This is a genomic window from Mesorhizobium sp. M0062, assembly GCF_040323125.1.
GTDB lineage: Bacteria > Pseudomonadota > Alphaproteobacteria > Rhizobiales > Rhizobiaceae > Mesorhizobium.
Window position 1 is genome coordinate 1 of record NZ_JAMYUO010000024.1, and the last position, 55599, is coordinate 55599.

Consider the following 55599-nt stretch of genomic DNA (forward strand, 5'->3'; position numbering starts at 1 on the left):
TGCGCCCTCACCTCCCATTCGATCCAATCCGCCAGTTTGCCTCCTACCCCGCTACATACGATACCCCCCCCCCCCCCCCCCCCCCCCCCCCCCCCCGCCCCGCCCCCGCCGGCCGCCGCCCCCCCCCCCCCCCCCCCCCCTTCTCCCATGAAATTACCGGCTAAGATTGCTGTATCAGACGGCCTCCCAGCCTTCCTTGCCACCGGCGCGGAAGATGGCGTCGATGACATTCTGGTTGAGCACGGACTCCTCCAGCGTGAAGACACGCTCCTTGCCGCCCTGTGCCGCCCTGGCAAACGTCTCTACCTCGCGCCGGTATTGCTGGGTGCCGGGAAAGCGGAACACCTGCGCCTCCGTATGGTTCTGGTTGTGCAGTTCGATGCGGTGATGGTCGTAGAGCCCGGCATTGAACGGCGAGAACACCTCGATGAAACCCTTCTCGCCGTGGAACACCATCACCTGCCGCGCCGCCATCTGCGTCGACAGATAGAAGGACAGTTCGAAATCGCCGAAATCGGCGCGGATCGAGGAATAGATGTCGGTGCCGAATTTCTTGTCGCGCTCGATCGTCGCCTGCACGCGCAGCGGCTCCTTGCCGCTCGAAAACCGCGTCGACACCGTCGGATAGACGCCGATATCAGGCAGCGCGCCGCCGCCGAGATCGAGCTGGTTGCGCATGTTGGTGGGATCGACATTGTAGTAGGAGAAGGCGCCCTGCACATGGCGCAGCCGGCCGATGGCGCCATCGGCGATGAGATCGCGCACCTTGATCCATTGCGGGTGGTAGATGACCATGAAGGCCTCGCAGACCAGCACCTTCTTCTGGTCGCGCAGCTTGATCAGCGGCGCGATGTCCTTGGCGTCGAGCGCCAGCGGCTTCTCCACCAGCACATGTTTTCCCGCTTCGATGGCCTTGGCCGTCCATTCGACATGCTGCGAGGTCGGCAGCGGGATGTAGACGCCGTCGACGTCTTTCGAAGCCAGCAGCTCCTCATACGAACCAAAGGCATGCCTGGCGCCGAACCGCTCGCCCAGGGCCTCGGCCTTCGACAGGTCGCGGCTGGCGATCGCGGACAAAACGCCATTCTCGGCCTCGACGATTGCCGGCAACAATTGCTCGCGGCCGATCTTGGCCGTCGACAAAACACCCCATCGGAACATCAGGCTTCTCCTATCGATTTACAGGCGAGGAGGTTTGCCCGAAATTGCGGGAAAAGCCAATGCGGATCGCTGGTCCTGCTAGCCTCGCTTGCCCGTCAGCGTCATGTCGAAATTGACGATATTCGAATAGATCGGCGTGCCGACATCCATGCCGTACCGGGAGCGCAGCACCTTGCCGGTGACGTGGAATTTAATGACGCCACCCTTCAGCCCGCCGAGCTCGGCAGTGAACTTTTCCGCAAACGTCTTGCCGCGCGCCGTCAGCCGGCCGCTGACCAGCGCCGTGGTGTCGCTGGTTCGGGTTACGCTGGTCGAGCGGAACTGGATTTCGGGGCTGTTGGCCACGTCGAACACCGCATCGGAGCGCAGGAAGGCGTCGATGCGGCCCTGGCCGGTGCCGACGCTTTCGGGATAGATGGTGAAGTTGACCGCGGAACGGCCGACATCGCTGTTGTCGATGCGGATGGAGCCCTTGAAGCGGCCAAAGGCGCCGTCGAGGCCGCCGCCACCGACCTTGCCGATGGAGAAGCGAATGCTGGAGCTGGCCGGGTTGACCGTGTAGCTGCCGGCAGCGTCGCCGAGGTCCACAGCGGCGGAGACAGGCATGGCAAGGCAAGCGGCAACAGCCGCCAATCCGAAGATGCGCGCATACATGGGTTTTGTCCTTCTGGGGCAGGCGAAGTGTTGCGCCCTCACTCCAATGAACGAATGCGCGGCGCGCGCTATTCCATGTCCTGATCTGACGAAGGCGTGATCATGCGCGTGAGCACGCTGTCGCGCAGCCAGAAATGATGCCGCAGCGCCGCCAGCGCATGCAGCGCAACCAAGGCAATGCCGGCATAGGCGAGATACCAGTGTGCTGCCGCCCAGAAGTTTTCCGCCGCATCGGACACGCCGAGCGGCAGGTTCGGCATCACGAAAAAGTTGAACGGCATGCTGGGGATCTCCAGCATCGACACCGAAACCAGTGCCCAGCCGGACAGCGGCACCGCGAGCTGGAAGCCATAAAGTGCCAGATGCGCCAGCGGCGCCGTCCGACGCTCCAGGCCTCCGACCGAGGCCGGCAAGGCCGGGGCCGCATTGCCGAGCCGCCAGGCAATGCGCAGGATGAGGAGGCCGAGCAGCAGGAAGCCGAAGGATTTGTGCAGCTGGATCAGCTCGAAGGCGGTGCGCTGGCTGGTCAACCGCACCATGATGAAGCCAAGCATGAACTGGCCGATGAACAGGATGCCGATCAGCCAGTGGAGGACGATCGCCGCCCAGCCGTAGCGGGTTGAGTTGTTGGTGATGAATGCCGGCATGGCTGGTGAACGAATGGCAGCTGGGCTTTCTTCCACGCTCCCCCTTGTGGGGAGGGTCCGCGCGAAGCGACGGGGTGGGGGGTAGCGCCCTACGAAGACTCCCACCCCGATCCGCTACGCGGATCGACCCTCCCCACTAGGGGGAGGTGGCTAAGCACCGACCTTGAAGAAATCAACAAACGCCCGCAGCGCCGGGCGCATCTGGCGGCGGCTGGGGTAGTAGACGAAGAAACCGTCGAAGGGCGGACACCAGTCTTCCAGCACGCGGATCAAGCGACCGTCGGCGAGCGGCGCGCGCACATAATCGTCGAAGACGAAGGCGAGCCCAGCGCCGTCGACCGCCGCCTGGGCGATCAGATGGTCTTCGTCGAGGATCAGCGGCCCTTGCGCCGCGATCTCGATCTCTTCGCCATCCTTCTCGAATTCCCAGCGGTAAAGAATGCCGCTGGAAAAACGGAAGCGGATGCAGCGGTGGTCGGCAAGATCGCGCGGATGGCGGGGTCTTGGCATGGTCGCGAAATAGCATGGCGCGCCGACCACGGCGCCGCGAAGGTCCGGTCCGATGCGCACCGCGATCATGTCGCGCTGCAGGCTCTCACCGAGCCGCACGCCGGCATCGAAGCCGCCTTCGACGACGTCGGTGAAGCGGTCCTCGATGACGATTTCCAGCACGATGTCAGGATAGGCCGCGGCAAAGCCGCCGAGCCTGGGCGTCAATGCCAGGTGGGCCGCGGTGCGCGGCACGGTCAGCCGCAGGTTCCCGGCCGGCCGGTCGCGCGCCTCGATCGCCGTTTCCAGCGCCAGATCGATCTCGGACAGCGCCGGCCGCAGCCGTTCGAGCAGCTGCGCGCCCTCCTCCGTTGGCGCTACGCTGCGGGTGCTGCGCGCCAAAAGCCGCACGCCCAGCCGCGCCTCCAGGCTGGACACGGCATGGCTCACTGCCGAGGGCGCGATGGCCAGTTCGCGCGCCGCGCCGCGAAAACTGCCGCATTGGGCGACTGTTGCCAGTACAGCGAGTTGAGAAAGATGCGCTCGGTTCATTGCTCTATTTTATAGAACAGCCCGTGCGAATGACAGCCAATTATCGAACGTAAAGCTAGGCGCTATCTCTGTTTCATCGCAACAAGGAGATGCGCCATGAAAACCCGCAAACTTGGTACTGAACTCGAAGTCTTCCCCGTCGGCCTCGGCTGCATGGGCATGAGCTTCGCATATGGCGGTCAGGCCGAGGCGGATGCAATCGCCACGCTGCGCCGCGCTGTCGAGATCGGCGTGACGTTTTTCGACACCGCCGAAGTCTATGGTCCCTTTGAGAACGAGATCCTTCTCGGCAAGGCGTTGAAGCCGGTGCGCGACAGGGTGACGATCGCCACCAAATTCGGCTTCAAGATTTCCGAGGAAGGCTCAGGCCTCGAACGCATGGTCGGCGTCGATAGCCGCCCGGAGCACGTCAAGGCAGTGGCGGAAGCCTCGCTGAAACGGCTCGATACCGATGTTATCGACCTCTACTACCAGCACCGCGTCGATCCCGGCGTGCCGATAGAGGACACGGTCGGCGCCATGGCCGAGCTGGTGCGCGATGGCAAGGTGCGGGCGCTGGGCCTGTCGGAGGTCAGTGCCGCCACCATCCGCCGGGCGCACGCCGTGCATCCGATCGCTGCCGTGCAGAGTGAGTACTCGCTGTGGAGCCGCGACCCCGAAGACGAAGTGTTCGATGTCTGCCGCGAACTCGGCATCGGCTTCGTCCCCTACAGCCCGCTCGGTCGCGGCCTGCTCACCGGCACCATCGCCAAGCCCGAGGCCCTCAGCGACGACGACTGGCGCCGGACCTTGCCGCGTTTCCAGGCCGACGCCATGGCCGCTAATGCCAAGGTGATCGCCACGCTGGAAAAGCTGGCGACGGAAAAAGGCGTCACCTCGGCGCAACTGGCGCTGGCCTGGGTGCTGCACCAGGGCGACTTCATCGTGCCGATCCCCGGCGCGCGGAAAATCCGCCATCTCGAGCAGAACACGGCGGCGGCCGGGATCGAGCTGAGTGCGGCCGAAGTGGCGGCGATCGGCGATGCTCTGTCGCCGGACAAGGTGGTGGGTAAGCGGTACACCGAGGAATTGCTGGCGCTGGTGAATGGGTGAGTTTGCAGCAATAGCCAGATCAAAAGGGGCTGAACCATGCGGCTCAGCCCCTTGTCTTCAGCTAGGCGTACTGAATGAGAACCCAGGTAACTGCCTTTCCCTTGTACGGAGGGAAAGTATTGCCCTTCGCAAAGGGTCCAGTGGTGGAGTCGCGAGGATCGTCCACCTTCCAGACGCCGCTCTCGGGGCAGGTTTCTCCGGTACGCTTCTTGGTGCCAAGCGGCACCTTGGTCAGGCCATAAACGCTCATTACTTTGTCCTTCCATTGTGGACAACAAAGCCGAGGGTTGACGCGGCGAATCAGCCGTGATTCAGTGATCACGTCTTTAATCGAGACCGGCCCAGCTCCCTCGACGGGTTAATTGCTGGGTCTGACCAAAGGTCGGCCGCAGACTGCAATCTGTGGTCGACCCATTCTTTTAGCCAGCCCTCAAAAAGAAACACGATTCTGCATTTGAGTCCATCTGGCGCAACGATATTTTGTGGCCTCCACACTGATGGACACATTATCTTGTGGATTTGATCGATGACCGCTTGAAAATTGCAGCGAATCGACACCTTCGACCTTTGTGAAAAATCACCAAGGTACAACCGATATCTCTGGCCAGGTATCCTTGGCACGCCTGCCCTTGGCCTCATGCGTCTGCTGGTTGTCCATCACCCGGTTCGGCGTGATGCGAAACGAGAAGATATCGTCGAGCCCAAACGGCGCCACCAGTTCAAGCTGCCCATCCGCGTCGTAGCGAATAGCCGCGTGAGTCCTCGAGGCGAAAAAGCGGAGCGCGTGGCTGGAGCTGGTATAGCGCGGGCAGGGCCGGCCGAATTTCTGCGGATACCACAGATGCACCCGCGCCTGGTTGCGCACCTCGACCGGTAGCGGCAGGCCGGCGAAGACCGTAGCGGTGCGGGCAATCACACCGTCCTCGGCCTCGTAGGACAGGTCGCTGTCATCGAAGTAGAAAAGATCAACATCCTTGATGCCGTAGCCCGATGGCTTGCCGGTCAGATGGTTCCAGACGGAATTATAGAGCGCGCCTGAAACCACCAGCCAATCCGGCAGGTCAAGCGAGCGTGCCTGCGCCAGCGCGTCGCGAACCAGTGGATCCGCCGACACGATGGCGAGAAGCGCTTCGCGTTGTGCTTCGAACGAGAACCCGGAATAGCGCAGATGATCCATCACCCTTTGGAGGGCGATTCGCTGTCGATCCGCAATCCGGACACTTGAGATCTTATCTCATTGCGGCGTCAGAATTCGTACTGAGTATGAAGAAAACTCTTGCGTACTCAGTACGCAACTGATACTCCGTGCCACGAAAATGGAGATTCCAATATGACACCGGAACAGTTCAAGGCTTGGCGCAAGGATCTCGGGCTATCGCAAGAAGCTGCAGCCGCAGTTCTCGGCGTCTCACGTGGTTCCATCGAAAATTACGAGCGCGGTAGCAGGCGCGAGGATCAACGCCCCGTCGAGATACCTACCAACGTCGTTCGGCTTGCGGTGCTCATCGCATACCGAAAGGATATCAACGCCCGGATCGAGGTCCTCGAACGGCAAGTTGAATTGCTTGAAACAGGGCATTTGAAAACAAGAGAAAGCACTATCGAGCATCCCGAATGGCGCGACACCACACAAACAGATATTGAGCACGCCCAGGAACACATCAGGACGTATCAAGGTATTCTGTCGAGGCTGGACGTGACCGCGTAGGAGCCCGCGCGGTTTTACGACCTGAGCTTCCGTTTCAATCCGGCCTTGCCCTAGCAAATCAACTCCCAGTAGGAGGGCGATTCGCCACCCCTGCCGGCAATCCCTTTACGTCCTCAGCACGCCGCCCGTCTGCTTGCCGACATTGTCGACGATCCGCTTGGCCAACGCCTCGAAATCCTCGTCGGTGAGCGTCTTTTCAACCGGCTGAATCGACACTTCGATGGCGATGGACTTCTTGGCGGCACCGAGTGAAGCGCCCTCGAAGACGTCGAACACCGAGACGCCGGTGACCAGCTTCTTGTCGGCGGCGAGCGCTGCCCGCACCAGCGTGCCGGCCTCGACCCCTTTGTCGACGACGAAAGCAAAGTCGCGCTTCACTGCCTGGAAGGCGGAGAGCTCCAGCTTCGGCTTGGTTTTCGTCGGCTTGGCCTTCGGCTCCGGCACGGCGTCGATATAGACCTCGAAACCGCAGATCGGTCCGGAAACGTCCAACCCCTCCAGCGTCTTCGGGTGGAACTCGCCGAAGGTGCCGAGCACTGTCTTCGGGCCGAGCTTGATCGTGCCGGAGCGGCCGGGATGATACCAGGCCGGACCGCCTGGCTCGATCTGCAGCCTGTCGACCGGCGCGCCGCAGGCTTCCAGCGCTGCAATCGCGTCGGCTTTGGCGTCGAACACGCCGACCGGACCGGAATTGCCGGCCCAACTGCGGCCGGAACCGTCGAGCTTGGCGGTGCCGCGGCGCACACCGGCGGCAACGCGCCGCTGCTGGTCGGGGCCGTCGCCCTCATAGGTACCGGAGACCTCGAACAGCGCGACATCGCCGATGCCCTTGTCGGCATTGCGCTGCGCGGCGACGATCAGGCCGGGCAACAACGAGGGTCGCATATCGGACATGTCGGCTGCAATCGGATTGGCGAGCTTCAGCGCCGTCTGGCCGCCGCCGAACAGTTCGGCGTGTTTGGCCGGGATGAACGACCAGGTGAGAACCTCCAGCATGCCCCGCACGGCGAGCGAGCGCTTGGCAGTGCGGGTGCGAACCTGCAGCGTCGTCAGTATCTTGGAGTTGACCGCGTCATGCGCGCCGAGCGGCTGCGGCGCGATGTTGTCGACGCCGTGGATGCGCATCACTTCCTCGACCAGGTCGGCCTTGCCGTCGACGTCAGGACGCCAGGACGGCACAGCGACATCGACGACGTCGCCCGAGCCTGACGGCTTGAAGCCGAGGCGGGTCAGGATGTCGAGGCTTTCCGCCTTCGGCACCTCGATGCCGGTCAGCCGCTTCACTTCCGAGATCGGGAAGGAAACGATCTTCGGCTTGTAGCCGGCATAGCCGACCACCTCCGTCTCGGTCGGCTCTCCGCCGCAGAACTCCAGCACCAGCTTTGTCGCCAGCTCGACGCCGGGCACAATGAATTCCGGGTCGACGCCACGCTCGAAACGGTAACGGGCATCGGTGATGATGCCGAGCGTACGGCCGGTGCGGGCCGTGGTGATCGGATCCCAAAGAGCGGATTCGATCAGCACGTCCGTGGTGTTCTCGTCGCAGCCGGAATGCTCGCCGCCCATGACACCGGCGATCGATTCGACGCCATTGTCGTCGGCGATCACGCACATCTGCGGCGTCAGCGTGTATTCGCGCCCGTCAAGCGCCAGCACCTTCTCGCCGTCGCGTGCGCGGCGCACGACGAGATTGCCGGCGACCTTCTTGGCATCGAACACATGCAGCGGCCGGCCACGGTCGAAGGTGACGTAGTTGGTGATGTCGACCAGCGCGCTGATCGGGCGCAAGCCGATGGCGATCAGCCTTTGCTGCAGCCATTTCGGCGACGGCCCGTTCTTCACGCCTTTCACCAGGCGCAGCGCGAAACCGGGGCAGAGCTCCGGCGCCTCGATGGTCACCTTGACCGGCGTTTCACCTTTGCCAAGGACCGCTTCGACCGGCGCGGTCTTGAGCCGGCCAAGCCCGCTTGCCGCCAGGTCCCGGGCGACGCCGTAAATGCTGGTCGCATCCGGCCGGTTCGGCGTCAGATTGATCTCGATCACCGGATCGTCGAGATGCGCGTAAGCCGCGAAGCTGGTGCCGACAGGCGCATCGGCCGGCAGGTCGATAATGCCATTGTGCTCATCCGACAGCTCCAGCTCGCGCTCGGAACACATCATGCCATGGCTCTCGACGCCCCGGATCTTGCCGACGGTCAGCGTCACGTCGATACCGGGCACATAGGCGCCGGGCGCGGCGAAGGCGCCGATCAAGCCGGCGCGGGCATTCGGCGCACCGCACACCACCTGGACAGGGGCTGCGCCATTGCCGGTGTCGACGGTCAGCACCCGCAGCCGGTCGGCGTCGGGATGCTGCACCGCCGTCAGCACCTTGGCGATGACGAACGGCTTCAGGCCGGCCTTGTCGTCGACATGCTCGACTTCGAGGCCGATCGAGGTCAGCCTCTCGACGATCTCGTCGAGCGTGGCGTCGGTGTCGAGATGATCCTTGAGCCAGGAAAGGGTGAGTTTCATCACTATGTTCCGTTTTGTCTGTACCCGCCCGGAACTTGTCCATCGGGTCTGGGTACGCTTGTCTTCAAATGGCGCGGCAAGTCGTCGGGCATATGCACGAAGGGCAGCTGCTCGCGCACATAGGCATGGTGCGTCGGCCGGAAATAGGCCGGCATGTCCATGGCGCCCAGCATGAAATAGATGTGGTCTTCCAGCCGCTCGTCGACATAGGCGATAGGCGAGCCGCAAATGCCGCAGAACGAGCGTGTAACCGGGCCGTTCTCGTACATCTTCAGTGCCTTGCCGGTGAAAGCCACCTGCTCGGTCAGAAAGCCGACAAAGGCCGACACCGGCGCACCGCTGGCGCGCCGGCAATCGCCGCAATGGCAATAGCTGATATGGTGCGGTTCGACTGATGCCTCGAACCGTACCGCGCCGCAGCGGCAGCCACCGGCGTGCGGCGCCGTCATGCGGAAAGACCTCCGAACAGCGTCGGCATGTCGAGCGGCCTGAAACCGTAATGCGACAGCCAGCGCACATCGGCGTCGAAGAAGGCGCGCAGGTCCGGCATGCCGTATTTCAGCATGGCGATGCGGTCGATGCCCATGCCCCAGGCAAAGCCCTGATATTCGTCGGGATCGAGCCCGCCGGCGCGCAGCACATTGGGGTGGACCATGCCGCAGCCGAGGATCTCCATCCAGTCGGAGCCTTCGCCGAATCGCACTTCGCCGGGCCGCGAGCGGTCGCACTGGATGTCGACCTCGAGGCTCGGCTCGGTGAACGGGAAGAAGGACGGCCGGAAGCGCATCTTGACCTGCGGCACCTCGAAGAAAGCCTTGCAGAATTCTTCCAGCACCCACTTCATGTTGGCGACATTGGCCGATTTGTCGATCACCAGCCCCTCGACCTGATGGAACATCGGCGAGTGGGTAGCGTCGGAATCCTGCCGGTAGGTCTTGCCGGGAATGACGATGCGGATCGGCGGCTTCTGCTTCTCCATGGTGCGGATCTGTACCGGCGAGGTGTGCGTGCGCAACAGCTTGCGCTCGCCCTTTTCGTCCGGCTGGAAAAAGAAGGTATCGTGCATCTCGCGCGCCGGATGCCCTTCGGGGAAATTCAGCGCGGTGAAATTGTAATAGTCGCTCTCGACATCGGGACCTTCTGCGATGGCAAAGCCGAGATCGCCGAAGATCGCCGCGATCTCGTCGATGACCTGGCTGATCGGATGGATGCGGCCGCGCTCGGCCGGCGATTGCCGCACCGGCAGCGTCACGTCGACCGTCTCGGCGGCAAGGCGCGCCGTGACCGCCACATCCTTCAGCTCGACCTTGCGTGTCGTCAGCGCTTCGGTGACGCGGTTCTTCAGGCCGTTGATCGCGGGGCCCTTGACCTGGCGCTCCTCGGCGCTCATCGCGCCCAGTGTCTTCAGCAATTCCGAGATCGACCCCTTTTTGCCGAGAGCCGCGACGCGCACGGCTTCGATAGCAGCCTCATCGGCGGCCGACGCGACGTCGGCCATCAGGGAGTTTTCGAGAGTATCCAAGCCGGTAGCTATGTCGTTCACGGTCAAACTCGCTGTGTTGGGAGTCAACTTTGAGGTGAAAGTCACTTTCAAGTTGAAAGTTCAGCCATAAGAAAAACCCGCGCCAGCCGTGCCAGCGCGGGTTCCCCAATCAGAATTGCGAATGCTGGGAAGCGCTGGTCTTAGGCGACAGCGCTTTCAAAAGCATTCGGGGTGGTGTTCTTCAGATATTCGAGCGCGACCTTGGCCTTGGCCACGAGTGCGGCGAACGCCTGCGGTTCATGGATGGCCATGTCGGACAGGATCTTGCGATCGATCTCGATACCGGACTTGTTGAGGCCGTCGATGAAGCGGCCATAGGTCAGGCCATGCTCGTGCGTCGCGGCGTTGATGCGCTGGATCCACAGCGCGCGGAACGAGCGCTTGCGGTTCTTGCGGTCGCGATACGCATACTGCATCGACTTTTCGACCGCCTGCTTGGCGATGCGAATGGTGTTCTTGCGGCGGCCGTAGAAGCCTTTCGCGGCTTTCAGGACCTTCTTGTGCTTGGCGTGCGAGGTGACGCCTCTTTTTACGCGTGCCATGTCATGATCTCCTTAAACGCTGTTCCTGAAACCGAATGCTCAGAGGCCGTTCGGCAGAAAATTCTTGATGACCTTCTTGCCATCCGGTTCAGCCAGAACCATCGTGCCGCGGGCATTTCGAATGAACTTGTTGGAACGCTTGATCATGCCGTGACGCTTGCCGGCCGCAGCCGACAGGACTTTACCCGTACCTGTGATCTTGAACCGCTTCTTGGCGGCCGATTTGGTCTTCATCTTGGGCATTTTGCTACTCCGTATTGGTGGCGCACAATCGCGCTTCTTGTTCGCTTCGGGCGGACCAAAAGCCCGAAAAGCAAATGAAACCGCCACGGCATGCCCTGCCGGGCGGTTTTCTTGGAACGGCGGTCCTATACTTCAAAGCGGGCTGGCGCGCAACACCCGAGCGGCTGCGACGCTCTGTCTTAATTCACGGTGCAAGCCTGGGCTCCGATAGGTGGGTCGAGATTCAGGTCAGGCCGAGCCGAAAACGGCTGATGCCGAGAACCGGAGCGGAGCGTACTTAAGTACGTGAACACCGGAAGCGCAGGGATCGGCCGTTTGCAGGTCGGCCTCACCTGAATATCAGCCTACCTAGGGGAGCCTGAACAGCACCGGGAGTATACCCGATTGCTGGGCGCCATCGATGGTCTCGAACACCGGCAACGCCACCAGAAACACCAGCCCGTCGAGCAAGGTGGTCAGCAAGAGGCGCGGCTTGAAGCTGCCGGTGTCGCCTTCCTGGTAGAGCGACAGCTGGGGGAAGAAACGCGGCACCCGCGCCAGATAGGCTGTGTAGGGCGCGCCGAGAACCTCCTTGAGATACCGTTCCTCGCGCAGGATGACGATGTGGAAGGCGCCGGCGCACAAAAGCGCAAACAGGACGATGCCGGAGAACGAGCCGATCTGCGCCCCGACGCCGGCGGCGGCAACGGTCGAGAACACGTAGAGCGGATTGCGGGTGATCGAATAGGGTCCGCCGGTGACCACTTCGGAGGATTTGCGCCCGCCGATATAGAGTGTCGACCACAAGCGGCCTACGACGCCAAGGAAGATCAGCAGCACGCCGACCATCTCGATCGTTTCATGCACCGGGGTATCGGGCGGGAAGGTCGACTGGCCGAACAGCAGTGCCGCAAACAGCACCACCACCAGCACCGCAAGGACCATGCGGCGCATGTGCTGGTAGCCGCCCAGCTCCTTGATGGGCGCAGGGTTGATTTCATTGGCCATGTCGGGAATCCGATCGTCGAGAAGCTTTGCCGGCGATCGCGGCGTCTGGACAGGAGAATCGGCGTCCCGCCGATCGCCGGGACGCCATGAGACAGGATTCAGGCGGATTTAGAGCGCAACGCCCGAACTGATCTAGCGCGGCGCCAGCACCATCATCATCTGGCGGCCTTCCAGCTTCGGCTCGGCTTCGACCTTGGCGATGGTAGCCGTCTCCTCGCGCACCTTGTTCAGGAGCTGCATGCCGAGTTCCATATGCGCCATCTCGCGGCCGCGGAAGCGCAGCGTCAGCTTGACCTTGTCGCCTTCCTCGAAAAAGCGCCGCACGGCCTTCATCTTGGTTTCGTAGTCATGGCTGTCGATGTTCGGGCGCATCTTGATCTCCTTGATCTCGATGACCTTCTGGTTCTTGCGCGCCTCGGCCGCCTTCTTCTGGTTGGCGTATTTCAATTTGCCGAGATCGAGAATTTTGACGACAGGCGGCACCGCATTGGGCGAGATCTCGACCAGATCGAGCCCTGCCTCTTCGGCGAGCAGCAATGCGTCGTTGATGGAAATATCGCCGCGGTTCTGGCCATCGGCGTCGATCAGCTGGACCCGGGGAACCCGGATATCACGGTTGGAGCGCGGGCCATCTTTGGTGGGCGCCGCTGCTTTGAAAGGTCTGCGAATGGTCGTGGTCTCCTTGGCCGTTTCGTTCAGGGTTTCAATCTAGAATGTTCAGGACGCGCCAATGTGGTGAGCGCGCGGGCGGAGTCAATAGCACAGCGCTGACAGAAAATCACCCTGATCGCAGGCCTGCACCAAACAAAGGATGTCGCGAGCACTTTCCGCCTCGCCTGTGCCTGTGTCAAAAGACCGGCGAGTAAAATCAGGCTCCCACAATCAGGCCCCCAGAACCAGGATTGATCCACAGCCATGACCGCGACCACCCCAACCCTACTGGATGTCGACGGCATTGATATCGCGGTTCGCCATTCCTCGGGCGCAACGCCCGGCGTCGTCTGGCTCGGCGGCTACAAATCCGACATGCTGGGCACGAAGGCGCAAACGTTGTCGGATTGGGCGGCCAGGGAAGGCCGCGCATATCTGCGCCACGACTATTCCGGCCATGGCGAATCCGGCGGCGCCTTTGCCGACGGCACCATCTCGAAATGGCTTGGCGAGAGCCTCGCCGCCTTCCGGCGTTTCACCGAGGGCAAGCAAATCCTGGTCGGCTCGTCGATGGGCGCCTGGATCGCGCTGCGCATGGCGCAGGAACTGCGCAAGGCGGGCGACAGCAATGTGGTTGGCCTGGTGCTGCTCGCGCCGGCGCCGGATTTCACCGCCGAGCTGGTCGAGCCGGCTCTGACGGAGGAACAGAGGCGCGACCTCCGGGAGAAAGGCTTTTTCGAAGAACCTTCGGACTATTCCGCCGAGCCTTACATCTACACAAGCGCGCTGATCGAGGACGGCAGGGCGAACCGGGTCATGACCGGGCCGATCGATACCCATTGCCCCGTCCACATCCTGCAGGGCCTGGCCGATGCCGATGTGCCGGCAAGCCATGCGCTGAAGCTGGTCTCGCTGCTGCCGGCCGACGACGTCACCTTGTCGCTCATTCCCGACGGCGACCACCGGCTGTCGCGGCCGCAGGATCTCGACATGCTGCTGAGGGCGGTGGGCGACATGGTTCAGCGGGCGGGGTAGGCAAGAATGCGCATTTCCATCCCGATATCCGCCTTTGTCGCGGCAATCGTCGGCTTCGGCGGCACGCTGGCCGTCGTCATTGCCGCCGCCAAGGCGGTTGGCGCCACGCAAGCCGAAACCGCGAGCTGGGTGACGGCAGTGTGCGTGGCGATGGCGATCGAATGCTTGTGGCTGTCCTGGCGCACGAAAATGCCCATCATCACCGCCTGGTCGACACCAGGCCTGGCGCTGATGGCGGCATCGAGCGGCTTTACCATGGCCGATGCGGTCGGCGCCTTCATCGTCACCGGCTTGATGTTGATCGCCACCGGCCTGTTCAAGCCGCTGACCCAGCTTATATCAAGGATACCGACGTCGGTCGCGTCCGGCATGCTGGCCGGCATCGTCGTCACCTTCGCGCTCAATGCCGTCAAGACCATTCCGGTCGACCCCTGGCTGATCCTGCCGCTGATCGCGGCCTTCTTCGTCATTCGCCTGTTCAACCCGGCGCTGTCGGTGCTGGCGGTGCTGATCGGCGGCGGCATCGCCGCCTTCCTGACAGGCCGCGTCGGCGGACTGCCGGCGCCGGAACTGTCGACGCTGACGCTGATTGCTCCGCATTTCAGCGCCGCAGCTGTCATCGGCCTGGCGCTGCCGCTCTACCTCGTCACCATGGCGTCGCAGAACCTGTCGGGTCTCGCCGTCTTGCGCGCCGCCGGCTATCACCCCGAACCCGGCCCGCTGATCGGCGTCACCGGCCTGTTCTCGCTGCTGTCGGCGCCGTTTGGCGGCTCGACCACCAATCTGGCCGCGATCTCTGCGGCGATCTGCACCGGGCCGGACGTCCATCCCGACCCGGCCGAGCGCTGGAAGACCGGACCCTTCTATGCACTTGCCTATCTGATCTTCGCGGTTTTCGGCGCCTCGCTGGTGGCGATCTTCGCAGTGCTGCCGCAAAGCCTGATCGTGCTGGTGGCCGGCCTGGCGTTGATGGGGTCGCTGGCCAACGCGCTGGCGATCGCGCTCAAGGACGAGGACCAGCGCATGGCGGCTACTGTCACCTTCGTTGTCACCGCGTCGGGGCTGACTTTGTTCGGCGTTGGCGCCGCCTTCTGGGGCTTGGTCGCCGGCCTGGTCGTGCTTTTCCTCGAAGCGGTCAAAAAGCGATAATCATTTCAGGACCTTGTCCGGTTTTGGCGGACGTTGTCTTGAATCGCCGTTTTTCTCATCCCATTTCGAATCCACGCAGCCGCTCTTGGCTGTCTCCAACCGAAGGAATGGGAGAAAATGAACACATCCGCATTGATCCGCCCGGCCTGGACGCCGGCGACCATCGCGCTGATGGTGATCGGCTTCATGGTGTTCTGGCCGCTTGGCTTCGCCATGCTCGCCTACATCATCTGGGGCGACCGGCTTGACGGCTTCAAGCGCGACGTCAACCGGGCCACCGACGGCATCTTCGCCGGCTGCCGTCGCGGTTCCGACAAGGCTGCGCGCTGGGGCCACGGTTCGGCCCGCACCGGCAATGTCGCTTTCGACGACTGGCGCGAGAAGGAACTCGAACGCCTCGCCGAAGAGCGTCGCAAGCTCGATGAGATGCTGAGCGAGTTCGATGAGTACGCCCGCGAATTGCGCCGCGCCAAGGACCAGGACGAGTTCGACCGCTTCATGGCCAACCGCAACAAGTCGACAGCGCCTGCGAAGACAGGCTCGGCCGAAACGGCCAAGCCCGCGACGCCCAAGCGCAAGGGCCCGAACCTGCTTGACGACTGAGGCTGCGCGCATGACCCCGAAAATCGAAACCGATTTTCGGAAAGGTTCATGCGCCGAATTAGAGTGCTACAGCGTCCTTTGCGCGTCAGAGACGCGCGGCGCTCTAAGACAGGCCTTGGCATGATGGGCGGCGTCGCGCGAGCGGCGCCGTTTCTTTTTTGTTCTGGTCGTTTTCCTCGAATCGCGTATCGTTCAGCCATGTCCTTCGGCTTTTTCCGCAACCTGACCAAACCAAAACCCTCGCCTGTCGAAGAGCGAGAGCACGTCGTTGCCGGCCGCACACTGCCGCTCAGGATCGTCGAGAGCGCCCGCGCACGGCGGCTGACGCTGCGCATTGATTCGGGCGGCCAGGGGCTGCGCATCACCGTGCCGCCGGGCCTGCGCCGCGGCGAGGTGGAGAAATTCCTTCACCGCCACCAGGACTGGCTGGAGCAGCGTCTGGCCAAGGTCCCGACCCGGCCTCAGGTGCGCCCCGGCATCAAGATCCCGATACGCGGCGTCGCGCATCGCATCGTCCACGAACCGTCGAAACGCGGCACCGTCACCGTGTCGCGCGACGAGCGCGGTCCGCTGCTGATCGTCCATGGCGAGCGCATACATTTGCCGCGCCGCATCGCCGATTTCCTCAAGCGCGAGGCCAAGAAGGACATCGAGAAGCTGGTGGTCAAGCATACCGAGGCCATGGGCAAGCGCGCCAAGGCGATCCGCTTCAAGGACACGTCGAGCCGCTGGGGTTCCTGCACTTCCGACGGCAATTTGTCCTTCTCATGGCGCATCATGATGGCGCCGACGCCGGTGATAAACTACTTGGTCGCGCATGAAGTGGCGCATCTCAAGGAGATGAACCACGGCCAGAAATTCTGGAAACTGTGCGAGCAGCTCTGCCCCGACACCGACCGCTGCAAGGACTGGCTGAAGCGGAATGGTGGGGCATTGCAGGCGATTGTGTTCGATTAGCCTGCGCCAGCGCCGCGCTCAATCATCATTGGCCGCATTAAGCTCTTCAGGCCGCAGCCCTTCGTCGCCATGGCGCGGCCATGGCAGGAAATTCTGCTCGAACGCATCGCTGCCGAAATAATCCAGGACCCGGTGCGCTTCTGCCCCGTCGAAGGCGGCCTTTTGCATCAGATGCGCGATGACGTCGCGCGCTTGCGCGATCTTCTGCCTGAGTTCGGCTATGCTCTGGTCGGCCATTCGTCTGCTCCGCCTTGCTTCTCCCATCAATAGGTAGCGCCTTTGGCGTTGCCGGCAAACAGCATGCTTTTTCTCGACTCTTGGCCGGTTTCGTGCCAATCCCCGCGCCATGGCGCTCGATATCAAGATCTGCGGATTGAAGACCGATGATGCAACGACCGCGGCATTGGCCGGCGGCGCCAGCCATGTCGGCTTCATCTTCTTTGCCAGGAGCCCGCGCTATGTCGAGCCTGCGGCAGCCGGCCGCCTGCGCCAGGCGGCAATCGGCAAGGCCCTGGCGGTTGCCGTGACGGTCGATGCCGATGACGCCTTCCTGGACGAGATCGTCGAAAAGATGCGACCCGACATGCTGCAACTGCACGGCACGGAGACGCCCGAGCGGGTGGCCGAGGTGAAAGCCCGCTACGGCTTGCCTGTCATGAAGGTGTTCTCCGTCAGTGAGGCTGGCGATCTCGAGCGGCTACAGCCGTTCATCGGCGTTGCCGATCGCTTCATGTTCGATGCCAAGCCGCCAAAGGGCTCGCAACTTCCGGGTGGCAATGGCGTCGCCTTTGACTGGCGCATCTTGGCCGGCCTTGACGCCGGGCTCGATTACATGCTTTCCGGTGGGCTCAACGCCGCCAATATCGGCGATGCCCTGAGATCCGCCAATCCGTCCGCGATAGACATTTCGTCGGGGGTGGAAAGCGGCCCGGGCGTCAAGGATCCGGCGCTGATCGAGCAGTTTTTCCGGGCCGTCAGGGCCGCGCGCGACGACCGCGCTGCCTGAGCACTTCTTTCGAACCCGAGCATGTTCCGGAAAAGTGGGAACCGGTTTTCCGATAAGACATGCTCAGAACCAAGACCAGGAGATCGGCGATGAACAAGCCGGCGACACCCAATTCCTTCCGCACCGGACCCGACGAACAGGGCATGTTCGGCATCTTCGGCGGCCGGTTCGTCGCCGAGACGCTGATGCCGCTGATCCTCGACCTGGAGCGGCACTGGAACGAGGTCAAGAACGATCCGGACTTCAAGGCTGAGCTGACCAATCTGTCGACCCACTATGCCGGGCGGCCGTCAAAGCTCTATTTCGCCGAAGGCCTGACCAACCATCTTCGTGAGGTTTCCTTGGCGAAGGGCCTCGGGGGCGGCGCCAAAGTTTACTTCAAGCGCGAGGATTTGAACCACACCGGTTCGCACAAGATCAACAACTGCCTCGGCCAGATCCTGCTGGCCAAGCGCATGGGCAAGAAGCGCATCATCGCCGAGACGGGCGCTGGTCAGCACGGCGTTGCCGCGGCCACGGTCGCGGCGCGCTTCGGCTTTCCCTGCGTCGTTTATATGGGCGCCACCGATGTCGCCCGCCAAAGCCCCAACGTCTTCCGCATGAAGCTGCTCGGCGCCGAAGTGCGGCCGGTGACCGCCGGTCACGGCACGCTGAAGGACGCCATGAACGAAGCGTTGCGCGACTGGGTCACCAATGTCGAGGACACTTATTATCTGATCGGCACCGCCGCAGGTCCGCATCCCTATCCGGAGCTGGTGCGCGACTTCCAGTCGGTGATCGGCATCGAGGCGCGCGCCCAGATCCTCGAACAGGAAGGCCGGCTGCCCGACACCATCATCGCGGCTGTCGGCGGCGGCTCCAACGCCATCGGCCTGTTCCATCCCTTCCTCGACGACAGGCAAGTCCGCATCATCGGCATCGAAGCCGGCGGCCGCGGCCTCGACGGCATCGAGCATTGCGCCTCGATGAATGCCGGCGCGCCAGGCGTGCTGCACGGCAACCGCACCTATCTCCTGCAGAACGCCGATGGCCAGATCATGGACGGCCATTCGATCTCGGCCGGCCTCGACTATCCGGGCGTCGGCCCCGAACATTCCTGGCTGCGCGATTCCGGCCGCGTCGAATACGTGCCGATCCTCGACGACGAGGCGCTGGAAGCCTTCAAGCTGACGACGCGCGTCGAAGGCATCATCCCGGCGCTGGAATCCGCCCACGCCATCGCGCATGCGGTGAAGATCGTGCCTGATATGGACAAGGACCAGATCGTCATCGTCAACCTGTCGGGACGCGGCGACAAGGATGTGCACACAGTGGCCTCGATGCTGGGCATGGAGATCTGATCATGGTGACCCGCATCGACCGCCGCATGGCAAAACTGAAAGCCGAGGGCCGCCCGGCGCTCGTCACCTATTTCATGAGCGGCGACCCCGACTATGACACCGCTTTGTCGATCATGAAGGCGCTGCCCAAGGCCGGCGCCGACATCATTGAAATGGGCATGCCGTTTTCCGATCCGATGGCCGATGGACCGGCGATCCAGGCCGCTGGCCTGCGGGCGCTGAAAGGTGGCCAGACCCTGGTCAAGACGCTGAAGACGGCGGCTGATTTCCGCGCCACCGACAATGAAACGCCGATCGTGCTGATGGGCTACTACAACCCGATCTACATCTACGGTGTCGATCGCTTCCTCAAGGACGCCATCGCCAGCGGCATTGACGGGCTGATCGTCGTCGACCTGCCACCGGAGATGGACGAAGAACTCTGCATTCCGGCGCTGAAGGCCGGCATCAACTTCATCCGCCTGGCGACGCCGACCACCGACGACAAGCGCCTGCCCAAGGTGCTGCAGAATACGTCGGGCTTCGTCTATTACGTGTCGATGACCGGCATCACCGGCTCGGCTTTGGCCGACACCGGCAAGGTTGCCGCCGCGGTCAAGCGCATCCAGGGCCACACCAACTTGCCAGTCTGCGTCGGCTTCGGCGTCAAGACCGCCGAGCAGGCGCGCATTATCGGCGCCAATGCCGATGGCGTCGTCGTCGGCACCGCGATCGTCAACGCGGTCGCCAATGTGTTGGGACCGAAGGGCGAGAAGACCGCCGACCCGTCCGAGGCCGTCGCCACCCTGGTCAGCGGACTGTCTCAGGGCGTGCGTTCGGCCCGCCTTGCTGCTGCCGAATAGTTTCCCTACTTAGGCCTTGTGCAAGTCGTTATCCCAAAACCGGTTCCCACTTTGGGCGACATGCACGAGCCAACTCTTCGTCAGGACAGGAGCCGAAGCGATGAACTGGATCACCAATTACGTTCGCCCGAGGATCAATTCGATGCTCGGCCGGCGCACCGACATGCCCGAGAATCTCTGGATTAAGGATCCCGAGACCGGCGAGATGGTGTTTCACAAGGACCTGGAATCCAACCAGTTCGTCATCCCGTCATCGGGCCATCACATGAAGATTTCGGCCAAGGAACGGCTGAAATTCTTCCTCGACGACGGCAAATACGAGCAGCTTGAGAACCCCAAGGTCATGCAGGACCCGCTCAAGTTCCGCGACGAGAAGCGCTACACGGACCGGCTGAAGGACGCCAAGGCCAAGACCGGCCTGGAAGACGCCATCATCAACGCGCTGGGCACGGTCAAAGGCCTGCCGGTTGTGGTGACGGTGCAGGATTTCGCCTTCATGGGCGGCTCGCTCGGCATGGCCGCGGGTGACGCCATTGTGCACGGTTTCGAGGTCGCCTTGCAGCGCAAGCGGCCGCTGATCCTGTTTGCCGCCTCCGGTGGCGCGCGCATGCAGGAAGGCATCCTGTCCCTGATGCAGTTACCGCGCACCACGATCGGCGTCGACCGGCTGAAGGAAGCCGGCCTGCCATACATCGTCGTCTTGACCAACCCGACCACCGGCGGCGTTACCGCCTCCTACGCCATGCTGGGAGACGTCCACATTGCCGAGCCCGGCGCGCTGATCGGCTTTGCCGGCCCGCGCGTCATAGAGCAGACCATCCGGGAGAAACTGCCGGACGGTTTCCAGCGCTCCGAATATCTGATGGAGCACGGCATGGTCGATATGGTGGTGTCGCGGCTGGAACTGCGCGAGACGATTTCACGGCTGTTGAAAATCCTGCTCAAACTGCCGCAGGAGCAAAAGCCGCTGGAGCCGGAAATCCTGCCGCCGTCGGTCATCCCGACGGAAGCCCGCCCGCAGGCCTGACGCGACATTTCTGGCCGCAAACCGCGATTGCGTGCACCTGCGCGCATGCGTAGGATTCGCTCATGACAACGCTTGCCGCAGATCGTGAAATCGAAGCCCTGATGGCGCTGCATCCGAAAGGCTTCGACCTTTCGCTCGACCGCATCACAAGGCTGCTCGAACGCCTCGGCAATCCGCAGGAGCGGCTGCCGCCGGTCATCCATATCGCGGGCACCAACGGTAAGGGCTCGTGCGCGGCCTTTTCGCGCGCGCTGCTCGAAGCCGGCGGCCACCTTGTCCATGTCCACACTTCGCCGCATCTGGTGAACTGGGCCGAGCGCTACCGACTGGCGGCCGAGGGCGGCGGCCGGCTGGTCGACGACGAGACCTTCGCCGAGGCCATCGCCCGCGTCGCCCGGGCCAATCAAGGCCAGAAGATCACCGTCTTCGAAATCCTAACCGCCGTCACCTTCATCCTGTTTTCCGAACATCCGGCTGCCGCCGCCATCATCGAGGTCGGCCTTGGCGGCCGCTTCGACGCCACCAATGTCGTTGCCCGGCCGGCGGTGTCGGTGATCATGCCGGTGTCGATGGATCACGAAGCCTATCTCGGCGACCGGGTCGAACTGATCGCCGCCGAAAAGGCCGGCATCATGAAGCGCGGCTGCCCGGTGGTCATCGGCGCGCAGGAGAGCGAGACGGCGCTGCAAGTGCTGATCGAAACCGCCGAGCGGCTGGATTGCCCGACCTTCGTCTACGGCCAGGATTTTCTCGCCTTCGAGGAAAACGGCCGCATGGTCTATCAGGATGAGGACGGGCTGATGGACCTGCCGCCACCGCGCCTGCCCGGGCGCCACCAGTTCGCCAATGCGGCGGCAGCGATTGCCGCCGTCAAGGCCGCCGGTTTCGAAACCAGTCATCGCGCCACTGAGAAGGCGATGGCGAGCGTCGCATGGCCGGGCCGCATGCAGAAACTGGTACAGGGCCGGCTGATGGAGCTGGCGCCCAAGGGCGCCGACATCTGGCTCGACGGCGGCCACAATCCGGGCGCCGGCATGGTCATTGCCGAGGCGCTGGCCGAGCAAGAGGAAAAGAACCCGCGGCCGCTGTTTCTGATCTCCGGCATGATCAACACCAAGGACCAGAGCGGCTACTTCCACGCCTTCAAGGGCCTGGCACGGCATGTCTACACCGTGCCGGTGAGCATGAGCGATGCCGGCGTGCCGAATGACGAGCTGGCGGTGCGGGCGACCGAAGCCGGCCTCACGGCCGAACCGGTCAGTTCCGTCGCCAGTGCGCTGATGCTGCTGCGCGACACCTGGGACGGGCCGGCGCCACGCATCCTGATCGGCGGGTCGTTATATCTCGCCGGCGCGGTGCTGGCCGAAAACGGCACGCCGCCAACCTGAAGCCATTTCACTGCGAGGAGCCCATCATGATCAAGGTCAAGCAACTCGCCCATGTCTGCATCTTCGCGCATGATCTGGAGGCGACGCGGGCCTTCTACCGCGACGTGCTCGGCCTCGACACGCAGTTCAACTTCCTGCGCGACGGAAAGGTGTTCGGCTTCTACCTCAATTGCGGCGATCGCAGCCATGTCGAGGTGTTCCAGAAGGACGGCACCAGCCATAGCGAGCTCAACCAGATCAACCATTTCTGCCTTGAGGTGGAAAACATCGATGCGGCGATCGCCCACATCAAGTCGAAAGGCATTGATATCACGGCCAAGAAGCATGCCTGCGACGACACGTTTCAGGCCTGGATCCGCGACCCCAACGGCGTGAAGATCGAGCTGTTCGAATACACCGCAAAAAGCGCGCAATTCACCGGCGGGGATCGCATCGCCGACTGGTAGTATTTTGGCCCGGGGAATCTATCGGGCGGTTGCCCCTCGGGCAGAAGCCCCGATATGCTTGGCGAAGCATGGAGGCAAGCTCGAATGGTTGTGAAGTGTCTTGTTACCGTCGACAACGACCCGCCGGAGGAGCTGATATTTGAATATGCTCCGCGGGTCGGCGATCATGTGATGTTACCGGGAGCCATCGAGCCACCGCACCCAATTGTTCGAGTGGCCCACAGACCGACGCGCCCCAATGATGCATCCGGCCAGCCCAGTGTCGCGTATTTCGTAAGCCGAGAGACGTTTCTCTATCGTGTGTATACGGGCGCTATAGAGGGATATGGGCAGGTCCTGAAGCCCGCGACCGGACGGAAGCCCGGCAAGCCTAGGCAGGCCAAAAAAAACCGCGGCTCAAACTAAATAGACATCGGCGGCCGCGGCACCAGTCTGAGGCCTATTTCAGCTCGATCTCGATGAAGGCGTATTCGCCGTCATTGGCGCTGATGACGTCGTGCTCGACGCCTTCCTTGCGGAAGTAGGGCGCGCCCTTCTTCATTTCAGCAAAACTCTCGCCGTCCTTGGTCACCAGCTTCACCTTGCCGTCCATCAGCGGCACCACGACGTAGTCATGGCCATGCCGGTGCCAGCCGGTGTTGTCGCCGGGCTGGAAGCGATATTCGGTGACGATGACGCGCTCATTGTCGATGAAGACGGTGGCCTTGGCGGATCCGGTCATTTGTCTCTCCTGTCCTGCAACAAGCAGATGACATGGAGTGCGCCGATGCGAGGGCCAGAGGCGGTCGGGCGATGACGCCAAAGAAAAAGCCCGGCGCGAGGGCCGGGCTTAACTTCAGAAACTCCTACAGGATCAGGCGAGGCTGCCATTGATCCAATGCGACAGCGCGGTCTTCGGCGCGGCGCCGACCTTCATGTCGGCGACTTCGCCGCCCTTGAAGATCATCAGCGTCGGGATCGAGCGCACGCCGAATTGGGCGGCAAGCTCGGGGTTCTCGTCGATGTTCAGCTTGGCGATCTTGATCTTGTCGCCGAGTTCGTTGGCGATCTCTTCCAGCGACGGACCGATCATCTTGCAGGGGCCGCACCATTCGGCCCAGAAATCCACGACGACGGGCTGCGAGGCGTTGAGCACATCGGCCTGGAAATTGCTCTTGTCGACCTTGACGGTGGCCATACGAAAATCCTTTCGAAATTTATCTCGCACCAAATGTGGTGGTTCAGCAGCCCTTCTTCAAGCAGAACTTGTGTCACGCTCCCGTGAGTCGGGCAAGGGCGTCATCCATCGCCTGCGCCGGCAGTTCGATAAGCCTCGGTGCCTCGGTGAACAGCAGTGCTGCCGTCACCGCGCGGCCGGGGTAAAGCGGCTTCAGCAGCGCGCGGTAGAGCGCCAGCTGTAGTATATAGGCCGGCGGCACCTGGGCCAGGCCTGCGGGCGCCGGCCGGTTGGTCTTGTAGTCGACGATCGATACGCGCCCGGGCGTCACCGCCAGCCGGTCGATCTTGCCGGAGATCGAGCGCAGTCTGCCCTTGACCTCAAGGCTGCCCATCACAGCAACTTCGGCGCGGGACGACGGCGAAAACAGCCCGGCAAAACGCGAATCTCTGAGGATCGCCATCACCGAAGCCAGCGCCTTGTTGCGCTCGGCCTCCGGCCAGTCGGCGCCGGCTCGAATGAGATACTGCGCCGCCGCGCCTTGCCGTTCGTCTTCGGCAAAACCGGGCAGCATCTGCAGCAGCTTGTGCAGCGCCAGCCCGCGCATCACGGCAAAACCGGGCTCCGCTTCGCTGTCCAGCACCGGCGAACGCGTATCGACGACCGCCTCCTTGCCCTCGTCGATCAGCGCCGAAGCGCCAGAGGGCGATAGCGGGCGCGGCAGTTCTTCATAAGGCGGCAAAGGGCGAAACAGGTTTGCCGGCAAGAACGGCAAAAGCGGTTGCGGCAGCCGCGCCTCGTCGGCGGCTGCCAGCGCCACCGGCGGCAGCTTGGTGATGACGAAGCGATGCACCGGCTCGCCGCTGGCGGGATGATGGCGCTCCGTGCTTTCCGGCGCGGCAAGCAGCGCGCGGCTGACAATCGAATGCCAGGTGCCGGTGCTCGGCGAACGCTTGCCGTGATAGCCGCAGACGATCAGCCGGTCCTCGGCGCGCGTCATGCCGACATAGAGCAGCCGGCGGTATTCGTCGTCGGCAAGCTCCCGCGCCCTGGCCGAGGCCGCCTTGGAGAAGCCGTTCGCGACATCGGCGGCCGAGCGCCAGAGATAGCCCTTGCCGTCGAAATTGCGGCCCGAAGCGTCGAACGGCATCAGCCGCGGCAGATGCTGGTCGCTGAACGGCGCCGACCCGCCATCGACCAGGAAGACAACAGGCGCTTCCAGGCCCTTGGCGGCGTGCACGGTCATGACGCGGACCTCGTCGCGCGTCTGGTCCATCTCGCGCTTGATCTCCGGGCCGGTGTTTTCCAGCGTCGCCAGGAAGGCCTCCAGCCCCGGCAGTCCGGTGCGTTCCTCGGCCAGGCAGAAACTCAGGAATTCGTCGAGGATGTCGCCGGCTTCCGGTCCAAGCCGGGCGATCATCTTCTTGCGCAGGCCGTCGCGCGCCAGCACCCCGGCGTAGAATTCGAACACCGGCCGGAACGCCGCCTCGTTGGCCCAGCCGTCGAGCCGGGCAACGACATCGGTCAGCGCGGTATTGTCGCCAGCATGCTGGCGTAGTGAGGCGATCAGCGATGTTCCGGCTGGCCGTCCGGCGCCAAGCGTAAAAAGCGTCTCCTCCGACACGTCGAAAACCGGGCTGCGCAGCACGGCGGCGAGCGACAGGTCATCCTGCGGCTGGATGAGGAAATGGCCGAGTGCGATCAGGTCCTTGACCGCGATGTGGCCGGGCAGGCTCAGCCGGTCGGCGCCGGCGACGGGAATATCGCGGTCCTTCAGCGCGCGCGACAGCGCATGGACGAAGCGGTCGCGCTTGCGCACCAGCACAAGAATGTCGCCGGCCCTCAGCCTGCGTCCCTTGCCCTCGATGATCTCGCGGTCCTTGAGCCAGGTCTGGATGGTCGCAGCCACGTGCTCGGCCACCCGCACAGCCGGCGCGCTGGCATGATTGACCGGCAACGTCCAGTCGTCGGGCTCCTCGACGGCGTCAGCGCCGAGCGACGGCCAGACCTCGACATAGCCAGGCGCGTCGTTGCGGATCGCCTTGTGGTCGAGCGGATCGGGGTCGTGGCTGATGCCGCGCCGCACGCCCGGATCGGCAAAGACGCGGTCGACTGCGGCAAGCACGTCGTCGGTCGAACGGAACGACCAGGTCAGTTTCAGGTCGGCAAACGAAGCATTGGCTGCGTTCACGCGTCCGGAAAACAAGAGCCGGCTGTCGGCAAAGGAATCCGGTGCGGCACCCTGGAAGGAATAGATCGACTGCTTTTCGTCGCCGACGGCAAACACCGTGCGATTGGCCGTGCCGCGCTGGCCGTGGCCGGCAAAGAACTCCTCCGCCAGCCGCTTCACCACCTCCCATTGGTCGGGGCTGGTGTCCTGCGCCTCGTCGAGCAGGATGTGGTCGATGCCCTGGTCGAGCTTGTACTGCACCCAGGGGCCGGCATCGGGCCGCGCCAGAAGGTTGACGGTGCGGGTGATGAGGTCGTTGAAATCGAGAAAGCCGCGGCTGCGCTTCAGGCGCTCGTACCGCACGATCAGCCAGTCGGCTATGGTCAACGCCGCGACCGTGCCTTCCAGCATCCGGAACAGCGCCAGCCGGTCGGAGACGTCTGTTATCGACTTGACGGCCGCCAGATAGCGCTCGGGAAGGTCGGGCAGCCGGCCGAGCAGCGCCTTCTTGAACAACTTTGAGGGATCATAGGGGTCGCCATCGGCCTTGAGAAAGGCTTTGCCGAGCATCTGCAGCCGGCGGGTCGGGTCCGTCTCGGCAAAGGCCAACCGGGCATAGGGCAAGAGATTGTTGAGCACGGTGCGGGCGTCGGCGGCCTCGGCGGCACTGGCGAACACTGCAAAGAAGTCCGGCAGGAAACCCGGCAGCGGCCATACCGATGCCGCTATGTCTTCGGCGCTCCGCCCGGGGCGAAAATGGAATTCGTCGAACAGGGCCTGAAAGCCGCCGCCGTCGCGCCGGACCGCATCGATGAAGCCGCGCAGCCCGTCGCGCTTGCGCACGATTTCGGCGAGCAGCGCATCGAGCCCGTGTTCTCCGCCGCGCTCCAGCACGGTGGCAAAGGCCTCGGCCAGTCCGGCGTCTCCGGCTGACGTGCCCGAAATCATGTCGCGGCGGGCGCCAGCAAACAGCGAGGCCTCCATCTGCGGATCGAGCATTTCGAAATGCGCCGGGATGTTGGCCTCCAGCGGAAACTGGTGCAGCACCGATTCGCAGAAGGCGTGGATGGTCTGGATCTTCAGCCCGCCCGGCGTTTCCAGCGCTTCGGCAAACAGCCGGCGCGCCCGCCGCATCGTGTCGCGGTCGGGTCGGCGGCCGTCCACCGCCTCAATCTTTGTGGCAAGCTCGGCATCGCCGAGCGCCGTCCATTCCGACAGGGTCGAGAACACGCGGTTCGACATGTTGGCGGCGGCCGCCCGCGTATAGGTCAGGCACAGGATCTTCGACGGATCGGTGCCGTTGAGCAACAGCCGGATGACGCGCTGGGCCAGCACATGCGTCTTGCCGGATCCGGCATTGGCCGACACCCAGGCCGAGTTCTTCGGGTCGGAAGCGCGCGTCTGGCTGGCGGCGGTTTCGCCGGGAATGGGATAGGCTTTTTTCATGCCTCCCCCGCCTCGTCATCGCTGTCGCCGCCGGCCGACCATTCGAGCACGCGCGCCAGGTGGTCGTAGTCGCCATCGCTCTCGCCTTCGCGAAACGGCAGCGCCCGCGACAGATAGCCGGTCGCCGGATCGGCATAGTGAATGAGCAGTTTTTCCAGCCGCGCCCAGGCCTCTTCGGCGAGGTCTTCTGCGGTCCGGGGCTGGCGGTTGTAGTCGAGGATGGATTCCTCGAACACTTCGCCATTCGGCTTCAGCCGCACGAATGCAAGCTGCGAGGGTTCGCGCGCGCCAAGCCCCTTGAAGGCGCCGCGCCGGAGCAGCGCCCCTTCGAGCGCCAGCTGTGGCGCCAGCAGCGTGTGCGCCTGCGCCTTGGACGGCGAGGAGCCGGTCTTGTAATCGAGAATGTCGGCCATGCCACCGGCCAAAAGGTCGACGCGGTCGGCATAGCCGGACAGCGTCACACCGGTACGGCCGACAGCCGTCTTTTCGGCGCGCTCCTCGGCATGCCGCCGGGCGACGGCAGGGGCGCGGCCGCGCTCCCATTCGATGATGTTGGCGGCGAGCTTTTCGAAGCGCGGCCACCACACCGCCTCGACATCGGCGGGTAGGGCAATGTCGGCGAAGCAGGTCCGGCCGGCAGCGATGAGGCGTTCCAGAGCTTCGGGCGCGCGGGGATCCGCCACCTCTGTCGAGAACAGATGCAGGATGTCATGAAACAGCGTGCCGCGCTCGGCCGCACCGGGATCGCGGATCACCGGCTCGAGCGGCAGAAGGCTCAGAATACGCTTGGCATAGACCGCATAGGGGTCGCGGCGCAGCGTCTCGATCTCGGTCACCGAGAAGTGGGTGGGCCGCATGCTCAGCGGCGGTTTCGGCTGCGGTCGCGGCGCGAAATGCTGCCGCTCGCCGGCATCGAGCGCGCGCGCCCAGGCAAGCAATTCGTCGCCGCGCCCGCGCAATGCGGCCGCCGGATCCTTGCCGATGAAGGTGAGGATGCGCTGCAGCCAGCGCGACGGCACCGCCGGTGCGTCGCCGGCTCGGGCGGAGCGCGTCAGCACCACCTTTTTCGCCCCCATCGCCATCTGGAAGTCGTGGGCGGCAAGGCCGATACGGCGCTCCGGCGGCTCGAGATCGATGCCGGTCTTCATCAACCGCGACATGAAGCGATCGCTTTCCGGCTTGCGTGGCCACACGCCCTCGTTCAGCCCGCCAATGACCAGCGTGTCGACATTCTGCAGCCGCGCTTCCAGCGCCCCCCAAATGGCGATGTTGCGGTCGGTGCCTTGCCCGGGCTTGACCGTTTCCGGTGCTACCAGCGCGTCCATCACATCAGGCCATTCGTCGGCCGGGAAGTCGAACGAGGCCGAGGCCGCGACCACACCGCGCAGCAGCTCGGCGAGTTTCTCGCCGGCGTCGCCGGCATAAAATTCAGCCAGGCTGCGCTCCGCCGTGCGGCCGAGATTTTCCAGCGCGGCGACGCTCGCTCTGGTCAACGCGACAAGATCGGCATTCTCTTCACCGCGAAAGGCGGTCAGCGGCGCCAGTGCCGTCACAAGCCGGCTCAGCATATCGCGGGCATCGTCGATGCCGCGCACGCTCAGGCGCGAAAACCAGAAGGGCTGGCGCTTGTCCCCGCTCAGCCCGGCGAGACGCTCCTCGAACAGTGCTGGCAAGGCGGCGATGTCGGGGCGTCCGGTGCCGCCGCGCAGCGCCACGAGTTCGATGAGCTCGGCGGCATGGCGCACGCCGGTGCGCTCAAGTCCGAGCCCGAGCAGCGGATGCTTGAGCAGCGACAAAAGGCCGACGGGATCGCCGGGCCGGAATACCGCTTGAAGTGTGAGCCGCAGCAGGCTGGCGGCAGGCGTGTTGGCGAGCGGCGTGCCGCCGGAATCGTCAGCGATCACACCGAAGCGCAACAGCTCGGCCGAGACGCGCCGCGCCAGCCCGCGGTCGCCGGTAACGAGCGCTGCCCTGTGCCCCGGCTGTTCCACGGCGGTTTTCAGCGCGATGGCGATCGCCGCCGCCTCGTCGCGTTCGCTGGCGGCTTCGACCAGCGTCACATCGGCGAAGGCCTCGGCGATATCCAGGGCGTTGAAGCGTATGCGGGTCTCGGCCCATAGTTCCGTGGTCTCGGCCGGACGCAGCGCCTCGCCGACAAGGGCCGCGCGGAGCACCAGTGCGGGCTCGGCGGCGACCACTTCCTCGACATCGCCACGCAGCACGCCAACCTTGCCGATCAGCTTGGCCATGCCGTATTGTGGGTGGCCGAGCAGTGCCGGCCGCGCACCGGGCGCCGCAATCGCGGCAAAAGACGGTTCGTCCAGCATCCCATCGAGCCCGGGCAGCACCACGGCGCCATTAGGCAGGCTGGCGACCGTGGCAAGCAGTTCAGCCGTGGCCGGAATAGAGCCCGTCGAGCCGGCGGCGATCACCGGCCCTTTGGGCGGGTTGCGTTCCAGCCGCTTCGCCTCGCGCCGGATCAGCGCATTGCGGTGCGCGGCCGGGTTGGAGCGGTCGCGCTCCTCCAGCAATTTCGGCCAGGCCTCGGTGACGATACGGAGGAAATCGAGCGTCACCAGCCACCAACCGGCAAGATTGCCGGTGACCAGATCGGCAAGCCTGGTCCAGTCCGTGCCTTCGGTTTCGATTTCGTCCATGAGCCGGGCGAGGTCGCGCGCCAGCCAGATCGCATCGGCGGCGGAGGCCGGCACGACAATCTCTTCGTTGAACATATCAAGGACATGCGCCGGCAGGGTGCGCTTCCAGGCCTGCACCAGCGGCGCCAGCAGCAGCAGGCGTTCGATGGCTGCGATCGGCGGCGCCATTTCAAGCTCGGTCGGCGTGCCGGCGTCGAAGGCGGCTTCGTCCTGGTCGAACTCTCCGAGCGGGCGGATGACCGGCAGGATCGCCGAACGGCGGCTCCCTCCCGGTCCCGAAAGCGCGTCGACAAAGGCGCCGCGCAGCGCCCGGGCCGCGCGCCGTGTCGGCACATAGATGGTGACATCAGCCAGCGCCAGCGGATCGCCGTCGAACCGGAAGCCGGGCACCAGCCGTCCGGCCAGCAAGGCCTCGGCCAGAGTCGGCAGGAATGGCGCTCCGGGCGGGATCGAAAGAACGCGGCGCGCGCCGCTCATACCACCTTCGCGAGAGCTTCGGCGGCGGCCGCTTCCGCCTGCGGAATGGCGTCGGGAGTGCCGACGGTGATCCAGCTTCCGCGCATCTGCATGCCGAACAGACGGCCAGAGGCGATTGCCTTGTCGAAATAGGTGTTGAGCGAATGCGCCCCGGCCGGCGCATCCCTGAAGATGGCGGGATTGACGATTGCCGCTCCGGCATAGATCAACCCGGCCGGATCGCCTTTCGAGCGCCGCAGGCCGCCATCCGGCGCCATCAGGAAATCCGTGCCGACACCGTGTCCGGTGGCCGAGTCGAGATCGGTAAGCATCAGCAGAATATCCATTTTCGCGCCGTCCCATGCAAGGGCAAGGCGCTCGAGGCTGGGCTGGCCGCTGTCGATCCAGAACGTATCGGCGTTGATGATGTAGAAGGGGTCGCTGCCCAGCAGCGGCAATGCCTTGACGATGCCACCCGCCGAATTCAGCAGTGCGTCGCGCTCGTCGGAAATGACGATCTTTGGCGCCCGCCTGTGGGCGATATGGGCGACGATCTGGTCCGGCAGATAGTGCACGTTGACGATGGCTTTCTCGACGCCGGCCGCTTCGAGACTGTCCAGCCCCCAGTCGAGCAAGGTCCTGCCGGCGATCCGCACCAGCGGCTTCGGCATGGTGTCGGTGATCGGCCGCATGCGCTTGCCAAGACCAGCCGCCAGCACCATCGCTGTGGTCAAGGTCACGGGAGCCGTTCCTCCAGCAGGCCATGTGCCATGTAAAACTCCTTCAACTGAGCCAGCGCCGGGTGCGCCAGCGCCCGCCTGAGATAATCGCGGATGCGCGGCAGGTGTCGGAGATAATAGGGCTTGCCGTCGCGCTTTTCGAGCCGCACGAAAATGCCGAGGATCTTCGAATTGCGCTGCGCCGCCATGATCGCATAGGCCGCGCGGAAGGCGTCCTCATCGAAGCCGCCGGCGGCGTGGCGCGCAGCGACATAGGCGTCCACGGTCCGCTGCTCGATATCGGGCGAAACGGTGACGCGGGCATCCATGGCCAGCGACGCAACGTCATAGGCCGCCGGACCCATCAGCGCGTCCTGGACATCGACGATGCCCAGCCGGTCGTGGCCTTTGCGGTCACCGCGCCAGATGATGTTGGGCGAATGGAAGTCGCGCAGCATCAGCGTGTATTCCTGTGTGTCCAGCCGATCGAGAACCGCGTTCCATTCCCTGTGATAGCCGGCGCGTAAAGCCTCGCTTGCCGGGCTGCCGGTCACCATCGGCACATACCAATCGACCAAGAGATCGGCTTCGATCAGCATGGCGGCGCGATCGAAGGGCGGCACCTCGTGGAAGACGCCCGGCACGGCCTCCATGCGCTGCGGCCAGGTCTTCCCATGCATCATCGCCAGCAATTCGGCCGCTGCCGCGTAGCGCTCGGCCACCGGCTCATCATTGCCGTCGAGAAAACCTTCCGAGCCCAGATGCTCCAGCAGCAGAAAGCCCCGTTCGAGATCCTCGGCATGGATTTTTGGGACACTGACACCTTGCGACAGCAGCGCCTTGTCGATGGCGACGAAAGCGGTGACCGACTGCGCCGTGTGGGCGATCACGGCATAGGGCTTGCCGTCGCGCACCGGCGGCCCCAGCACCAGCCGCGGCGAATTCATCAGCACGCGCGGCGCAAGGCCGGCGAGCGAAACAATCTCGTAAGAGCGCGCCGAGGCGTCACCGACGAAATGGCGCCGCGCGGCGTCGCCCCAACCGGCCGTTTTGAGGAAATCGCGCATCGCCAGCGATCGCGCCACGCGTTCGAAGGCAACGCCTTGGCCCGATAGTTTCGCCAAGCGGCCTTCGTCCTGATGGACGAGTTCGATCCAGATCGACGTTCTCGGAAGAGCGGCCTCCGCCCGTTCCGGCCACTCGACAAGGGCAGCGCCCTGCAGCAGCGCCTCGTCGAAACCCAGCTCGTCCATCTCGCCGGCCGAGGACAGGCGATAGAGATCGAAATGGTGCACGGGGATGCGCGTGTCGTAGCTTTGCACCAAGGTGAAGGTAGGGCTCGGCACATCGAGGCCGGCATCATCGGCCAGCGCCCTGATCAGGGCCCGCGCCAGCGTCGACTTGCCGGCGCCGAGATCGCCCTTGAGCGACAGCACGTCGCCCGGCCGCAGCGCCATGGCCAGGTCTTCGCCGAGCCTTGCGGTCGCAGCCTCGTCGGCGAGAAAACGCTCCAGCACAACAACAGTCATCGAGCGCGCTACTCGGCCGCGGCGCGGATGCCCGACGGTGCATCGGGGAAGGTGCAGATGACGGTGGTGCCCTTGTCCTTGCCGGTCTCGATGCGCACGCTGCCGCCGTGCAGCTCGACAAAGCTCTTGACGATCGACAGGCCTAAGCCCGCACCGCGCCGGCGCCCGCCATTGGTGCGCGGCTCGAAGCGGCGGAACACCGAATCGAGCAGGTCCGGCGGCATGCCGGGGCCGTTGTCATGGACGGAGAATTCCACACCTTGCTCCAAATGCCGGCAGGCAAGCGTGATAGTGCTCGCCTCCGGCGCGTAATTGGCGGCGTTGCTGAGCAGATTGTAGAGGATCTGGCGAACCCGGGTCTCGTCGCCGTGAAAACTCTTCGGCGCCGCAGCGGCGTCGATCCGGAGCTTGATCGAATGCTCTTGCAGCCGGTCGGCGACCAGTTCGGCCGCGGCCTCGATGGTGCGCTCGACGCTTACTTCCGAAATGTCGAGCTGCATGATGCCGGCGTCGACGGTGGCGAGGTCGAGTATGTCGTTGACGATGGTGAGCAGCACCGAGGATGACGAGCCGACATGCTCGACATATTCGCGCTGCTTTGGGCTGAGCGGCCCGGTCGCCGGCAGCGACAGAAGCTCGGTGAAGCCGATGATGTTGGTCAGCGGCGAGCGCAGCTCGTAGGAGACATGCTGCACGAACTCGTTCTTCAGCTGGTCGGATTTCTGCAGCGCTTCGTTCTTGTCCTTCAGCGCGCGCTCGACATTGACGCTGTCGGTGACGTCCACAAAGGTCATCATCACCTGGCCGTTGGGCAGCGGGATGACGGCGTAGCTGAGCACTGTGCCGTTCTTCAGTTCGGTCTGGCCATGGCGGTCGCGGCGCTCGTCGTCGAAACCGGTGATGGCGGCGACGAACCCGCCCCACGGGCTGTCTACGGCGCGCTGGTCGCTGAGATCGCGGATCGCCGAGACATGGAGGTTGGGCTTGATCACATCCTGGCTCAGTCCCCACAGCGCGACAAAGGCCGGGTTCGACAGGCGCAGCCGCCCATCGGGACCGAACACCGCGACGCCTTCGGCCAGATTGTCGAGCGTTTCGCCCTGGACCCGCACCGCCGTCTGGTAGCGGCTTTCGAGGTCCATCTTCTCGGTCAGGTTCTCGAACACCCAGGTCACGCCGCCCTTCGGCTGCGGGTTGGCCACCACGCGGATGGTCTTGCCGTCGGGCAGATGCCACCAATGCTCTTGCGATTCCACCGCGCGGTAGGCGCCAAGCAGGCCTTCTTTCCAGCGCCGCCATTCCGGCTGCTCGGCGATCTTGCCTTCGCTGCGCAGCCGGTCGAGCAGCAGCGCATTGTCGGGCGCGCTGTGCAGGAAGCCCGGGTCCAGCCCCCACAGTTTCTGGAACGCCTGGTTGAAGAAGCGCAACTTCTCGTTGGCATCGAAGATCGCCACCGCCGTGTTGAGCTGGTCGAGCGTGTCGGCATGGCTGCGCACCGTGCGCTCATATTCGCCGCGAATGGTTTCGGTGGCGCTGGTGTCGCAGGCAAGGCCGGCCGAGCCGTCGGCACCGGCGAAGTCGGTGACGGCGAACACGCGGCGGTCGCCCTCGATCACTGTCGACAGCGTTTGTTCGAAGATTGGGCGCGATTTGTGCTGCGCGGCGATCTGTTCGCGCGCTTGGGCGCCGAGGAATTCCTTGGCTTCGCGCACCGCGGTCTCGGCGTTCGGTGCCTCGACCGCTCCGGCATAGGCACGGTTGACCCATTTCAGCCGCCCGTCGGTGGCGCGCAGCCAGGCCGGCATCGGCAAGGCGTCAAGCAGGCCGATCATGGTCTCGTAGTCGGCGGCCAGCCGCTGGTTCTCGATCTTCAGCCTGGCCTGGCTTCGCTGCGTCTCCGACAGCGAGACGAAGCGCACCAGCACATGCGCGGCGCTCTTGCGGCCATGCACTTCAAGCGGCGCCCCGGCCTGCGATTCGATCACGAGATCAAAGGGTTTCGCTTTCTCGCGCAGACCAGCGACGGCATTTTCGAGCGCCGCCGCCGAGCGCGGCATCAGCCAGCGGCCGAAGGCGAGGAAGGCTGCACGGTCGTCCGGCGCACCGCTTTCCAGCGGCAGCGTGCCGATCAGCTCCGGCTTCTTGTTCTCCGACGCCCAGACGATCACGCGCTGGTCACGCAGATTGAGCAGCGCCTCGGAGCGCTGCAGCGCCGCATTGATGTCGGCAATGCGGGCTCTGAGTTCGACATTCTGCGCCGAGGTGCGGGCTCTTTCGCGGATCAGGAAGATGGCCGAGACCAGTGCCGCGCCCATGACGCCGACGAACATGGCGAGCTGGATGACTTCGACCGCGCTGACCGACAGTCCGGCCTTCTGCGCAATGGCCGGCTCGGCATGGGCGGCAAACGAGGTGAGCGGGCCGGCAAGAGCTGAGGTGGCAAGAAAGCCGGCGGTGCGGGCGCCAACGCGCCTCTTCAGGCCACCGCCTGTCGTGACGGAGCCATTGCTATCGGAATCGTCATGGCCGCCGGAAACGGCCGATCCCGCGCGAGGCGGGTTTTCCCCCGGCATGCCTTGGTCCTCTTCGCCGCCTGAATGCAAGACCGCCTAGATCAGGATCACGTTTGATGAAACGCCCTTCTGACCTAACTCTTTTCTAAAGAGCATGATCTTTTCCGAAAACCGCTTCCCACTTTTCGCTGACGCGGTCCTTCGGTTCGAATCATGCTCTCGATGCGTACGCCGGCCTCGTCCCCGGCCCACGAATCAGCACAATAGCGCGTGCTGGAATCGGCGTGAAGAATCATCCGCGCAAAAAAGAAGCCGGGCGAAAAGTCAATCGCCCGGCTTCAATATCTAGCGGTAAACGCCGCTTTGGCTAATAGCGGTAGTGTTCCGGCTTGAACGGACCCTGCGGGGTCACGCCGATATAGGCGGCCTGTTCGCCGGAAAGTTCGGTCAGGCGGGCTCCAAGCTTGTCGAGATGCAGACGCGCCACCTTCTCGTCGAGGTGCTTGGGCAGCACATAGACCTGGTTCTGGTACTGGCCGGGCTTGGTGTAGAGCTCGATCTGCGCCAGCACCTGATTGGTGAACGAAGCCGACATCACGAAGCTCGGATGACCGGTCGCGTTGCCGAGGTTGAGCAGGCGCCCCTCGGACAGCAGGATCATCCGCTTGCCGTCCGGGAAGGTTATCATGTCGACCTGCGGCTTGACGTTGGTCCATTGCAGGTTGCGCAGCGACGCGACCTGGATCTCATTGTCGAAGTGGCCAATATTGCCGACGATCACCATGTCCTTCATCGAGCGCATGTGGTCGAGGGTGACCACATCCTTGTTGCCGGTGGTGGTGATGACGATGTCGGCGGTCGGTGCGGCATCTTCCAGCGTGACGACTTCAAAGCCGTCCATCGCCGCCTGCAGCGCGCAGATCGGATCGACTTCGGTGACCTTGACGCGGGCGCCGGCGCCCTTGAGCGAAGCCGACGAGCCCTTGCCGACGTCGCCATAGCCGCAGACGACCGCAACCTTGCCGGCCATCATGGTGTCGGTGCCGCGGCGGATGCCGTCGACCAGCGATTCCTTGCAGCCATATTTGTTGTCGAACTTCGACTTGGTGACCGAGTCGTTGACGTTGATCGCCGGGAAGGGCAGCAGGCCCTTCTTCTGCAGCTGGTAGAGCCGGTTGACGCCCGTCGTCGTCTCTTCGGTGACGCCGCGGATGGCTTCCTTCTGCTTGGTGAAGAACCCGGGCGAAGCCTTCAGCCGCTTCTTGACCTGGGCGTAGAAGTATTCCTCTTCCTCGCTCTGCGGGTTGGACAGCACGTCCTCGCCGGCCTCGGCGCGGGCGCCGATCAGTATGTACATGGTGGCGTCGCCGCCATCGTCGAGGATCATGTTGGAGAGGCCGCCATCGGCCCACTGGAAGATCCTGTCGGTGTAGTCCCAATACTCCTCGAGCGACTCGCCCTTGACGGCGAACACCGGGATGCCGGCCTCGGCGATGGCTGCGGCCGCATGGTCCTGGGTCGAGAAGATGTTGCACGAGGCCCAGCGGATATCGGCGCCAAGCGCCTTCAGCGTCTCGATCAGCACCGCAGTCTGGATGGTCATGTGCAGCGAGCCGGTGATGCGCGCACCTTTCAACGGCTTCTTGTCGCCGAATTCCTCGCGGCAGGCCATCAGGCCCGGCATTTCGGTTTCGGCGATATCGAGTTCCTTGCGGCCCCAGCCGGCAAGCGAGATGTCGGCGACCACATAGTCCTTGCTACCTGTCATGGCAGTGCTCCGGTGTGATTTGTCTTCAGAATGCGCCTGCGCCACACGGCGCGTCGAAGGGCGCGGAATGCCGGCCTGACTAGCAGATCGCCGCCAAGACGACAATGGGATATAAAGAAATCTTTATGCGCGTATGTGTTTTACGGGGATGCATGCCGCCCAAAAGTATCCCGCGGTTTTGGGACAACGGCGTTCAAAGCAAAAACTTCAGCACTCTTCGCCGAAGCGCGAGGCGACCAGCTGCTCCAGCGCGTCCATCGCCGCTGCGGCTTCAGCGCCGCTGGCGGTGACGCGGATCGAATAACCGGGGCTCGCCGCCAGCATCATCAGCCCCATGATCGAGGTGCCGCCGACCTTGAGACCATCCTTCTCGACATGGACGGTGGCGTCGAAGCCGCTGGCGACCTGGACGAACTTCGCCGAGGCGCGCGCATGCAGGCCGCGCTGGTTGACGATCGGGAACTCGCGCACGATCTCACCGGGCGACAGCGCGTTCATTTGCTGCTCAGCAGCTGACTTGCGACGTTGATGTATTTGCGCCCCGCGGCCTGCGCCTCGTCGAGCGCGGTCGCCATGTTGTCGCCCTTGCGGATCGATGACAGCTTGATCAGCATCGGCAGGTTCATGCCGGCGATGACCTCGGTGCGACCGGATTCCATCACCGAAATGGCGAGGTTGGAAGGCGTGCCGCCGAACATATCGGTCAGAACGATGACCCCGGTCCCGGTGTCGACGCGGCCGACGGCGTCGACGATATCGCGCCTACGCTGCTCCATATCGTCGTCGGCGCCGATTGCCACGGTTTCGAAATTGTCTTGTGGCCCCACGACATGTTCCACGGCATGGCGGAACTCGGCGGCCAGTTGACCGTGCGTTACAAGCACGAGTCCGATCATTCTATGGTGGCTCCCGTCATCGCCGCTTCACAGGCGCTTTTTATGCTCGCCGGCCATCCCAGGCGGCGGGAGCGCTATCTTGTCGACGCGCGGCGCGTTGACAAGCCCAAAATTGCGTCGGCCATGGCCAATTTGACGCATTGCAGCAGAAAACCGGCGGCGGATCATACGAAAGGCGCAATCGCCAGCCGCGCCATTACCGCCGGCAAAGCCGCAGTGACGTTGCGCTGAACGAGGTCGATGCGCGGCACCACACAGCCGGCAATGGTCGCGCTCGACTCTTCCTGGAAACGCGCGATCGCGTCTGCGGAAACCATCCGGATTGCCAGGTCGATGACCCCCACAGGTTGGAACAAAAGCGGCTTCGGACCAAGCCCGGGCACCTCTGCGAGGCCGGCAATGCTGGCGGGCGCATGGCAGACCAGCCGCCCGAAACGCGCCGCGACAAACAGCTGGTCGTCGCCGATCAGCCGCGCAAACAGCCCGCGCCGGCTGAAATGGTCGATGAGCGCCAGCGCCAGCGTTGTCTTGCCCGAGCCGGACGGCCCGGTGATCAGGACGCCCCGCTCGCCAATCAGGACTGCGGTGGCATGGATGTTCTCGGGTTCCGCGGTGGGATCGGGCATGCGCAGCCGCGATCAGCCTTCGGCCGGCAGCGTAACGACGAAGCGCGCGCCCTTGATGTCGCCGGGCTTGGTGCCGGGGATGTTCTCGGCGGTCAGCGTGCCGCCATGGGCTTCGACGATCTGCCTGGATATCGACAGGCCAAGCCCCGAATTCTGGCCGAACGCCTCGCCCGCCGGGCGGTCGGTGTAGAAGCGCTCGAAGATGCGGTCGATGGCGTCGGTGCGGATTCCGGGGCCGTTGTCGTCGACGGTGACGATGTTGACCTTGCCCGAGCGTGCCAGGGAAATGGCGATATGGCCGTGGTCCTCCGGCACGAAGGAGCGGGCATTCTCGATCAGATTGGTGATGACCTGGCCGATCCTGAGATCATGGCCGGTGACGAAATAGCCTTTGACGCCTTGCGGCAGCTTGGCGGCCTTGAATTCGATCTCGACAGCCTTTTTGTTGCGCGTCGCTTCGCGCGACACGGCGACGAGATCGGTGATGAATTTCTTCAAATCGACCGTGGCGGCATCCTCACGCGCCAGTTCGGCGTCGAGGCGCGAGGCATCGGAAATGTCGGTGATCAGCCGGTCGAGACGCCGGACATCGTGCTGGATGATCTCCATCAGCCTGCCGCGTGAATTGTCGTTCTTGGCCAGCGGCAAGGTCTCCACCGCGCTGCGCAGCGACGTCAGCGGGTTCTTCAGCTCGTGCGAGACATCGGCGGCGAAGCTTTCGATCGCCTCGATGCGGGCATAGAGCGCATTGGTCATATCGCGCACCGCGACCGACAAATTGCCGATCTCGTCCTGGCGGTCGGAAAAGTCGGGGATCTCCTCGCGGCTCTTGACGCCGCGCCGCACCCGCACTGCCGCCGCCGATAGCCGGCGCAGCGGATTGGCGATGGTGGATGCGAGCAGCATCGACAGGATGGCGGTGACAAGGGCGGCGATGCCGAACACGCGCAAAATAGCCTTGCGTTCGGCGGCGACGATCTTGTCGATGTCGCCGCCTTCCGTCGACAGCATCAGCACGCCGAGAACGGCACGGAAGCGCTGGATCGGCACCGCCACCGAAACGATCTGCTCGCCCTGTTCGCTCACCCGCACGATCGTCGATGGACTGCCGGTCAGCGCCTTGACCACTTCCGGGAAGGCCGCACCGTTGCCGCCCGGCTGCTCATGGTAGACGGGCAGGTCCTTGTTGCGGAAGAAGTCGAAGACGAATTTCTGCACGCGCTCCAGCATATCCGGCTGCTCGTCCTCGACCGGCGGCAGGTCGTAGCGCAGGATTTGGCCGCGCGAATAGAGATGGCGCGAATCGAGCAGCAGATTGGCGTCGCGGTCATAGATGCGGGCCCGGGTGCGCGTCGGCGAAATCAGCCGCCGCAGCACCGGCGCGACGCGCTCGGGATTGATCGGGAAATCCAGATTGTCGAGCTGGTCTGAGCCCGGCCCCAGGCTTTCACCGGCCTGCAGTTCGAGCAGTTTTTCCGGATCGATGCTGATCGAATCGGTCTCGACCGTTGCCGACGCGGCAATGGCGCCGGCGATGATCTCGCCCTGCGTCATCAGGCTTTCGACGCGGGCGTCGATCAGCCCGTCGCGGAAGGTGTTGAGATAGAGGATGCCGGTGACCAGCACGGCGAGGCCGGCCAGGTTGAGGAACAGGATGCGCCGGGTCAGGCTGGAAAAGATGTGGTGGCCGAGGAAGCGGCGCATCGGCACCGTCAACCTCGACAGGAATGCGGGCAGAATCCGCGACCGCCTGACAGCGCTCGTTCGTCTGCTCCGCTGTACATCCACTGCCATCGAATAGCAGCTCCCGCCTAGTCTTTGGTTTTATGCATGTCGTCGTCCCAAAAACGCGACCACTTTTGGGCGACATGCATCAACTCAAGCTTCGCGGAACCGGTATCCGACTCCGTAAAGGGTTTCGATCATTTCGAAGTCGTCATCGACGGCCTTGAACTTCTTGCGCAGCCGCTTGATGTGGCTATCGATGGTGCGGTCGTCGACATAGACCTGCTCATCATAGGCCGAATCCATCAGCGCATCACGGCTTTTTACCACGCCGGGGCGCTGCGCCAGCGAGTGCAGGATGAGAAATTCGGTGACCGTCAGCGTCACCGGCTCGCCCTTCCAGGTGCAGGTATGGCGTTCCTGGTCCATGACCAGCTGGCCGCGTTCCAGCGAACGGGCCTGCTGGCTGGGCGCCTTTGCCGCAGCTTCGCGGGCGCTGGCGCGGCGCAGCACGGCGCGCACCCGCTCGACCAGCAGGCGCTGCGAGAACGGTTTGCGGATGAAATCGTCGGCGCCCATCTTGAGGCCGAAAAGCTCATCGATCTCATCGTCCTTCGAGGTCAGGAAGATCACCGGTAGGTCGGACTTCTGCCGCATCCGGCGCAACAGCTCCATGCCGTCCATGCGCGGCATCTTGATGTCGAGGATGGCGAGATTCGGCGGCCGCGCCGCCAGGCCTTCCAGCGCCGACGCACCATCCGTGTAGGTCTCGACGCGATACCCCTCGGACTCGAGGGCGATCGACACCGATGTCAGAATGTTGCGGTCGTCATCGACAAGCGCGATTGTTGCCATTTCAAGCGGCTCCCTCATGAGCTGTCCCTTCTGTCTTAGAGAAGGGGCTTTTGCAGGACAAATTAGGTACAAAATGTGGCACAGGCTCCACCCGCTGTCGCGGACGGCTTGCCGGCGGCCCCATCGGAACCTCTACACGGGTTGGACGAACACTGTGTGCCAATCCTTTGGGCAACCACCGTGATTTTTTGCACATATAAACGATTTAAACAACTTTCAAAATTTTTAAATCGATTAATGATTTGATATCATTCGAGTTTTCTGGTTCTCACCGTCTCAGCCCCTAACGCGGGCTCGCCGGAAACGCGCCGGCAAAGTGCGGCGAATCCAGAAGAAGGGACCCTTGATGTCGGAAGTCGGCAAACGCAATTCTGCTTGCGCGATCGATCGTATCGGCCTGAAAACCACCGGCACGGTGCATTATAATTTTGGTGCGGCCGCCCTTTATGAGGCAGCGATCCGTCGTGGCGAGGCCCGGTTGACCGCCGGCGGCGCGCTGCTTGCCGAGACCGGCCAGCACACTGGCCGCTCGCCCAAGGACAAGTTTGTCGTCCGCGATGGCGCCACCGAGCCCCATGTCTGGTGGGACAACAACAAGGCGATTTCGGCGGGCCAGTTCGAAATGCTGCTCGCCGATTTCCTTGTCCACGCCGCGAATAGCGATCTCTATGTGCAGGACCTCGTCGGCGGCGCCGATGCCGAGCTGAAGCTGCCGACGCGGGTCATCACCGAATTCGCCTGGCACTCGCTGTTCATCCGCAATCTTTTGATCCGCCCGCAGGCCGCCGAGCTCGAGGATTTCGTGCCGGAGATGACGATCATCGACCTGCCGTCCTTCCGCGCCGATCCGGCCCGCCACGGCAGCCGCACCGAAACGGTGATTGCGGTCGATCTCACCCGCAAGATCGTGCTCATCGGCGGCACTTCCTATGCCGGCGAGATGAAGAAATCGGTGTTCACCATGCTCAACTATCTGCTGCCGGAAAAGGGCGTCATGCCGATGCACTGCTCGGCCAATGAGGGCCCGGCCGGCGACGCGGCGATCTTCTTCGGGCTTTCCGGGACGGGCAAGACGACGCTGTCGGCCGATCCGTCACGTACGCTCATCGGCGACGACGAGCACGGCTGGGGACCGCACGGCATCTTCAACTTCGAAGGCGGCTGCTACGCCAAGACGATCCGGCTGTCGGCCGAGGCCGAGCCGGAGATTTTCGCCACCACGCAGCGCTTCGGCACGGTGCTGGAAAATGTCGTGCTCGACGCCGACCGCGTGCCGGACTTCAACGACGGCCGGCTCACCGAAAACACGCGCTGCGCCTATCCGCTGGATTTCATCCCCAATGCCTCGAAGAGCGGACGGGCCAGCCACCCGAAAAACATCATCATGCTGACCGCCGATGCCTTCGGCATCATGCCGCCGATCGCACGGCTGACCCCGGCGCAGGCGATGTATCACTTCCTCTCCGGCTACACCGCCAAGGTGGCCGGCACCGAGAAGGGCGTTACCGAGCCGGAAGCGACCTTCTCGACCTGCTTCGGCGCCCCGTTCATGCCGCGCCACCCCAAGGAATACGGCAATCTGCTGCGCGAGCTGATCGCCCGCCACGGCGCCGATTGCTGGCTGGTCAACACCGGCTGGACCGGCGGCGCCTACGGCACCGGCAAGCGCATGCCGATCAAGGCGACGCGCGCCTTGCTGGCCGCAGCGCTTGACGGTTCGCTGAAGGCGTCCGGTTTCCGCACTGACGCCAATTTCGGCTTCGAGGTGCCGGTTGCTGTGCCTGGCGTCGAGAGCGCCATTCTCGACCCGCGTTCGACCTGGGCCGACAAGGCAGCCTATGACCGGCAGGCAGCGCGATTGGTCGGCATGTTCGCCGTCAACTTCGAGAAATTCGAGAGCCATGTCGATGCCGTCGTGCTAGGCGCAGCACCCCGCCTGCAGGAAGCTGCGGAATAGTCCAGGCATCTTCACCGAAGCATCCTTGAAAGGCGCGGTCTCGATCGGGCCTTTTCTTTTTTGGTCCGCCGCGCCATGACTGCGGCATGCCTATCGACGACATCATCATATCAGACGAAGCCGTAATCCATCCGGGCGACCTGCACGAGGATTTCATCCGTTCGTCGGGTCCCGGCGGCCAGAACGTCAACAAGGTGGCGACCGCCGTCCAATTGCGCTTCGACGCCGCCAATGCGGCTGGCCTGTCCGAACGCGTGCGCGCGCGCACGATCAAGCTCGCCGGCCAGCGCGCCACCAAGGACGGCGTCATCGTCATCGAGGCCGGCCGCTTCCGCACCCAGGAGCAGAACCGGGCCGATGCCCGGGCAAGGCTGACGGCGCTGGTCGCCAAGGCCGCGGAACCGCCGCCGCCGCCGCGCAAGAAGACCAGGCCGTCGAAAGGCTCGGTGGAGCGGCGGCTGCAAAGCAAGGCAGGGCGCGGCACGATCAAAAAGCTGCGCGGCCGGGTAGAGAACGACTAAGGACCGCGCCGACTGCGTGCATAAAGCGGCTTCCCCTTCGGAGCCGCAGCCGCAAGGTTTCACCATTGCCACAGAAAGGGAGGCCAACAACCGTGGCTTTCGGGTCGCTGTTTCTGATTGGCGGTGGCATGGTTTCAGTATCAACCGGAGGCGAAGTCATGCTCGTTCTGCCCAAAGGCGTCCGCCACATGCCTGGTTATCTGTCCCGCGCGGCGCAGGAAGCGCTGGTCGAAGAGGTGAGGACCATTGTACAGCGGGCGCCGCTGTACGTGCCGGCGATGCCGCGGACCGGCAAGGAGATGAGCGTGCGCATGACCAATTGCGGCACGCTCGGCTGGGTCACTGACAAGGAGTTGGGTTATCGCTACCAGCCAACGCACCCACTCACCGGAGAGCCATGGCCGCCGATCCCGGACGCGCTGATGCAATTGTGGCGGGAGGTCGCCGCCTATCCGAATCCGCCAGAGGCCTGCCTGGTCAATTTCTATACGCAGGACGCCAAAATGGGCCTGCACCAGGATCGCGACGAAGCCGATTTTTCGGCGCCTGTGGTCTCGGTGTCACTTGGCGACGATTGCCTGTTCCGGGTCGGCCAAGTGACGGGCAGGGGGGCCACACGCGACGGCGGCACCAAATCGTTCCGCCTGAAAAGCGGCGACGTCGTCGTGCTCGGCGGCGAAGGCCGGCTCTGCTTCCACGGCGTCGACCGCATCTATCCGTCGACCTCGGCGCTGCTGAAAAATGGCGGCCGGATCAATCTGACGCTGCGGCGGGTCAACCGTACCCTGGAGCAGTAGAGGTATTCTTCGACTTACTGTTTGTTAAAGTATAGGTGCGACACAAAGGAATGTTCTCAAAAAGATTGGGGCCGTTCCTATGGCTTCCTCTGAAATCGTGCAAAGTCCTTCGCATGTGGACCGGTTTCCCGCATGGCTCGCGCGTGAGGGCCGCCGCAGTGCAATGATCTTCGCATTTGTCGTGTTGACCTTTCTCATCGCGACAATCAGGGGCGATTCGATCCTGCCCCATATTGTTGAATATACCGGTCGAATTGTGCGCTTTTTGCCTTTGCTGGGCTCTATCCTTGTTGCCGTGGTTGGTTCCTGCGCGCTCGTTCAGGGTCGCCATGGGTCACCAGTCAGCATCGCGGTCGCTTCCCTCGGAGGCATGTCGAATACCCTTGCGCGGGGTTTCTGCGCTAGCGTCGTGTTGGCTCTCTTCATGGCGGCATTCCTCTACAACAAAATGATGATTCCGATTGTCGCCCCCTTCCAGTGGGACGAAACTTTCTCCCACTGGGATGCAAATCTCCTGGGTGGGAATCAGGCGTGGCAAATCATTCAGCCGGTCGTCGGCATGCCTTGGGTAACTCGCCTGTTGGACATAGTGTACACTCTGTGGATGCTGCTGGTGTTCTTGTTCTGGGTGGGGTTGCTTGTCAGTCCGCGCGTGCCTGAGCGGATCCGCCTTCGCTACTGGCGGGCGACGGTCATTTCGTGGATCCTGATCGGCCTGGTCATAGCAACGTTGTTCTCCTCGGCAGGACCTTGTTACTTTGCGGAAATGGTGCCGGGCGCACCCTCGCCATATGCCGATCTGATGCGCTATCTCGACGAGGTTGCCTCGATCTATCCGCTGTCGTCATCCTTGACACAGGATTTTCTTTGGGAGGTCTATACTGGCCGTGTCGATTTGCCCGGTGGCATTTCGGCCATGCCCAGCATGCACAACGCGCAGGCGGCGCTGTTTGTGGCTGTCGCGTACTCAATTGATCGCAGGTTCGGTCACGCCATGCTGGCCTTTGGCGTCTTGTTGTTCTTCGGCTCGATTCACCTCGGGTGGCACTATGCCGTGGACGGAATTGTCGGCATTGCCGCGGCGCTCGCCATCTGGTGGGGCTGTGGCAAATTGGGGCTGGCGAATGACGACACTTTCTTGAGCGAGCGCGTCCTCGCACAGCACTAACCGATTCTACAGATTTTCCTTATAAAGTGCCCGGGCATTGCAACGTCGGCTCGGGACAATGACAAAGAGCAGTGTGGTTTTCCGTCAGTTGTGGGCAGTCATCAAACAAGCGATCCCGCTGATTCGCCGGGATTCAGGCGTTTATCTGTTCATCGTCGTCTACACATTGGCCGGACTGGTTTTTCTGTATGCAATAGGCGCGGCCGACCGCAGCGCGTATTCGATATATTTCGGGCGGTGGATATTGTTGAACGGCCTGATGCTGCCGACCTTCGCCATTATTGTTGACATAAGCCTGCTTATACATCGCACCGACATCAGGCGCCGTCTGGCGGCGAAATATGTGTTCTCGACATCGCGGCTGGCATATTCGCTCTCGGGTCTATGCCTCCTCATGGCGCTCATGATCTTTCAAGGCACATTCACCTCGGTGAAGAACGGACTGCCGGTCTGGCAGGACGGCTTTCCATTTGACGTGCTGCATGCCGACATCGATGCGTTCCTGCATTTCGGCGCCGATCCGTGGCGCTGGCTCTATCTGGTGGCCAAAAACGATTTCGTGCGGGCTGCCATCGAGTGGAATTACAACGTATTCTGGTTTGTCCTCAATTTTGGCGCCTTGTTCTTCGTCGCGACATCGCCCCGGACGGCGTCGGTTCGAACGCGCTATGTCATCTGCTTCATGGTGGTTTGGATCGTCGTCGGCAACATATTGGCTGGACTGTTCCTGTCGGCTGGTCCGGCGTTTTACGGGATGGTCACGGGCGACACGGCGCGGTTTGGCGAACAGCTCGCATTCCTGGCCCGCGGCGCCGAATCCTCCAATTCCGCTGTTTCCTACCAGCAATATTTGTGGAGGCTTCATGAGGCCAGGCAGACCGGTTTCGCGTCAGGCATTTCGGCCTTTCCCAGCGTGCATGTCGGCTTGGCGATGCTCAACGCACTTTTTGCATGGGAGTACAATCGCCGTCTCGGCGCTGTAGCGTTTGTCTATGTGGCCTTTGTTGCCGTCAGCTCGGTTTATCTGGCGTGGCACTATGCAATCGACGGCTATGCCGCAGCTGCTGTCTCGGTGATTGTCTATGTCGCGGCGCGCAAACTCGTCCCGGCCGACCGGCGCTATGTCCGGCGACCGGCGCAGGATACGCAATCGGCCGATATCGCGACCAGCCCGGAGGCGGCGGTCACAGTTTCCTGAGCGCCACTTCCTCGACCAGATGATTGGCGCCCTTGCGCAGGATGAGGTTGGCCCGCGCCCGTGTCGGCACGATGTTCTCGCGCAGGTTTTTCAGGTTGATGTTGGCCCACAAGCCTTCCGCAATGGCGCGCGCGGCGTCTTCCGAAAGCTGCGAATAGCGGTGGAAGAAGGAGTCCGGATTGCGGAAGGCCGTCTCGCGCAGGCGCATGAAGCGGGCGATGTACCATTGGTGGATCAGCTTCTCGTCGGCATCTATATAAATGGCGAAATCGAAGAAATCCGACAGGAACGGCACGATCTTGCCGTCCTTCGGCAATTTGCCGGGTTGCAGAACGTTGATGCCTTCGAAGATCAGAATGTCTGGCCGGTCGATGGTGACGAACTCGCCGGGAATGACGTCATAGGTCAAATGCGAATAGACGGGCGCGCGGACATTGCGCTGCGCCGACTTGATGCCCGAGAGGAAACGCAGCAGCGCACCGACATCGTAGCTGTCGGGAAAGCCCTTGCGCTCCATCAGATTGTCGCGTCGCAACACCTTGTTGGGTAAGAGAAAACCGTCGGTGGTGATGAGATCGACCTTGGGGCTCGACGGCCAGCGCGCCAGAAGCTCCTTCAGCACGCGCGCCGTGGTCGATTTGCCGACCGCAACCGAACCGGCAATGCCGATGATGAACGGTGTCTTGACCACATCCAGCGCGTTGAAGAAGGCCTGGCGCTGGCGAAACAGCAACTGGCTGGCCTCGACATGCGCCGAAAGCAGCCGCGAGAGCGACAGATAGATGCGCTTGACTTCTTCCAGGTCGACCGGATCGTTCAACGAGCGCAGACGGTTGATCTCGTCTTCGCCCAGCGTCATCGGCGTGTCGGCGCGGAAGTTCGACCATTGCTCGGCCGAGAAGAAACGATAGGGGGAATATTTCTCGGTCGGAGCGAGTTGGTCCATCGAGTTTCCTGCCCTCTAGAGCATGAGGCCGAAAAGTGTGAAGCGGTTTTCGGGCGACATCATGCTCCCTCTATCAATTTAGAGACGGATTCAGATTTAAGGCCTCGGCCCGAAATCATCCGGCTCTCGCGGTCAGCCTTTCGGCCGGGATGCCTTTTCAGTGACGCCCGAACGGCCGGTACGGCCCTCAAGCTCCTTCAGCACCTCGCCCAGCGAAACGCCGGCCATGCCAAGCACGACGAGCCAATGATATATGAGATCGGCACTTTCGGAAACGAGGGCATTTTTGTCGCCCTTGACGGCGGCAATCACCGTTTCGACTGCCTCTTCACCAAGCTTCTGCGCCGCCTTGTCGATGCCTTTGGCGAACAGTTTTGCCGTCCACGAGTCCGGGTCGCCGGAACGGGCGCGTTCGCCAATGATCGTTTCCAGATCGGACAGCGAAAATTCAGCCATGGCGCAGCCTACAGCCTTTGTGGAGTGGATTGAACCGGGTAGTCCAGCCGCATCGGCAGCCCGGCCTCGGCCATATGCGCCTTGGCTTCCGCAATCGTGTAAGTGCCGAAATGGAAGATCGAGGCCGCGAGCACGGCGCCGGCGTGGCCGTCGCGAATGCCCTCGACCAGATGGTCGAGCGTGCCGACGCCGCCCGACGCGATGACCGGCGCGCGCACCGCATCCGCTATCGCGCGGGTCAGCGCAATGTCGTAACCGGCCTTGGTGCCGTCACGGTCCATCGAGGTCAAAAGAATCTCGCCGGCGCCGCGATCGACCATTTTTCGCGCAAACTCGACCGCATCGATGCCGGTCTTTTCACGGCCGCCATGGGTGAAGATCTCCCAGCGGTCGGCTTCATTGGGTGCCGACACCTTCTTGGCGTCGATGGCGACGACAATGCACTGGTTGCCGAACTTGTCGGCGGCTTCCGCGACGAAATCGGGGTTCTTCACCGCCGCAGTGTTGATCGACACCTTGTCGGCGCCGGCCAGCAACAGTTTGCGAATATCGGCCACCTGGCGCACGCCGCCGCCGACGGTCAGCGGCATGAAGCATTGTTCGGCGGTGCGGGCGACGACGTCGAAGATGGTTTCACGGTTGTCGGACGACGCGGTGATATCGAGAAAGCAAAGCTCGTCAGCGCCGGCCGCGTCATAGGCTTTGGCCGCCTCGACCGGATCACCGGCATCGATGAGGTCGACGAAATTGACCCCCTTGACGACGCGGCCGTTCTTGACGTCGAGGCAAGGGATGACTCGGGCCTTCAGCATCAGCCCTTCTCCATCGTCGCCAGCAACTCGCTGAGCAGTTCGCCGACCAGCGGCGGAACCTCGGCCTGCGCATCGAACGCCGGATCGTAGGCGGAAATGGTGATGCCGGAAATCGGCAGCAGGCCGGCCATGCCGCAGACAGCCTGGCGCAGCTGTTTCGGCTCCGGGCCGCCGGGCGTGGTGTAGCGGTTGGCCTGCAGCGCCCCGGGGTCGTGCACGTCGAGATCGAGATGCAGGTGCACCCGCTTCGCGTCCGGCGCCTTCAGCCTGGTGCTCGCCGTCGCCCAGTCCGGGCATTCGGTGCGGATGACCGGCAAAGTCTTCAACAGCTCCGTTTCGGCCGGATCGAGATCGCGCGCGTTGACCAGCACGCAGCGCGCCGGATCGATCGGCTTGAAGCCGGGGATGGCCGAGGCCATCGGCTTCCAGCACAGGCCGAGAACCGTGGCCAGCGCCATGCCGTCGAGAAAGCCGAAGATGGACGTCTCCGGCGTGTTGAGATCGCCATGCTGGTCGGCCCAGATGATCGCATCGGCATCCTCGCCGGCAACCGCACCGGCCGATGTCAGACAATTGCCGGCCAGCACGATGGGAAGCCGGCCGCGGTCTATGGCGATGCGGACCTCGCCGGAGACGGCGCCGCACACGGCAAAGCCGGTGGCGATCTCGCGCTGCTGTTCGTCGCCAACCCTGCCGATATCGGTGACGACGACGTCATGCCCGGAGAGCGTCAGCGCGTCGACCAGCCCGCCGGCGACGAGTGCATCCGGGCCTCGGCCCATGCCGCCGTGATAGTGGCCGCTGTCATAGGAGGCCAGGATGATGGAGATCTTCAAGATCGGGTCTCCATCGCCTTGCCCTGCAGCACCGCAAGCGCCTCGGCCGGGTCGATACGCCCGTCATAGAGCGCGCGGCCGGAGATGGCGCCTTCCAGTTTCTTCGCGTCGGGCATGGTCATGCGCACGATGTCGGCGATCGAAGCCAGCCCGCCCGAGGCGATGACCGGGATCGAGACCGCGTCGGCGAGATCGATCGTGGCATCCCAGTTGATGCCGGTCAGAACGCCGTCTCGGTCGATGTCGGTGTAGATGATGGCGGCAACGCCGGCGCCTTCGAATTTCCGCGCCAGTTCGATGACGCCGAGGCTGGAGGCCTCGGCCCAGCCTTCGACCGCCACCTTGCCGCCCTTGGCGTCGATGCCCACGGCGATCTTTCCAGGAAATTCCTTGCAGGCTTCCCGGACCAGGTCGGGATCGCGCACCGCCACCGTGCCGAGGATGACGCGGGCCAGCCCGCGGTCGAGCCAGTCCTCGATCTGCGCCAGCGTGCGGATGCCGCCGCCGAGCTGCACCGGGTTTTTCGTCGCCTTGAGGATGGCGCCGACCGCCGCGCTGTTGACGCTTTGGCCTTTGAACGCGCCATTGAGGTCGACGACGTGCAGCCAATCAAAACCCTGGTCCTCGAAGGCCTTAGCCTGGGCCGCCGGATCGTCATTGTAGATGGTCGCGGTCGCCATATCGCCGTGCTTCAGCCGCACGCACTTGCCGTCCTTGAGGTCGATGGCGGGAAACAGGATCACCGTTCAGACCCCTTCCACAATGGCGAAATGCGAGGTCGAATAAGCGCGCCGGAATTTCAGCGCTGCCTGGTATTCGGGGGAATGGAAGCAAGCCAGCGCGACCTCGTAGCTTTCGAACTCGACGATCACATGGCGATTGCCGGATGGCCCTTCCGGGCTTGACGACTGACCGCCTCGCGTCAGGAATTTCGCGCCGTATTTGTCGAACGCCGCTTTGTTGGCGGCGATGTATTTCGGATAGTTTTCCGGATCGGTCACATCGACCATCGCCATCCAGTAGCCCTTCTTGCTCATCTCAAGGCCTCCAGCGCAGGAAGTTGGTGATCAGTGCCAGGCCGAGCGCCTGGCTCTTTTCCGGATGGAATTGCATGCCGGCAAGGTTACCGCGCGCGACCGCCGCCGTTACCGGGCCGCCATAATCGGCGACGGCCAGCACTTCGTCCGGCCTTGTCGCGTCGAGATGGTAGGAATGAACGAAATAGGCGTGCAGACCCTTGGGCCCGGTCGCAATACCCGAAAACAGCGGGTGCTTGCGCTCCAGATCGATGGTGTTCCAGCCGATTTGCGGGATCTTCAGTGCCGGATCGGCGGGCGTGATCTCCTTGACGTCGCCGGCAATCCAGCCGAAGCCCTTGGTCACGGTCTTTTCCAGGCCGCGCTCCGACATCAGCTGCATGCCGACGCAGATGCCGAGGAACGGCCGCGCCTTGGCGATCGCTACCTCTTCCACCGCTTCCCACATGCCGGCGACGCCGCGCAGGCCCGCCGCGCAATCGGCATAGGCGCCGACGCCGGGCAAAACGATGCGGTCGGCGCTGCGCACCCGCTCGGCGTCGGCGGTCAGCTCGATGGCAGCGGCAATGCCGGCTTCATGCGCGGCGCGCTCGAAGGCCTTGGTGGCCGAGCGCAGATTGCCCGACCCGTAATCGATGATGGCAACCCGCATCTCAGGCTTTTCCCGGCGTATGGCTCAGGCCCAGCGTCAGCCCGGTCTGCGTCGGCCGGGCCAGGCTGGCGTCCGGCACGATGCGCGGCAGCGGCGCCGGCTCGTCGGCAAGCGCCTCGGCGTCCAGTGTCTGGCGGATGTCGGCATCGTCAGGATTGTCGGCTTCGACGACGCCCCATTCATGCCAGCCGCGGCAGCGCAGCGCTGCGATCCGCAGCCCTTGGCCTTCCAGCCCGATATAGAGCGAGACCAGTAAAGACAGTGCGGAGCCGGCCCAGTCCAGTCCCAGCCATTGGCCGAGCACCGAGATGAGCCCCATGGCGACGAAGGCGAGCGCGGCCTCGATCCACAGCCTGTGCCAGGCGAGCCACAGCGGCGCCACCAGGAAAGCCAGCCAGGAAAAACCGTCGCGGACCAAAACGGTTGCGTCGGCCGCCTCGGTGCGGCCTGGCGGTTCCATCACGACATAGATGGCCATCAGCCTACCCTTTCAGAGATCCCTTGGTGGAGGGAACCGCTTCCGGCTGGCGCGGGTCGCGCTCCAGTGCGAAACGCAGCGCGCGCGCCACCGCCTTGAAGCAGGTTTCGGCAATATGGTGATTGTTGGCGCCATAATGGTTGGTGACATGCAGCGTGATACCGGCATTCTGCGCCAGCGCCTGGAAGAATTCACGCACCAGTTCGGTGTCGAACGTGCCGATCTTGGGCGACGAGAAGGCGACATTCCAGACCAGGAACGGACGGCCCGACACGTCGATCGCGGCCCGCGTCAGCGTCTCGTCCATGGCAAGGTCGACAGAGGCGTAGCGCATGATGCCGCGCCGCTCGCCCAGCGCCTTGGCCAGCGCCTGGCCGATCGCAATGCCGGTGTCCTCGACCGTGTGGTGGTCGTCAATGTGCAGGTCGCCCTTGGCCTTCACCGTGATGTCGATCAGCGAGTGGCGCGACAGCTGGTCCAGCATGTGGTCGAAGAAGCCGACGCCGCTCGACATGTCGGATTTTCCGGTGCCGTCGACATGGACCGAGACGCTGATCTCGGTTTCCTTGGTCTTGCGGCTGACTTCGGCGGAACGGGACGCCATTACCTTGTCCTTGGCTGAGGGGTTCGAAACTCAAGACGGGGTTCCAAGCTGTCATTTGCTTGAAAACGAAAGCCTTCTAGCAGCATGATCCGGCGATTGCCAGTTGCGATGCGGACAGCCACCGGCCATGGCGGACGCCGTTTGCAATCACCCGCCCCATGCATACATATGGCCGATCGAAATCACTCTACCGCGCGCCAATCGCCTTATCGGGATCGCGCGAATCGGAGCTAAAAATGTCGAATGAACTGAGCATGCACGCCACGACCATCGTGACGGTGCGCAAGGGCAACAAGGTGGTGATCGCCGGCGACGGCCAGGTCAGCCTTGGCCAGACCATCATGAAAGGCAATGCCAAAAAGGTGCGCCGCATCGGCAAAGGCGGCAATGTCATTGCGGGTTTCGCCGGCGCCACGGCGGATGCTTTCACCCTTCTGGAGCGGCTGGAAGCCAAGCTCGAACAATATCCCGACCAGTTGACGCGCGCCTGCGTCGAGCTCGCCAAGGACTGGCGCACCGACCGTTATCTGCGCCGGCTGGAAGCGATGATGCTGGTGGCCGACAAGTCGGTTTCGCTGGCGCTCACCGGCACCGGCGACGTGCTGGAGCCCGAATTCGGCGTCATGGCCATCGGTTCCGGCGGCAACTATGCGCTGGCCGCTGCCCGCGCGCTGATGGATAGCGACAAGGATGCCGAGGAGATCGCCCGCAAGGCGATGCAGATCGCCTCCGACATTTGCGTCTACACCAACAACAACTTTGTTGTCGAAACGCTCGATGCCGGCTAACCCGCCGGTGCTCTATGATTTTCGACCGGTTACCGAAAAAGACCTGCCGATGATCGCCGGCTGGCTGGCCGAGCCGCATGTCGCCGAATGGTGGGACGATCCGGAGACGGAAATCGCCGAAATCGGGGAGCACATCGACTCTATTTCTGTAGAGCCGCTGATCGTCGAGCTCGACGGCAGGCCGATCGCCTATCTGCAGAGCTACGATCCGCATCTGGAAGACGGCCATCCCTATGCCGACCAGCCGTTCGGCACGCTCGGCATCGACCTGTCGATCGGCGTGCCGGACCTGGTTAGCAAAGGTCATGGCTCGGCGATCGTCAGGCAATTCGTCGAGCAACTGTTCGAGGAAGGCGCGCCGCGCGTCATCATCGATCCGCATCCCGACAATGGCCGCGCCATCCGCGCCTATGAAAAGGCGGGCTTCAGGGCTATCGGTCGCAGACACTCTAGATATGGGGACGTCGTGCTGATGGCTGTCGATGCCAAAGACAGCGACGCGGAAGAAGGGGAATGAGTTGATGGCGACACCGGGCACTGCCAAAAATTACTCGGCCTACGAAGACAGCTGGCGGATGGGGCTTCTGCTCGTGCTCGCTCTGCTCATCTTCCAAGCCGGCGCGCTTTACGGCATGGGCCGCACGCCGATCTGCACCTGCGGTTACGTCAAACTCTGGCACGGTGTGGTGAACAGTTCGGAGAATTCCCAGCATATTTCCGACTGGTACACGTTCTCGCACATCATCCACGGCTTCCTGCTCTACGCCTTGGCCTGGTTCCTGTTCCCGCGCTCGCCAATCGGTCTGCGCCTGGCATTCGCCGTCGTCATCGAGGGCGGCTGGGAACTCCTGGAAAACAGCCCGTTCATCATCGAGCGCTACCGCGCCGGCACCATCTCGCTGGATTACTATGGCGACTCGATCATCAATTCAGTGTCCGACACGCTGGCCATGGTGCTGGGATTTGTGATGGCGCGAAAGCTACCTATATGGAGCATCGTCGGCCTCGCCCTCATCTTCGAACTGGGTGTCGGCTACCTCATCCGGGACAATCTGACGCTCAACGTGATCATGCTGCTGCATCCGTTCGAGTCCATCAAGCAGTGGCAAAGTGGAATCTAGTGATATGACCACCTTCTCTCCCCGTGAAATCGTTTCGGAACTCGACCGCTTCATCATCGGCCAGAAGGACGCCAAGCGCGCCGTGGCCATTGCCTTGCGCAACCGCTGGCGCCGCCAGCAGCTGGAAGGCCAGATGCGCGAAGAGGTGATGCCGAAGAACATCCTGATGATCGGCCCGACCGGCGTCGGCAAGACCGAGATCTCGCGCCGCCTGGCGCGACTCGCCGGTGCGCCCTTCGTCAAGGTCGAGGCCACCAAGTTCACCGAAGTCGGCTATGTCGGCCGCGATGTCGAGCAGATCATCCGCGACCTGGTCGAGATCGCCATCGGCCTGGTGCGCGAGAAGATGCGCGAGGACGTGAAGGCGCGCGCGCACCTCAATGCCGAGGAGCGCGTGCTGGAAGCCCTGGTCGGCAAGACGGCGAGCCCGGCGACCCGCGATTCCTTCCGCAAGAAGCTGCGCGACGGCGAGCTCGACGAAAAGGAGATCGAGATCGAGGTTGCCGACACCGGCACCGGCGGCATGCCCGGCTTCGAGATCCCCGGCATGCCGGGCGCTAATATCGGCGTGCTCAACATCAACGACATGCTGTCGAAGGCGATGGGTGGCAAGAAGACCAAGGCGCGCAAGACGACGGTCAAGGAGTCCTACGCGCTGTTGGTCAACGACGAGTCCGACAAGCTGCTCGACCAAGACGAGGTGGTGCGCCGGGCGCTCGACGCGACCGAAAATGACGGCATCGTCTTCCTCGACGAGATCGACAAGATCGCCTCGCGCGAAGGCGGCATGGGCGCCGGCGTCTCGCGCGAAGGCGTGCAGCGCGACCTGCTGCCGCTGATCGAAGGCACGACGGTGGCGACCAAATACGGACCGTTGAAGACCGACCACATACTGTTCATCGCCTCGGGCGCCTTCCATGTCTCCAAGCCGTCCGACCTGTTGCCGGAATTGCAGGGCCGCCTGCCGATCCGTGTCGAGTTGCGGGCGCTGGAGAAGGACGATTTCATTCGCATCCTCACCGAGACCGAGGCCAGCCTCATCAAGCAGTATATCGCGCTGATGAAGACCGAAGGCGTCGACCTCACCTTCACCGACGATGCCATCGATTCGCTGGCCGGCATCGCTGTCGACCTCA

At 63.4% G+C, this 55599-nt stretch carries 57 protein-coding genes (1 of these 57 only partly in view); 21 read left to right on the plus strand and 36 right to left on the minus strand.

Features of this window, described 5'->3' with window-relative positions:
- Window positions 1-174: 174 nt before the first annotated feature.
- The 4 genes from NKJ64_RS23555 to NKJ64_RS23570 all read right to left on the minus strand — a co-directional run bounded on the left by NKJ64_RS23555 (window position 175) and on the right by NKJ64_RS23570 (window position 3503).
- The gene (locus NKJ64_RS23555; protein WP_352463435.1) at window positions 175-1161 is read right to left on the minus strand and encodes a Gfo/Idh/MocA family protein; all 987 of its coding nucleotides are present in this window, start codon (window positions 1159-1161) and stop codon (window positions 175-177) included.
- 78 nt (window positions 1162-1239) lie between these two features.
- Window positions 1240-1815 (minus strand): YceI family protein, encoded by a 576-nt coding sequence (locus NKJ64_RS23560; RefSeq protein ID WP_023681381.1) that lies wholly within the window; start codon window positions 1813-1815, stop codon window positions 1240-1242.
- A gap of 68 nt (window positions 1816-1883) precedes the next feature.
- A complete protein-coding gene (locus NKJ64_RS23565) occupies window positions 1884-2462 on the minus strand; it encodes a cytochrome b (RefSeq protein WP_352463436.1) in 579 nt (192 codons plus the stop codon).
- A gap of 150 nt (window positions 2463-2612) precedes the next feature.
- The gene (locus NKJ64_RS23570) at window positions 2613-3503 is read right to left on the minus strand and encodes a LysR family transcriptional regulator (protein ID WP_023752338.1); all 891 of its coding nucleotides are present in this window, start codon (window positions 3501-3503) and stop codon (window positions 2613-2615) included.
- 96 nt (window positions 3504-3599) lie between these two features.
- Between NKJ64_RS23570 and NKJ64_RS23575 the strand changes: the two genes are divergently transcribed.
- Window positions 3600-4595, plus strand: coding sequence for an aldo/keto reductase (locus NKJ64_RS23575; protein ID WP_352463437.1), 996 nt, complete (start codon window positions 3600-3602; stop codon window positions 4593-4595).
- A 61-nt stretch (window positions 4596-4656) separates the two neighbouring features.
- On the opposite strand, the gene NKJ64_RS23580 is transcribed toward NKJ64_RS23575, so the two are convergent.
- Together NKJ64_RS23580 and NKJ64_RS23585 are read right to left on the minus strand one after the other, a co-directional pair.
- Window positions 4657-4845: a hypothetical protein gene (locus tag NKJ64_RS23580; protein ID WP_031199013.1), complete on the minus strand. Its 189-nt coding sequence runs from the start codon at window positions 4843-4845 to the stop codon at window positions 4657-4659.
- Between the two features lie 327 nt (window positions 4846-5172).
- Entirely contained in the window at window positions 5173-5772 is a 600-nt protein-coding gene (locus tag NKJ64_RS23585; protein ID WP_352463438.1) for a nucleotidyltransferase family protein, read from the minus strand.
- Between the two features lie 153 nt (window positions 5773-5925).
- Here NKJ64_RS23585 and NKJ64_RS23590 point away from each other — a divergent pair, with 153 nt between their 5' ends.
- Window positions 5926-6303 (plus strand): helix-turn-helix domain-containing protein, encoded by a 378-nt coding sequence (locus tag NKJ64_RS23590; RefSeq protein ID WP_023710419.1) that lies wholly within the window; start codon window positions 5926-5928, stop codon window positions 6301-6303.
- 105 nt (window positions 6304-6408) lie between these two features.
- Here NKJ64_RS23590 and pheT read toward each other — a convergent pair whose 3' ends face one another.
- From pheT to infC, 7 genes are all read right to left on the minus strand, one after another.
- Entirely contained in the window at window positions 6409-8817 is a 2409-nt protein-coding gene (gene pheT / locus NKJ64_RS23595; RefSeq protein ID WP_352463439.1) for a phenylalanine--tRNA ligase subunit beta, read from the minus strand.
- A gap of 2 nt (window positions 8818-8819) precedes the next feature.
- Window positions 8820-9266 (minus strand): GFA family protein, encoded by a 447-nt coding sequence (locus tag NKJ64_RS23600; RefSeq protein ID WP_023819904.1) that lies wholly within the window; start codon window positions 9264-9266, stop codon window positions 8820-8822.
- Window positions 9263-10315, minus strand: coding sequence for a phenylalanine--tRNA ligase subunit alpha (gene pheS, locus NKJ64_RS23605; protein ID WP_032885996.1), 1053 nt, complete (start codon window positions 10313-10315; stop codon window positions 9263-9265). Before pheS ends, NKJ64_RS23600 begins: the two co-directional genes overlap by 4 nt.
- Window positions 10316-10500: 185 nt before the next feature.
- The gene (gene rplT, locus NKJ64_RS23610) at window positions 10501-10902 is read right to left on the minus strand and encodes a 50S ribosomal protein L20 (protein WP_023672281.1); all 402 of its coding nucleotides are present in this window, start codon (window positions 10900-10902) and stop codon (window positions 10501-10503) included.
- A 39-nt stretch (window positions 10903-10941) separates the two neighbouring features.
- Window positions 10942-11145, minus strand: coding sequence for a 50S ribosomal protein L35 (gene rpmI, locus NKJ64_RS23615; protein ID WP_006201248.1), 204 nt, complete (start codon window positions 11143-11145; stop codon window positions 10942-10944).
- A 348-nt stretch (window positions 11146-11493) separates the two neighbouring features.
- The gene (locus NKJ64_RS23620) at window positions 11494-12132 is read right to left on the minus strand and encodes a methyltransferase family protein (RefSeq protein ID WP_023681388.1); all 639 of its coding nucleotides are present in this window, start codon (window positions 12130-12132) and stop codon (window positions 11494-11496) included.
- 132 nt (window positions 12133-12264) lie between these two features.
- Window positions 12265-12801, minus strand: coding sequence for a translation initiation factor IF-3 (gene infC / locus NKJ64_RS23625; RefSeq protein ID WP_023744911.1), 537 nt, complete (start codon window positions 12799-12801; stop codon window positions 12265-12267).
- Window positions 12802-13047: 246 nt separating this feature from the next.
- On the opposite strand from infC, the gene NKJ64_RS23630 reads away from it, so the two are divergent.
- The 4 genes from NKJ64_RS23630 to NKJ64_RS23645 all read left to right on the plus strand — a co-directional run bounded on the left by NKJ64_RS23630 (window position 13048) and on the right by NKJ64_RS23645 (window position 16527).
- A complete protein-coding gene (locus tag NKJ64_RS23630; RefSeq protein ID WP_023827355.1) occupies window positions 13048-13818 on the plus strand; it encodes an alpha/beta hydrolase in 771 nt (256 codons plus the stop codon).
- Between the two features lie 6 nt (window positions 13819-13824).
- On the plus strand, window positions 13825-14967 hold the full coding sequence (locus NKJ64_RS23635; RefSeq protein ID WP_023672285.1) for a benzoate/H(+) symporter BenE family transporter: 1143 nt from the start codon (window positions 13825-13827) through the stop codon (window positions 14965-14967).
- Window positions 14968-15084: 117 nt separating this feature from the next.
- A complete protein-coding gene (locus NKJ64_RS23640) occupies window positions 15085-15570 on the plus strand; it encodes a DUF2852 domain-containing protein (protein WP_023672286.1) in 486 nt (161 codons plus the stop codon).
- A 198-nt stretch (window positions 15571-15768) separates the two neighbouring features.
- Entirely contained in the window at window positions 15769-16527 is a 759-nt protein-coding gene (locus NKJ64_RS23645; protein ID WP_352463440.1) for a M48 family metallopeptidase, read from the plus strand.
- A gap of 18 nt (window positions 16528-16545) precedes the next feature.
- Here NKJ64_RS23645 and NKJ64_RS23650 read toward each other — a convergent pair whose 3' ends face one another.
- A complete protein-coding gene (locus NKJ64_RS23650; RefSeq protein ID WP_023672288.1) occupies window positions 16546-16764 on the minus strand; it encodes a hypothetical protein in 219 nt (72 codons plus the stop codon).
- A gap of 109 nt (window positions 16765-16873) precedes the next feature.
- Between NKJ64_RS23650 and NKJ64_RS23655 the strand changes: the two genes are divergently transcribed.
- From NKJ64_RS23655 to NKJ64_RS23680, 6 genes are all read left to right on the plus strand, one after another.
- Entirely contained in the window at window positions 16874-17533 is a 660-nt protein-coding gene (locus NKJ64_RS23655; protein ID WP_352463441.1) for a phosphoribosylanthranilate isomerase, read from the plus strand.
- 89 nt (window positions 17534-17622) lie between these two features.
- Entirely contained in the window at window positions 17623-18873 is a 1251-nt protein-coding gene (gene trpB / locus NKJ64_RS23660; protein WP_352463442.1) for a tryptophan synthase subunit beta, read from the plus strand.
- Between the two features lie 2 nt (window positions 18874-18875).
- Window positions 18876-19715, plus strand: a complete 840-nt coding sequence (gene trpA / locus NKJ64_RS23665; protein ID WP_352463443.1) for a tryptophan synthase subunit alpha — start codon at window positions 18876-18878, stop codon at window positions 19713-19715.
- 100 nt (window positions 19716-19815) lie between these two features.
- Window positions 19816-20742, plus strand: coding sequence for an acetyl-CoA carboxylase, carboxyltransferase subunit beta (gene accD, locus NKJ64_RS23670; protein ID WP_023672292.1), 927 nt, complete (start codon window positions 19816-19818; stop codon window positions 20740-20742).
- A gap of 62 nt (window positions 20743-20804) precedes the next feature.
- Window positions 20805-22130 (plus strand): bifunctional folylpolyglutamate synthase/dihydrofolate synthase, encoded by a 1326-nt coding sequence (locus NKJ64_RS23675; protein WP_352463444.1) that lies wholly within the window; start codon window positions 20805-20807, stop codon window positions 22128-22130.
- Window positions 22131-22156: 26 nt separating this feature from the next.
- Complete coding sequence (locus NKJ64_RS23680) at window positions 22157-22576, plus strand: VOC family protein (RefSeq protein WP_023687435.1); 420 nt, start codon at window positions 22157-22159, stop codon at window positions 22574-22576.
- A gap of 439 nt (window positions 22577-23015) precedes the next feature.
- Here the strand turns inward: NKJ64_RS23680 and NKJ64_RS23685 are convergent, their stop codons facing one another.
- The 13 genes from NKJ64_RS23685 to NKJ64_RS23745 all read right to left on the minus strand — a co-directional run bounded on the left by NKJ64_RS23685 (window position 23016) and on the right by NKJ64_RS23745 (window position 41092).
- Complete coding sequence (locus tag NKJ64_RS23685; protein WP_023681396.1) at window positions 23016-23297, minus strand: cupin domain-containing protein; 282 nt, start codon at window positions 23295-23297, stop codon at window positions 23016-23018.
- A gap of 132 nt (window positions 23298-23429) precedes the next feature.
- A complete protein-coding gene (gene trxA / locus NKJ64_RS23690; protein WP_023672297.1) occupies window positions 23430-23753 on the minus strand; it encodes a thioredoxin in 324 nt (107 codons plus the stop codon).
- Between the two features lie 73 nt (window positions 23754-23826).
- Window positions 23827-27348, minus strand: coding sequence for a double-strand break repair helicase AddA (addA, locus tag NKJ64_RS23695; protein WP_352463445.1), 3522 nt, complete (start codon window positions 27346-27348; stop codon window positions 23827-23829).
- Window positions 27345-30482: a double-strand break repair protein AddB gene (gene addB, locus NKJ64_RS23700; RefSeq protein WP_352463446.1), complete on the minus strand. Its 3138-nt coding sequence runs from the start codon at window positions 30480-30482 to the stop codon at window positions 27345-27347. Before addB ends, addA begins: the two co-directional genes overlap by 4 nt.
- Window positions 30479-31183 (minus strand): nucleotidyltransferase family protein, encoded by a 705-nt coding sequence (locus NKJ64_RS23705; protein ID WP_031197320.1) that lies wholly within the window; start codon window positions 31181-31183, stop codon window positions 30479-30481. The genes addB and NKJ64_RS23705 overlap by 4 nt, the downstream gene beginning before the upstream one ends.
- Before the next feature lie 14 nt (window positions 31184-31197).
- Window positions 31198-32709, minus strand: a complete 1512-nt coding sequence (gene tsaE, locus NKJ64_RS23710; protein WP_352463447.1) for a tRNA (adenosine(37)-N6)-threonylcarbamoyltransferase complex ATPase subunit type 1 TsaE — start codon at window positions 32707-32709, stop codon at window positions 31198-31200.
- Window positions 32710-32717: 8 nt separating this feature from the next.
- Window positions 32718-35282: a sensor histidine kinase gene (locus NKJ64_RS23715; RefSeq protein ID WP_352463448.1), complete on the minus strand. Its 2565-nt coding sequence runs from the start codon at window positions 35280-35282 to the stop codon at window positions 32718-32720.
- A gap of 307 nt (window positions 35283-35589) precedes the next feature.
- The gene (gene ahcY, locus NKJ64_RS23720) at window positions 35590-36990 is read right to left on the minus strand and encodes an adenosylhomocysteinase (RefSeq protein WP_023681401.1); all 1401 of its coding nucleotides are present in this window, start codon (window positions 36988-36990) and stop codon (window positions 35590-35592) included.
- 207 nt (window positions 36991-37197) lie between these two features.
- A complete protein-coding gene (locus NKJ64_RS23725) occupies window positions 37198-37488 on the minus strand; it encodes an HPr family phosphocarrier protein (protein ID WP_023672303.1) in 291 nt (96 codons plus the stop codon).
- Window positions 37485-37886, minus strand: a complete 402-nt coding sequence (locus NKJ64_RS23730; RefSeq protein ID WP_023672304.1) for a PTS sugar transporter subunit IIA — start codon at window positions 37884-37886, stop codon at window positions 37485-37487. The genes NKJ64_RS23725 and NKJ64_RS23730 overlap by 4 nt, the downstream gene beginning before the upstream one ends.
- 164 nt (window positions 37887-38050) lie before the next feature.
- Entirely contained in the window at window positions 38051-38512 is a 462-nt protein-coding gene (locus tag NKJ64_RS23735; protein WP_023728843.1) for an HPr kinase/phosphorylase, read from the minus strand.
- Window positions 38513-38524: 12 nt separating this feature from the next.
- Entirely contained in the window at window positions 38525-40306 is a 1782-nt protein-coding gene (locus NKJ64_RS23740; protein WP_023728844.1) for a sensor histidine kinase, read from the minus strand.
- 84 nt (window positions 40307-40390) lie between these two features.
- On the minus strand, window positions 40391-41092 hold the full coding sequence (locus tag NKJ64_RS23745) for a response regulator transcription factor (RefSeq protein ID WP_010912942.1): 702 nt from the start codon (window positions 41090-41092) through the stop codon (window positions 40391-40393).
- A gap of 346 nt (window positions 41093-41438) precedes the next feature.
- On the opposite strand from NKJ64_RS23745, the gene NKJ64_RS23750 reads away from it, so the two are divergent.
- The 5 genes from NKJ64_RS23750 (at window position 41439) to NKJ64_RS23770 (ending at window position 46733) form a co-directional block, all read left to right on the plus strand.
- Window positions 41439-43049, plus strand: a complete 1611-nt coding sequence (locus NKJ64_RS23750; RefSeq protein ID WP_023710430.1) for a phosphoenolpyruvate carboxykinase — start codon at window positions 41439-41441, stop codon at window positions 43047-43049.
- Window positions 43050-43135: 86 nt separating this feature from the next.
- Window positions 43136-43570 (plus strand): alternative ribosome rescue aminoacyl-tRNA hydrolase ArfB, encoded by a 435-nt coding sequence (arfB, locus tag NKJ64_RS23755; RefSeq protein ID WP_023672309.1) that lies wholly within the window; start codon window positions 43136-43138, stop codon window positions 43568-43570.
- Between the two features lie 158 nt (window positions 43571-43728).
- Complete coding sequence (locus NKJ64_RS23760) at window positions 43729-44367, plus strand: alpha-ketoglutarate-dependent dioxygenase AlkB family protein (protein WP_023827364.1); 639 nt, start codon at window positions 43729-43731, stop codon at window positions 44365-44367.
- A gap of 79 nt (window positions 44368-44446) precedes the next feature.
- Window positions 44447-45535, plus strand: a complete 1089-nt coding sequence (locus tag NKJ64_RS23765; RefSeq protein ID WP_081730953.1) for a phosphatase PAP2 family protein — start codon at window positions 44447-44449, stop codon at window positions 45533-45535.
- A 58-nt stretch (window positions 45536-45593) separates the two neighbouring features.
- A complete protein-coding gene (locus NKJ64_RS23770) occupies window positions 45594-46733 on the plus strand; it encodes a phosphatase PAP2 family protein (protein WP_023756496.1) in 1140 nt (379 codons plus the stop codon).
- Here the strand turns inward: NKJ64_RS23770 and coaA are convergent.
- From coaA to hisB, 9 genes are all read right to left on the minus strand, one after another.
- Window positions 46720-47679, minus strand: coding sequence for a type I pantothenate kinase (gene coaA / locus NKJ64_RS23775; RefSeq protein ID WP_023755482.1), 960 nt, complete (start codon window positions 47677-47679; stop codon window positions 46720-46722). The genes NKJ64_RS23770 and coaA overlap by 14 nt on opposite strands.
- 132 nt (window positions 47680-47811) lie before the next feature.
- Entirely contained in the window at window positions 47812-48135 is a 324-nt protein-coding gene (locus tag NKJ64_RS23780) for a phosphoribosyl-ATP diphosphatase (protein ID WP_023672314.1), read from the minus strand.
- Window positions 48136-48143: 8 nt separating this feature from the next.
- Entirely contained in the window at window positions 48144-48950 is an 807-nt protein-coding gene (gene hisF, locus NKJ64_RS23785; RefSeq protein WP_023695992.1) for an imidazole glycerol phosphate synthase subunit HisF, read from the minus strand.
- A complete protein-coding gene (locus tag NKJ64_RS23790; RefSeq protein WP_023741283.1) occupies window positions 48947-49783 on the minus strand; it encodes an arginase family protein in 837 nt (278 codons plus the stop codon). The genes hisF and NKJ64_RS23790 overlap by 4 nt, the downstream gene beginning before the upstream one ends.
- The gene (hisA, locus tag NKJ64_RS23795) at window positions 49780-50526 is read right to left on the minus strand and encodes a 1-(5-phosphoribosyl)-5-[(5-phosphoribosylamino)methylideneamino]imidazole-4-carboxamide isomerase (RefSeq protein ID WP_352463449.1); all 747 of its coding nucleotides are present in this window, start codon (window positions 50524-50526) and stop codon (window positions 49780-49782) included. The genes NKJ64_RS23790 and hisA overlap by 4 nt, the downstream gene beginning before the upstream one ends.
- Window positions 50527-50529: 3 nt before the next feature.
- A complete protein-coding gene (locus NKJ64_RS23800) occupies window positions 50530-50820 on the minus strand; it encodes a DUF1330 domain-containing protein (protein ID WP_023672318.1) in 291 nt (96 codons plus the stop codon).
- Window position 50821: 1 nt separating this feature from the next.
- Complete coding sequence (gene hisH / locus NKJ64_RS23805; RefSeq protein ID WP_023695990.1) at window positions 50822-51472, minus strand: imidazole glycerol phosphate synthase subunit HisH; 651 nt, start codon at window positions 51470-51472, stop codon at window positions 50822-50824.
- A gap of 1 nt (window position 51473) precedes the next feature.
- Window positions 51474-51950 (minus strand): DUF2628 domain-containing protein, encoded by a 477-nt coding sequence (locus tag NKJ64_RS23810; RefSeq protein WP_023695989.1) that lies wholly within the window; start codon window positions 51948-51950, stop codon window positions 51474-51476.
- Between the two features lie 4 nt (window positions 51951-51954).
- Window positions 51955-52554 (minus strand): imidazoleglycerol-phosphate dehydratase HisB, encoded by a 600-nt coding sequence (gene hisB, locus NKJ64_RS23815; RefSeq protein WP_023672321.1) that lies wholly within the window; start codon window positions 52552-52554, stop codon window positions 51955-51957.
- Between the two features lie 236 nt (window positions 52555-52790).
- Here hisB and hslV point away from each other — a divergent pair, with 236 nt between their 5' ends.
- The 4 genes in view from hslV to hslU are tightly spaced (at most 4 nt apart) and all read left to right on the plus strand, a layout consistent with a single transcriptional unit that may run on beyond the window.
- The gene (gene hslV, locus NKJ64_RS23820; RefSeq protein ID WP_023672322.1) at window positions 52791-53342 is read left to right on the plus strand and encodes an ATP-dependent protease subunit HslV; all 552 of its coding nucleotides are present in this window, start codon (window positions 52791-52793) and stop codon (window positions 53340-53342) included.
- Window positions 53332-53859, plus strand: coding sequence for a GNAT family N-acetyltransferase (locus NKJ64_RS23825; protein ID WP_352463450.1), 528 nt, complete (start codon window positions 53332-53334; stop codon window positions 53857-53859). The genes hslV and NKJ64_RS23825 overlap by 11 nt, the downstream gene beginning before the upstream one ends.
- Window positions 53860-53863: 4 nt before the next feature.
- Complete coding sequence (locus tag NKJ64_RS23830; protein ID WP_352463451.1) at window positions 53864-54463, plus strand: DUF2585 domain-containing protein; 600 nt, start codon at window positions 53864-53866, stop codon at window positions 54461-54463.
- A 4-nt stretch (window positions 54464-54467) separates the two neighbouring features.
- A protein-coding gene (gene hslU / locus NKJ64_RS23835) for an ATP-dependent protease ATPase subunit HslU (protein ID WP_023703756.1) crosses the window boundary here: on the plus strand, window positions 54468-55599 show its 5' portion. 182 nt of this gene lie beyond the right edge of the window; the window shows 1132 of its 1314 coding nt (coding positions 1-1132); its start codon is at window positions 54468-54470; its stop codon lies off the right edge, out of view.

What these genes read in the sequence shown, in the direction of transcription:
- NKJ64_RS23555 (WP_352463435.1), bottom strand. Translation starts at nt 1,161, where the DNA reads ATGTTCCGATGGGGTGTTTTGTCGACGGCCAAGATCGGCCGCGAGCAA.
- NKJ64_RS23560 (WP_023681381.1), bottom strand. Translation starts at nt 1,815, where the DNA reads ATGTATGCGCGCATCTTCGGATTGGCGGCTGTTGCCGCTTGCCTTGCC.
- NKJ64_RS23565 (WP_352463436.1), bottom strand. Translation starts at nt 2,462, where the DNA reads ATGCCGGCATTCATCACCAACAACTCAACCCGCTACGGCTGGGCGGCG.
- NKJ64_RS23570 (WP_023752338.1), bottom strand. Translation starts at nt 3,503, where the DNA reads ATGAACCGAGCGCATCTTTCTCAACTCGCTGTACTGGCAACAGTCGCC.
- NKJ64_RS23575 (WP_352463437.1), top strand. Translation starts at nt 3,600, where the DNA reads ATGAAAACCCGCAAACTTGGTACTGAACTCGAAGTCTTCCCCGTCGGC.
- NKJ64_RS23580 (WP_031199013.1), bottom strand. Translation starts at nt 4,845, where the DNA reads ATGAGCGTTTATGGCCTGACCAAGGTGCCGCTTGGCACCAAGAAGCGT.
- NKJ64_RS23585 (WP_352463438.1), bottom strand. Translation starts at nt 5,772, where the DNA reads ATGGATCATCTGCGCTATTCCGGGTTCTCGTTCGAAGCACAACGCGAA.
- NKJ64_RS23590 (WP_023710419.1), top strand. Translation starts at nt 5,926, where the DNA reads ATGACACCGGAACAGTTCAAGGCTTGGCGCAAGGATCTCGGGCTATCG.
- pheT (WP_352463439.1), bottom strand. Translation starts at nt 8,817, where the DNA reads ATGAAACTCACCCTTTCCTGGCTCAAGGATCATCTCGACACCGACGCC.
- NKJ64_RS23600 (WP_023819904.1), bottom strand. Translation starts at nt 9,266, where the DNA reads ATGACGGCGCCGCACGCCGGTGGCTGCCGCTGCGGCGCGGTACGGTTC.
- pheS (WP_032885996.1), bottom strand. Translation starts at nt 10,315, where the DNA reads ATGGCCGACGTCGCGTCGGCCGCCGATGAGGCTGCTATCGAAGCCGTG.
- rplT (WP_023672281.1), bottom strand. Translation starts at nt 10,902, where the DNA reads ATGGCACGCGTAAAAAGAGGCGTCACCTCGCACGCCAAGCACAAGAAG.
- rpmI (WP_006201248.1), bottom strand. Translation starts at nt 11,145, where the DNA reads ATGCCCAAGATGAAGACCAAATCGGCCGCCAAGAAGCGGTTCAAGATC.
- NKJ64_RS23620 (WP_023681388.1), bottom strand. Translation starts at nt 12,132, where the DNA reads ATGGCCAATGAAATCAACCCTGCGCCCATCAAGGAGCTGGGCGGCTAC.
- NKJ64_RS23630 (WP_023827355.1), top strand. Translation starts at nt 13,048, where the DNA reads ATGACCGCGACCACCCCAACCCTACTGGATGTCGACGGCATTGATATC.
- NKJ64_RS23635 (WP_023672285.1), top strand. Translation starts at nt 13,825, where the DNA reads ATGCGCATTTCCATCCCGATATCCGCCTTTGTCGCGGCAATCGTCGGC.
- NKJ64_RS23640 (WP_023672286.1), top strand. Translation starts at nt 15,085, where the DNA reads ATGAACACATCCGCATTGATCCGCCCGGCCTGGACGCCGGCGACCATC.
- NKJ64_RS23645 (WP_352463440.1), top strand. Translation starts at nt 15,769, where the DNA reads ATGTCCTTCGGCTTTTTCCGCAACCTGACCAAACCAAAACCCTCGCCT.
- NKJ64_RS23650 (WP_023672288.1), bottom strand. Translation starts at nt 16,764, where the DNA reads ATGGCCGACCAGAGCATAGCCGAACTCAGGCAGAAGATCGCGCAAGCG.
- NKJ64_RS23655 (WP_352463441.1), top strand. Translation starts at nt 16,874, where the DNA reads ATGGCGCTCGATATCAAGATCTGCGGATTGAAGACCGATGATGCAACG.
- trpB (WP_352463442.1), top strand. Translation starts at nt 17,623, where the DNA reads ATGAACAAGCCGGCGACACCCAATTCCTTCCGCACCGGACCCGACGAA.
- trpA (WP_352463443.1), top strand. Translation starts at nt 18,876, where the DNA reads ATGGTGACCCGCATCGACCGCCGCATGGCAAAACTGAAAGCCGAGGGC.
- accD (WP_023672292.1), top strand. Translation starts at nt 19,816, where the DNA reads ATGAACTGGATCACCAATTACGTTCGCCCGAGGATCAATTCGATGCTC.
- NKJ64_RS23675 (WP_352463444.1), top strand. Translation starts at nt 20,805, where the DNA reads ATGACAACGCTTGCCGCAGATCGTGAAATCGAAGCCCTGATGGCGCTG.
- NKJ64_RS23680 (WP_023687435.1), top strand. Translation starts at nt 22,157, where the DNA reads ATGATCAAGGTCAAGCAACTCGCCCATGTCTGCATCTTCGCGCATGAT.
- NKJ64_RS23685 (WP_023681396.1), bottom strand. Translation starts at nt 23,297, where the DNA reads ATGACCGGATCCGCCAAGGCCACCGTCTTCATCGACAATGAGCGCGTC.
- trxA (WP_023672297.1), bottom strand. Translation starts at nt 23,753, where the DNA reads ATGGCCACCGTCAAGGTCGACAAGAGCAATTTCCAGGCCGATGTGCTC.
- addA (WP_352463445.1), bottom strand. Translation starts at nt 27,348, where the DNA reads ATGAAAAAAGCCTATCCCATTCCCGGCGAAACCGCCGCCAGCCAGACG.
- addB (WP_352463446.1), bottom strand. Translation starts at nt 30,482, where the DNA reads ATGAGCGGCGCGCGCCGCGTTCTTTCGATCCCGCCCGGAGCGCCATTC.
- NKJ64_RS23705 (WP_031197320.1), bottom strand. Translation starts at nt 31,183, where the DNA reads ATGGTGCTGGCGGCTGGTCTTGGCAAGCGCATGCGGCCGATCACCGAC.
- tsaE (WP_352463447.1), bottom strand. Translation starts at nt 32,709, where the DNA reads ATGACTGTTGTTGTGCTGGAGCGTTTTCTCGCCGACGAGGCTGCGACC.
- NKJ64_RS23715 (WP_352463448.1), bottom strand. Translation starts at nt 35,282, where the DNA reads ATGCCGGGGGAAAACCCGCCTCGCGCGGGATCGGCCGTTTCCGGCGGC.
- ahcY (WP_023681401.1), bottom strand. Translation starts at nt 36,990, where the DNA reads ATGACAGGTAGCAAGGACTATGTGGTCGCCGACATCTCGCTTGCCGGC.
- NKJ64_RS23725 (WP_023672303.1), bottom strand. Translation starts at nt 37,488, where the DNA reads ATGAACGCGCTGTCGCCCGGTGAGATCGTGCGCGAGTTCCCGATCGTC.
- NKJ64_RS23730 (WP_023672304.1), bottom strand. Translation starts at nt 37,886, where the DNA reads ATGATCGGACTCGTGCTTGTAACGCACGGTCAACTGGCCGCCGAGTTC.
- NKJ64_RS23735 (WP_023728843.1), bottom strand. Translation starts at nt 38,512, where the DNA reads ATGCCCGATCCCACCGCGGAACCCGAGAACATCCATGCCACCGCAGTC.
- NKJ64_RS23740 (WP_023728844.1), bottom strand. Translation starts at nt 40,306, where the DNA reads ATGGCAGTGGATGTACAGCGGAGCAGACGAACGAGCGCTGTCAGGCGG.
- NKJ64_RS23745 (WP_010912942.1), bottom strand. Translation starts at nt 41,092, where the DNA reads ATGGCAACAATCGCGCTTGTCGATGACGACCGCAACATTCTGACATCG.
- NKJ64_RS23750 (WP_023710430.1), top strand. Translation starts at nt 41,439, where the DNA reads ATGTCGGAAGTCGGCAAACGCAATTCTGCTTGCGCGATCGATCGTATC.
- arfB (WP_023672309.1), top strand. Translation starts at nt 43,136, where the DNA reads ATGCCTATCGACGACATCATCATATCAGACGAAGCCGTAATCCATCCG.
- NKJ64_RS23760 (WP_023827364.1), top strand. Translation starts at nt 43,729, where the DNA reads ATGCTCGTTCTGCCCAAAGGCGTCCGCCACATGCCTGGTTATCTGTCC.
- NKJ64_RS23765 (WP_081730953.1), top strand. Translation starts at nt 44,447, where the DNA reads ATGGCTTCCTCTGAAATCGTGCAAAGTCCTTCGCATGTGGACCGGTTT.
- NKJ64_RS23770 (WP_023756496.1), top strand. Translation starts at nt 45,594, where the DNA reads ATGACAAAGAGCAGTGTGGTTTTCCGTCAGTTGTGGGCAGTCATCAAA.
- coaA (WP_023755482.1), bottom strand. Translation starts at nt 47,679, where the DNA reads ATGGACCAACTCGCTCCGACCGAGAAATATTCCCCCTATCGTTTCTTC.
- NKJ64_RS23780 (WP_023672314.1), bottom strand. Translation starts at nt 48,135, where the DNA reads ATGGCTGAATTTTCGCTGTCCGATCTGGAAACGATCATTGGCGAACGC.
- NKJ64_RS23800 (WP_023672318.1), bottom strand. Translation starts at nt 50,820, where the DNA reads ATGAGCAAGAAGGGCTACTGGATGGCGATGGTCGATGTGACCGATCCG.
- hisH (WP_023695990.1), bottom strand. Translation starts at nt 51,472, where the DNA reads ATGCGGGTTGCCATCATCGATTACGGGTCGGGCAATCTGCGCTCGGCC.
- NKJ64_RS23810 (WP_023695989.1), bottom strand. Translation starts at nt 51,950, where the DNA reads ATGGCCATCTATGTCGTGATGGAACCGCCAGGCCGCACCGAGGCGGCC.
- hisB (WP_023672321.1), bottom strand. Translation starts at nt 52,554, where the DNA reads ATGGCGTCCCGTTCCGCCGAAGTCAGCCGCAAGACCAAGGAAACCGAG.
- hslV (WP_023672322.1), top strand. Translation starts at nt 52,791, where the DNA reads ATGTCGAATGAACTGAGCATGCACGCCACGACCATCGTGACGGTGCGC.
- NKJ64_RS23825 (WP_352463450.1), top strand. Translation starts at nt 53,332, where the DNA reads ATGCCGGCTAACCCGCCGGTGCTCTATGATTTTCGACCGGTTACCGAA.
- NKJ64_RS23830 (WP_352463451.1), top strand. Translation starts at nt 53,864, where the DNA reads ATGGCGACACCGGGCACTGCCAAAAATTACTCGGCCTACGAAGACAGC.